Annotated in this window: 59 protein-coding genes and 1 tRNA gene (2 of these 60 only partly in view); 29 read left to right on the top strand and 31 right to left on the bottom strand. The window is 36.2% G+C overall.

All coding sequences use genetic code 11. The features are described from left to right. The 5 genes from rimM to L2B55_RS01425 form a co-directional block, all read left to right on the top strand. Positions 1-182 carry the 3' end of a ribosome maturation factor RimM gene (gene rimM, locus L2B55_RS01445; protein WP_237848517.1) on the top strand. It extends 352 nt beyond the left edge of the window, so the window shows 182 of its 534 coding nt (coding positions 353-534); the start codon falls outside the window, past its left edge; it ends in the stop codon at positions 180-182. Positions 183-210: 28 nt separating this feature from the next. Beyond that, positions 211-837 carry a carboxypeptidase-like regulatory domain-containing protein gene (locus L2B55_RS01440; protein WP_237848516.1) on the top strand — a complete coding sequence of 209 codons (627 nt, stop codon included), beginning with the start codon at positions 211-213 and terminating at the stop codon, positions 835-837. A gap of 99 nt (positions 838-936) precedes the next feature. Then, positions 937-1,614 carry a tRNA (guanosine(37)-N1)-methyltransferase TrmD gene (gene trmD, locus L2B55_RS01435; protein WP_237848515.1) on the top strand — a complete coding sequence of 226 codons (678 nt, stop codon included), beginning with the start codon at positions 937-939 and terminating at the stop codon, positions 1,612-1,614. Positions 1,615-1,898: 284 nt separating this feature from the next. Next, a complete protein-coding gene (gene rplS, locus L2B55_RS01430) occupies positions 1,899-2,246 on the top strand; it encodes a 50S ribosomal protein L19 (protein WP_237848514.1) in 348 nt (115 codons plus the stop codon). Positions 2,247-2,386: 140 nt separating this feature from the next. After that, positions 2,387-3,631, top strand: coding sequence for a mechanosensitive ion channel family protein (locus tag L2B55_RS01425; RefSeq protein ID WP_237848513.1), 1,245 nt, complete (start codon positions 2,387-2,389; stop codon positions 3,629-3,631). Positions 3,632-3,688: 57 nt separating this feature from the next. Here L2B55_RS01425 and L2B55_RS01420 read toward each other — a convergent pair whose 3' ends face one another. The 6 genes from L2B55_RS01420 to L2B55_RS01395 all read right to left on the bottom strand — a co-directional run bounded on the left by L2B55_RS01420 (position 3,689) and on the right by L2B55_RS01395 (position 8,219). Next, on the bottom strand, positions 3,689-3,931 hold the full coding sequence (locus tag L2B55_RS01420) for a hypothetical protein (protein ID WP_237848512.1): 243 nt from the start codon (positions 3,929-3,931) through the stop codon (positions 3,689-3,691). A 44-nt stretch (positions 3,932-3,975) separates the two neighbouring features. Further along, positions 3,976-4,632 carry a phosphatidylserine decarboxylase family protein gene (locus L2B55_RS01415; protein ID WP_237848511.1) on the bottom strand — a complete coding sequence of 219 codons (657 nt, stop codon included), beginning with the start codon at positions 4,630-4,632 and terminating at the stop codon, positions 3,976-3,978. A gap of 89 nt (positions 4,633-4,721) precedes the next feature. After that, positions 4,722-5,993, bottom strand: coding sequence for a Glu/Leu/Phe/Val family dehydrogenase (locus L2B55_RS01410; protein WP_237848510.1), 1,272 nt, complete (start codon positions 5,991-5,993; stop codon positions 4,722-4,724). Positions 5,994-6,174: 181 nt separating this feature from the next. Next, complete coding sequence (locus L2B55_RS01405; RefSeq protein ID WP_237848509.1) at positions 6,175-6,990, bottom strand: phosphatidate cytidylyltransferase; 816 nt, start codon at positions 6,988-6,990, stop codon at positions 6,175-6,177. 94 nt (positions 6,991-7,084) lie between these two features. After that, complete coding sequence (locus L2B55_RS01400) at positions 7,085-7,291, bottom strand: putative signal transducing protein (protein WP_237848508.1); 207 nt, start codon at positions 7,289-7,291, stop codon at positions 7,085-7,087. A 4-nt stretch (positions 7,292-7,295) separates the two neighbouring features. Then, positions 7,296-8,219 carry a CPBP family intramembrane glutamic endopeptidase gene (locus tag L2B55_RS01395; RefSeq protein ID WP_237848507.1) on the bottom strand — a complete coding sequence of 308 codons (924 nt, stop codon included), beginning with the start codon at positions 8,217-8,219 and terminating at the stop codon, positions 7,296-7,298. Positions 8,220-8,439: 220 nt separating this feature from the next. On the opposite strand from L2B55_RS01395, the gene dusB reads away from it, so the two are divergent. Together dusB and apaG are read left to right on the top strand one after the other, a co-directional pair. Next, positions 8,440-9,375: a tRNA dihydrouridine synthase DusB gene (dusB, locus tag L2B55_RS01390; protein ID WP_237850314.1), complete on the top strand. Its 936-nt coding sequence runs from the start codon at positions 8,440-8,442 to the stop codon at positions 9,373-9,375. Positions 9,376-9,483: 108 nt separating this feature from the next. Beyond that, positions 9,484-9,870 (top strand): Co2+/Mg2+ efflux protein ApaG, encoded by a 387-nt coding sequence (gene apaG / locus L2B55_RS01385; protein ID WP_237848506.1) that lies wholly within the window; start codon positions 9,484-9,486, stop codon positions 9,868-9,870. A gap of 115 nt (positions 9,871-9,985) precedes the next feature. Here apaG and L2B55_RS01380 read toward each other — a convergent pair whose 3' ends face one another. Continuing rightward, positions 9,986-10,672: a zinc metallopeptidase gene (locus L2B55_RS01380; RefSeq protein WP_237848505.1), complete on the bottom strand. Its 687-nt coding sequence runs from the start codon at positions 10,670-10,672 to the stop codon at positions 9,986-9,988. A gap of 183 nt (positions 10,673-10,855) precedes the next feature. Here L2B55_RS01380 and L2B55_RS01375 point away from each other — a divergent pair, with 183 nt between their 5' ends. Both L2B55_RS01375 and L2B55_RS01370 read left to right on the top strand, forming a co-directional pair. Further along, positions 10,856-12,196: a DNA recombination protein RmuC gene (locus tag L2B55_RS01375; RefSeq protein WP_237848504.1), complete on the top strand. Its 1,341-nt coding sequence runs from the start codon at positions 10,856-10,858 to the stop codon at positions 12,194-12,196. A gap of 112 nt (positions 12,197-12,308) precedes the next feature. Beyond that, positions 12,309-13,469 (top strand): tetratricopeptide repeat protein, encoded by a 1,161-nt coding sequence (locus tag L2B55_RS01370; protein WP_237848503.1) that lies wholly within the window; start codon positions 12,309-12,311, stop codon positions 13,467-13,469. A gap of 48 nt (positions 13,470-13,517) precedes the next feature. On the opposite strand, the gene L2B55_RS01365 is transcribed toward L2B55_RS01370, so the two are convergent. From L2B55_RS01365 to L2B55_RS01345, 5 genes are all read right to left on the bottom strand, one after another. Continuing rightward, positions 13,518-13,910, bottom strand: coding sequence for a septal ring lytic transglycosylase RlpA family protein (locus L2B55_RS01365; protein WP_237848502.1), 393 nt, complete (start codon positions 13,908-13,910; stop codon positions 13,518-13,520). A 65-nt stretch (positions 13,911-13,975) separates the two neighbouring features. Then, complete coding sequence (locus L2B55_RS01360) at positions 13,976-15,007, bottom strand: MBL fold metallo-hydrolase (protein ID WP_237848501.1); 1,032 nt, start codon at positions 15,005-15,007, stop codon at positions 13,976-13,978. A 112-nt stretch (positions 15,008-15,119) separates the two neighbouring features. Further along, the gene (locus tag L2B55_RS01355) at positions 15,120-15,737 is read right to left on the bottom strand and encodes a hypothetical protein (protein WP_237848500.1); all 618 of its coding nucleotides are present in this window, start codon (positions 15,735-15,737) and stop codon (positions 15,120-15,122) included. Between the two features lie 5 nt (positions 15,738-15,742). Beyond that, a complete protein-coding gene (locus tag L2B55_RS01350) occupies positions 15,743-16,777 on the bottom strand; it encodes an inorganic phosphate transporter (protein WP_237848499.1) in 1,035 nt (344 codons plus the stop codon). Positions 16,778-16,935: 158 nt separating this feature from the next. After that, on the bottom strand, positions 16,936-17,130 hold the full coding sequence (locus L2B55_RS01345; protein WP_237848498.1) for a hypothetical protein: 195 nt from the start codon (positions 17,128-17,130) through the stop codon (positions 16,936-16,938). Positions 17,131-17,360: 230 nt separating this feature from the next. Between L2B55_RS01345 and L2B55_RS01340 the strand changes: the two genes are divergently transcribed. Continuing rightward, the gene (locus L2B55_RS01340; RefSeq protein ID WP_237848497.1) at positions 17,361-18,833 is read left to right on the top strand and encodes an RtcB family protein; all 1,473 of its coding nucleotides are present in this window, start codon (positions 17,361-17,363) and stop codon (positions 18,831-18,833) included. 25 nt (positions 18,834-18,858) lie between these two features. On the opposite strand, the gene L2B55_RS01335 is transcribed toward L2B55_RS01340, so the two are convergent. After that, on the bottom strand, positions 18,859-19,896 hold the full coding sequence (locus L2B55_RS01335; protein WP_237848496.1) for an acetylserotonin O-methyltransferase: 1,038 nt from the start codon (positions 19,894-19,896) through the stop codon (positions 18,859-18,861). 71 nt (positions 19,897-19,967) lie between these two features. Here L2B55_RS01335 and L2B55_RS01330 point away from each other — a divergent pair, with 71 nt between their 5' ends. After that, positions 19,968-20,435, top strand: coding sequence for a DinB family protein (locus tag L2B55_RS01330; protein WP_237848495.1), 468 nt, complete (start codon positions 19,968-19,970; stop codon positions 20,433-20,435). A gap of 43 nt (positions 20,436-20,478) precedes the next feature. Here the strand turns inward: L2B55_RS01330 and L2B55_RS01325 are convergent, their stop codons facing one another. The 8 genes from L2B55_RS01325 to nadA form a co-directional block, all read right to left on the bottom strand. Then, a complete protein-coding gene (locus L2B55_RS01325; protein WP_237848494.1) occupies positions 20,479-21,369 on the bottom strand; it encodes a hypothetical protein in 891 nt (296 codons plus the stop codon). A gap of 51 nt (positions 21,370-21,420) precedes the next feature. Then, positions 21,421-22,428 (bottom strand): DUF481 domain-containing protein, encoded by a 1,008-nt coding sequence (locus L2B55_RS01320; RefSeq protein ID WP_237848493.1) that lies wholly within the window; start codon positions 22,426-22,428, stop codon positions 21,421-21,423. A 233-nt stretch (positions 22,429-22,661) separates the two neighbouring features. Further along, positions 22,662-23,717 carry a thiamine-phosphate kinase gene (gene thiL, locus L2B55_RS01315; protein WP_237848492.1) on the bottom strand — a complete coding sequence of 352 codons (1,056 nt, stop codon included), beginning with the start codon at positions 23,715-23,717 and terminating at the stop codon, positions 22,662-22,664. Between the two features lie 107 nt (positions 23,718-23,824). Next, the gene (locus tag L2B55_RS01310; RefSeq protein ID WP_237848491.1) at positions 23,825-24,514 is read right to left on the bottom strand and encodes a L,D-transpeptidase family protein; all 690 of its coding nucleotides are present in this window, start codon (positions 24,512-24,514) and stop codon (positions 23,825-23,827) included. 61 nt (positions 24,515-24,575) lie between these two features. Then, positions 24,576-25,820 carry a dicarboxylate/amino acid:cation symporter gene (locus L2B55_RS01305; protein WP_237848490.1) on the bottom strand — a complete coding sequence of 415 codons (1,245 nt, stop codon included), beginning with the start codon at positions 25,818-25,820 and terminating at the stop codon, positions 24,576-24,578. A 306-nt stretch (positions 25,821-26,126) separates the two neighbouring features. Then, positions 26,127-26,780 (bottom strand): HD domain-containing protein, encoded by a 654-nt coding sequence (locus L2B55_RS01300; RefSeq protein ID WP_237848489.1) that lies wholly within the window; start codon positions 26,778-26,780, stop codon positions 26,127-26,129. Between the two features lie 112 nt (positions 26,781-26,892). Beyond that, positions 26,893-27,342: a hypothetical protein gene (locus L2B55_RS01295; RefSeq protein WP_237848488.1), complete on the bottom strand. Its 450-nt coding sequence runs from the start codon at positions 27,340-27,342 to the stop codon at positions 26,893-26,895. A 108-nt stretch (positions 27,343-27,450) separates the two neighbouring features. Next, on the bottom strand, positions 27,451-28,452 hold the full coding sequence (gene nadA / locus L2B55_RS01290) for a quinolinate synthase NadA (RefSeq protein ID WP_420854512.1): 1,002 nt from the start codon (positions 28,450-28,452) through the stop codon (positions 27,451-27,453). A 507-nt stretch (positions 28,453-28,959) separates the two neighbouring features. Between nadA and nadB the strand changes: the two genes are divergently transcribed. Together nadB and L2B55_RS01280 are read left to right on the top strand one after the other, a co-directional pair. Beyond that, the gene (gene nadB / locus L2B55_RS01285; RefSeq protein ID WP_237848487.1) at positions 28,960-30,555 is read left to right on the top strand and encodes an L-aspartate oxidase; all 1,596 of its coding nucleotides are present in this window, start codon (positions 28,960-28,962) and stop codon (positions 30,553-30,555) included. 33 nt (positions 30,556-30,588) lie between these two features. Then, on the top strand, positions 30,589-31,101 hold the full coding sequence (locus tag L2B55_RS01280) for a gamma carbonic anhydrase family protein (RefSeq protein ID WP_237848486.1): 513 nt from the start codon (positions 30,589-30,591) through the stop codon (positions 31,099-31,101). A 51-nt stretch (positions 31,102-31,152) separates the two neighbouring features. Here L2B55_RS01280 and L2B55_RS01275 read toward each other — a convergent pair whose 3' ends face one another. From L2B55_RS01275 to L2B55_RS01255, 5 genes are all read right to left on the bottom strand, one after another. After that, positions 31,153-32,763 (bottom strand): Ig-like domain-containing protein, encoded by a 1,611-nt coding sequence (locus L2B55_RS01275; protein ID WP_237848485.1) that lies wholly within the window; start codon positions 32,761-32,763, stop codon positions 31,153-31,155. Positions 32,764-32,895: 132 nt separating this feature from the next. Then, positions 32,896-34,758: a tRNA uridine-5-carboxymethylaminomethyl(34) synthesis enzyme MnmG gene (gene mnmG / locus L2B55_RS01270; protein ID WP_237848484.1), complete on the bottom strand. Its 1,863-nt coding sequence runs from the start codon at positions 34,756-34,758 to the stop codon at positions 32,896-32,898. A 470-nt stretch (positions 34,759-35,228) separates the two neighbouring features. Next, positions 35,229-35,786, bottom strand: coding sequence for a hypothetical protein (locus L2B55_RS01265; protein WP_237848483.1), 558 nt, complete (start codon positions 35,784-35,786; stop codon positions 35,229-35,231). A 67-nt stretch (positions 35,787-35,853) separates the two neighbouring features. Beyond that, complete coding sequence (locus L2B55_RS01260) at positions 35,854-36,522, bottom strand: NAD(P)H-binding protein (protein ID WP_237848482.1); 669 nt, start codon at positions 36,520-36,522, stop codon at positions 35,854-35,856. Between the two features lie 123 nt (positions 36,523-36,645). Beyond that, positions 36,646-37,110 carry a hypothetical protein gene (locus L2B55_RS01255; protein WP_237848481.1) on the bottom strand — a complete coding sequence of 155 codons (465 nt, stop codon included), beginning with the start codon at positions 37,108-37,110 and terminating at the stop codon, positions 36,646-36,648. 344 nt (positions 37,111-37,454) lie between these two features. Between L2B55_RS01255 and L2B55_RS01250 the strand changes: the two genes are divergently transcribed. Continuing rightward, entirely contained in the window at positions 37,455-38,165 is a 711-nt protein-coding gene (locus tag L2B55_RS01250) for a pirin family protein (protein WP_237848480.1), read from the top strand. A 25-nt stretch (positions 38,166-38,190) separates the two neighbouring features. Further along, positions 38,191-38,841, top strand: a complete 651-nt coding sequence (locus L2B55_RS01245) for an NAD(P)H-dependent oxidoreductase (RefSeq protein ID WP_237848479.1) — start codon at positions 38,191-38,193, stop codon at positions 38,839-38,841. Positions 38,842-38,908: 67 nt separating this feature from the next. Here L2B55_RS01245 and ybeY read toward each other — a convergent pair whose 3' ends face one another. The 3 genes from ybeY to L2B55_RS01230 form a co-directional block, all read right to left on the bottom strand. Further along, positions 38,909-39,325: an rRNA maturation RNase YbeY gene (gene ybeY / locus L2B55_RS01240; RefSeq protein WP_237848478.1), complete on the bottom strand. Its 417-nt coding sequence runs from the start codon at positions 39,323-39,325 to the stop codon at positions 38,909-38,911. A 169-nt stretch (positions 39,326-39,494) separates the two neighbouring features. Then, positions 39,495-39,920, bottom strand: a complete 426-nt coding sequence (locus L2B55_RS01235; RefSeq protein WP_237848477.1) for an ATP-binding protein — start codon at positions 39,918-39,920, stop codon at positions 39,495-39,497. Between the two features lie 4 nt (positions 39,921-39,924). After that, entirely contained in the window at positions 39,925-43,239 is a 3,315-nt protein-coding gene (locus L2B55_RS01230) for a coiled-coil domain-containing protein (RefSeq protein ID WP_237848476.1), read from the bottom strand. Between the two features lie 197 nt (positions 43,240-43,436). Here L2B55_RS01230 and L2B55_RS01225 point away from each other — a divergent pair. The 3 genes from L2B55_RS01225 to L2B55_RS01215 all read left to right on the top strand — a co-directional run bounded on the left by L2B55_RS01225 (position 43,437) and on the right by L2B55_RS01215 (position 45,405). Next, positions 43,437-43,510 (top strand) — tRNA-Pro (locus tag L2B55_RS01225). Between the two features lie 130 nt (positions 43,511-43,640). Further along, complete coding sequence (locus L2B55_RS01220; protein WP_237848475.1) at positions 43,641-44,909, top strand: site-specific integrase; 1,269 nt, start codon at positions 43,641-43,643, stop codon at positions 44,907-44,909. Positions 44,910-45,012: 103 nt separating this feature from the next. Further along, complete coding sequence (locus L2B55_RS01215; RefSeq protein ID WP_237848474.1) at positions 45,013-45,405, top strand: hypothetical protein; 393 nt, start codon at positions 45,013-45,015, stop codon at positions 45,403-45,405. Between the two features lie 51 nt (positions 45,406-45,456). On the opposite strand, the gene L2B55_RS01210 is transcribed toward L2B55_RS01215, so the two are convergent. Continuing rightward, a complete protein-coding gene (locus tag L2B55_RS01210; RefSeq protein ID WP_237845709.1) occupies positions 45,457-45,924 on the bottom strand; it encodes a helix-turn-helix domain-containing protein in 468 nt (155 codons plus the stop codon). A 69-nt stretch (positions 45,925-45,993) separates the two neighbouring features. Between L2B55_RS01210 and L2B55_RS01205 the strand changes: the two genes are divergently transcribed. The 3 genes from L2B55_RS01205 to istB all read left to right on the top strand — a co-directional run bounded on the left by L2B55_RS01205 (position 45,994) and on the right by istB (position 50,221). Continuing rightward, the gene (locus tag L2B55_RS01205; protein WP_237845707.1) at positions 45,994-47,610 is read left to right on the top strand and encodes an ISL3 family transposase; all 1,617 of its coding nucleotides are present in this window, start codon (positions 45,994-45,996) and stop codon (positions 47,608-47,610) included. 255 nt (positions 47,611-47,865) lie between these two features. Continuing rightward, a complete protein-coding gene (gene istA, locus L2B55_RS01200; protein ID WP_237848473.1) occupies positions 47,866-49,416 on the top strand; it encodes an IS21 family transposase in 1,551 nt (516 codons plus the stop codon). Positions 49,417-49,483: 67 nt separating this feature from the next. Then, positions 49,484-50,221, top strand: coding sequence for an IS21-like element helper ATPase IstB (istB, locus tag L2B55_RS01195; protein WP_237848472.1), 738 nt, complete (start codon positions 49,484-49,486; stop codon positions 50,219-50,221). A gap of 105 nt (positions 50,222-50,326) precedes the next feature. Here the strand turns inward: istB and L2B55_RS01190 are convergent, their stop codons facing one another. Further along, a complete protein-coding gene (locus tag L2B55_RS01190) occupies positions 50,327-50,794 on the bottom strand; it encodes a helix-turn-helix domain-containing protein (RefSeq protein WP_237845709.1) in 468 nt (155 codons plus the stop codon). A 69-nt stretch (positions 50,795-50,863) separates the two neighbouring features. Between L2B55_RS01190 and L2B55_RS01185 the strand changes: the two genes are divergently transcribed. The 8 genes from L2B55_RS01185 to L2B55_RS01150 all read left to right on the top strand — a co-directional run. Further along, on the top strand, positions 50,864-52,480 hold the full coding sequence (locus L2B55_RS01185) for an ISL3 family transposase (protein WP_237845707.1): 1,617 nt from the start codon (positions 50,864-50,866) through the stop codon (positions 52,478-52,480). A 348-nt stretch (positions 52,481-52,828) separates the two neighbouring features. Beyond that, a complete protein-coding gene (locus L2B55_RS01180) occupies positions 52,829-52,981 on the top strand; it encodes a hypothetical protein (RefSeq protein ID WP_237848471.1) in 153 nt (50 codons plus the stop codon). Positions 52,982-53,209: 228 nt separating this feature from the next. Next, on the top strand, positions 53,210-53,674 hold the full coding sequence (locus tag L2B55_RS01175) for a hypothetical protein (RefSeq protein WP_237848470.1): 465 nt from the start codon (positions 53,210-53,212) through the stop codon (positions 53,672-53,674). Between the two features lie 113 nt (positions 53,675-53,787). Continuing rightward, positions 53,788-55,575, top strand: coding sequence for a hypothetical protein (locus L2B55_RS01170; protein ID WP_237848469.1), 1,788 nt, complete (start codon positions 53,788-53,790; stop codon positions 55,573-55,575). 485 nt (positions 55,576-56,060) lie between these two features. After that, positions 56,061-56,219, top strand: a complete 159-nt coding sequence (locus tag L2B55_RS01165) for a hypothetical protein (RefSeq protein WP_237848468.1) — start codon at positions 56,061-56,063, stop codon at positions 56,217-56,219. Positions 56,220-56,383: 164 nt separating this feature from the next. Next, the gene (locus L2B55_RS01160) at positions 56,384-56,776 is read left to right on the top strand and encodes a hypothetical protein (RefSeq protein WP_237848467.1); all 393 of its coding nucleotides are present in this window, start codon (positions 56,384-56,386) and stop codon (positions 56,774-56,776) included. Between the two features lie 62 nt (positions 56,777-56,838). Further along, on the top strand, positions 56,839-57,264 hold the full coding sequence (locus tag L2B55_RS01155) for a hypothetical protein (RefSeq protein WP_237848466.1): 426 nt from the start codon (positions 56,839-56,841) through the stop codon (positions 57,262-57,264). A 9-nt stretch (positions 57,265-57,273) separates the two neighbouring features. Beyond that, positions 57,274-57,671: the 5' portion of a hypothetical protein gene (locus L2B55_RS01150; protein ID WP_237848465.1), read on the top strand. The gene runs 145 nt beyond the window's last position; 398 of the gene's 543 nt are visible here — the first part of the coding sequence; it begins with the start codon at positions 57,274-57,276; its stop codon lies beyond the right edge, outside the window.

Genomic DNA, 57,671 nt, shown 5'->3' with positions numbered 1-57,671 from the left:
GAAAAATTTCAGAAGTTTTTGAGTACCCAAAACAATTTGTGGCTTCAATTTCAGTTAATGATACTGAGGTTTTATTACCCCTTAACGAAGACATTATAAAAAGCATTGATGTCAAAAGCAAAAAACTCACAGTTTCAATGCCTGAGGGGTTACTTGATATTTATCTTGGGAACCTGTTTTAAATGTAAATCAGAAACGATAAATTTAAGGATGATTAAGAAACTGAGATATCTGCTAGCTCTACTTGTAGCAGTGTGTGCCGCATCTGCTCTCTACGCCCAAACTCAACCTGTTCAACAACCGGTAATTCAGTTTTCGGGCACCATTTACTCTGCTGATAGTTTAAGCGAGAAGATTCCGTTTGTAAACATAAGAGTGAAAAACTCTCGTCGCGGAACCGTTAGTGATATCAATGGGTTTTTCTCTATTCCTATGTATAAAACGGACACGTTAGTATTCTCGGCATTGGGCTATGGAAATTTTGAATTTATCCTTCAGGATGAAGTGCCAAATAATCGCCTGTATTTAAACATACGTATGCACCCTCAGATATACACGCTGAAAGGAGTAACTGTTTACGGGCTAACCAAAGAAAACTTTAAACGCGCTTTCTTAGAACTAGAGATTCCTGAAAACGCATACGCCTATAAAGTAAACCCCAAAACAATCCCAACAGAAGAAGAACTTAAATTACCTCCACCTGTTGGAATACGGGTAAGCCCGAGCGAATTACTTAAGGAGATCCCTTTTATTAAAAATGCCAGCGACAAGAAAAAGCACAAGAAGCGAATTGAAAAAGTCGAAAAAGACGGCGAGGATATCCCCAAAATGGAATAAGAATATTAAAGAAAGGGCTTTCAAACAGAAGGCCCTATTTTTTTACACATAGACTATTTTTCGGATTTACCATTTCCAATTTGCCCTTATCTTTGCTCCATGCGTATAGACATTATTACCGTATTGCCCCAGTTACTTGATAGCCCATTTGCTCACTCCATCTTAAAGCGCGCCCAAAGCAAAGGTTTGGCCGAGATTGTTGTGCATAACCTGCGAGATTATTCATCAAACAAACATAAAACCGTAGATGATTATCCTTATGGAGGTGGATCAGGAATGGTAATGATGGTTGAGCCTTTTGTTCTCTGCATTGAAAAACTGAAGGCTGAACGTGATTACGATGAAGTCATTTTTATGACCCCTGACGGGGAAGTGCTTAACCAAAGCATTTGCAATCAGCTTTCAACCCAAAAAAACTTTATTGTTCTTTGCGGTCATTATAAAGGAATCGATAATCGTATACGTGAGCATTTTGTAACTCGCGAAATCTCAATTGGTGATTATGTACTTTCTGGGGGAGAGCTTCCCGCCGCGATCTTAGTTGATGCAGTAGTTCGGTTGATTCCCGGAGTATTATCAGATGAAACCTCGGCTCTTTCAGATTCATTCCAGGGTGATTTATTAGATGCTCCAGTTTACACCCGCCCGGCCGAATTCAGAGGATGGAAGGTTCCTGACATTCTACTAAGTGGGAATACCCCGGAAATAGAGAAATGGCGCTACGAACAATCACTTGAACGCACACGCACTCGTCGTCCGGATCTTTTAGAAGACTAATGCATCATGGAAATCAATCAATTGATCGCCAAACGACGTAAATGGTTGAAAAAACTTTTTAATTCTGGGTTGTCTTTAATTAGTTTTCAACTTTATCAACATGCGTTTTTTGAGGTTAAAAACCGCTTTAATAAGCTAATTTTCAACCTTATTAACCCAGTTACACAAACCGACCATTGTGGATAAATTTCTTTTTGAAAATTCGCTTTCATAATTCAAATAATTTATCTATACTTGCAATCCGAATTCTAGACGATTAAAATTCGTTTAAAGACCCTAATAAGATGGATTTAGTAAAATTTGTTGAAGAGCAAAGTATAGCGAAGAACAATATTCCTTCGTTCAAAGCAGGTGATACAGTAACTGTACACTATAAAATCAGAGAAGGTAACAAAGAGCGTATCCAATTATACCAAGGTGTTGTTATTCAACGCAACAGCCAAGGCGCTACTGAAACTTTCACTGTACGCAAAGTATCAAACTCAATCGGTGTTGAGCGTATTTTCCCTATCAACTCACCTAACATTGAGAAAATTGAAGTTAACAGCCGTGGTGCAGTTCGTCGTGCTAAGTTATTCTACTTACGTGGCTTAACTGGTAAAAAAGCACGTATCAAAGAAAAAAGATCTTAATTGTTTTCATAACATACGTTTAAACCCTCTTAGCTTGCTCAGAGGGTTTTTTTATTACAGAAATACCATTTCCCAGCCCATTTCGTTCATTTAGTAACTGCTTAGCAGCTACTTTCTTTTATCATCCGTATTTTTATTGTATGATTATACTGCAATTCCTTGATCAGGTTTATTGGGGCAATACCATTCAGAATTACATCTGGTTTGGTGGCATCTTCTTTTTCGGACTAATTTTCAAACGTCTAATCTCAAAATTAATAAGCCGATTTTCTTTTAAATTATTTAAACGGTTTGCTGGCGCAGAAACTGCCGAACGATTTATTGAATTATTGGTTAAACCTATTGAGGTCCTGTTATTAATCGTTACAATCTACTTAGCAATTAACCAGCTTGATCATCCACTTAACAAGCCAATCTTTAACCGAAAAGCTGCTGTCGAAACTACAATAAATCAAGCTGAGCAGGCGGTTGAAAAGAGCACATCAGTACCAAGCGAGAGGAAAAAAGAGCCTATATTCCAATCAAATGGAGGCAATAAGGTAAAAACCTATGCTGATTTCATTGATCGATTGTTCTTATTATTTGCTCTTGGAGCATTTTTCTGGATTCTATTGCGTATTGCAGATTTTATAGCCTATGTGCTGTTAAATAAAGCTGAAGAAAGTGATTCAAAAGCCGGCTTACAAATCATACCATTTACACGCGAATTAGTTAAAATCCTTGTAGGTTCTTTAGGCTTCTTTGTAATAATGAGTGTGGTGTTTAATTTAAACATTGGCCTTATTGTAAGTGGCTTAGGAATAGGTGGACTTGCGCTTGCGTTGGCCGGCAAAGAAACAGTTGAGAACTTGTTTGGTGCTTTTACCATTTTTATCGATAAACCCTTTGTGGTAGGTGATCTTGTAAATGTTGGCGGGGTAGAAGGGACCGTTGAAAAAGTAGGCTTTAGAAGCACTCTAATTCGCACAACTGAAAAGAGTTTGGTCTCAATGCCCAACAAACGTATTGTTGACAACCCGATGGACAACTTAACACTTAAAACTCATCGTCGTATAAAGTACAACCTTGGCTTGGGCTATTCAACCACCCAGGAACAAATGAAACAAATCATTGCTGATATTAAAGCTTACTTTAAAACAGTTCCACAAATTAGCGACGATAGCATTGTGGCTTTCGACAGCTTCGGCGAGTCGGCTTTAAACATTATGGTGATGTACTTTATTGAAATGCTGCCTTATGCAGAACACGTAAAAATAAAAGAAGAAACTACCTATAAAATACTGGAAATAGTGAATAAATACAAGGCTGAAATTGCCTTTCCAACCCGAAAGGTACTCCATGAAAATATTGATGGCTCTAACCCCCCAATTACATTTGTAGACTAACAATAAAGGCCTTGCAGTGACAATACTGCAAGGCCTTTATTGTTATGTTAACAAAACCTATTTAGATTTAGTTGAAGATTTAGGTTGAGTTGAAGCTGCTTTAGCACTTTCAGCCTTACAGCATGCCTTTTTCTCAGTCATTGCTTTAGAGCAAGCCTCTTTTTGGTCTTTAGAGCAGCTAGCTTTAGCTGTTTTATGACAACAAGAAGCAGTTTCTTTCTTAGTTACCTGTTTTGCGTCCTGAGCATTTACAAAAGAAAAGGCTCCAACCAATGCAACAATCATTAATATTTTCTTCATAACTGTTTTTGTTTTTTCAAGTATAAGAATTTAACCCTGGAAAACTAAATCTCAGCTAAAACAGTACGACCTCCCTTAACAACCTGATTTAACTCTACGTTAATCTTGGTTCCGATCGGTAAGAAAACATCTACTCTTGATCCAAACTTAATAAAGCCCATCTCTTCCCCTTGTCCAACTTTATCGCCTTCTTTTACATAGAATACAATACGACGGGCTAAGGCTCCAGCAATCTGACGGAACAACACTTCAACTTTTGGCTTTTGTTCAATTACAATAGTTGTGCGCTCGTTCTCTGTTGATGATTTTGGATGCCAAGCTACCAAATACAATCCCGGATGATATTTAGCATATTTCACTAGTCCCCCTATCGGGTTACGGTTTACGTGCACATTAACAGGTGACATAAATACTGAAACCTGTATCCTGCGATCTTTAAAATATTCTGATTCTTCAACTTCCTCAATTACTACAACTTTTCCATCTGCAGGAGAAAGTACAAAACTTTCGTTCTTATTGATTTTAATTGCAGGATCTCTAAAAAACTGCAAAATTGTAATAATAAGTACCACAGCTAAAGTATATGCAAAATAATGCACAAACGCGGTTTCTGGAAAAAAATAACGGGCAGCCCAAATAATAGCTGCACTAACTACTATTACTAAGGCTAAACTTGCATAGCCTTCACGATGAAATTTCATAAATCAAAGTTAAAAATAAAGGTTGCAAAGTTAATAGTTTTTCAACTTTCAACTTCGCAACCTTAAGTATGTTTTTGGGTACGATTTGCTTAGAATCCGCCTAATAATTTACGTGTACTTGCTACTTTATCAATAGCTACAATGTAAGCTGCAATACGCATATCTACATTAAATTTGATAGAAGCTTGATATACCTGTTCAAATGCTTCTTTCATAGTACGATCAGCACGACGGTTTACACGTTCCTCAGTCCAATAGTAACCTTGATGGTTTTGCACCCACTCAAAATAGGATACTGTTACACCTCCGGCGTTAGCCAAAATGTCCGGAACGATCATAATGCCTTTTTCTTTCAAAATAGCATCAGCGTTTGCCGAAGTAGGACCATTTGCTCCTTCAACAATTAACTTAGCTTTGATATTCGCAGCATTATCTTTAGTAATAACATCTTGTAAAGCTGCAGGAACCAAAACATCAACGTCTAATGTCAATAACTCCTCGTTAGTAATTTTCTCAGCATTTTTATACCCTTCTAGTGAGTTTTTATTAGCCTGAGAATATGCTATTGCTTCTGAAACGTTAATACCTTCTTTATTATAATAAGCGCCGGTAACGTCAGAAATAGCTACGATTTTAATTCCTTGACTTTCTAGCAATTTTGCTGAAATAGAACCTACATTGCCAAAGCCTTGAACTGCTGCTGTTGCATTAGCAGGGTTAATTTTTAATTTGTTTAAGGCAGCTCGGCAGGTAACCATTACACCACGGCCAGTTGCCTCAACGCGTCCTTTTGAACCGCCAAGCACCAAAGGTTTACCTGTTACAACGCCTGCGTTGGTAAAGCCTTTAATTCTTGAAAACTCGTCCATTAACCATGCCATCTCTTGCTGACCGGTTCCCATATCAGGAGCAGGAATGTCTTTCTCAGGACCAAAAACGTCGGCCATTGCTTGTGTGTAAGCACGTGTTAAACGCTCTAGCTCTCCCTTAGACATTTTGCGTGGGTCACATTTAATACCTCCTTTGGCACCACCAAAAGGAACGTTTACCACTGAACACTTCCAAGTCATCCAGGCAGCTAAGGCCTTTACCTCATCCAGATCAACATCCATTGCATAGCGGATACCACCTTTACCTGGACCCATGTAGTTATTGTGAATTACACGAAATCCTTCATACACGTTAATACGTCCGTTATCCATAGTTACCGGCAGATTAACCATTACCTGTTTAACAGGTGATTTTAACATGTTATAGGTGTCTTCGTCCAATCCAAGAATTTTGGCAGCCACGTCAAAACGTGACATCATTGACTCAAACGGATTAGAATGTCCGATGAGCTTGCTCTCTTTAACTTCCATAAATGAAATAAGGTCTATTAATCAATAATTGGTGATGCAAATCTTGCAATCTTTATAGAAATAACAAAAAAAAGCGACTCCGCTTAAGGAACCGCTTCTTAAAAATTAACAGATTGTTAATCTTATCGTGTTATCAGTGAATCAGAATCATATTAAAGCTACATCTGTTAGCTTAATTGAATTAAACCCCCAGAAAAATTAGATAAGCATACACAAATGGCGCTGCAAGCAATAAACCGTCAAATCTATCGAGTAAGCCACCATGGCCAGGAAGTATGTTCCCTGAGTCTTTAACATTTAAACTCCTCTTAAACATTGATTCAACCAAATCACCTAAAGTGCCGAAGCATACGATGATTAAGCTTACAATAGCCCAGTTAACGGAATTAAGTGTTTGAAAGTATTGAGCAATTACTTGGGAAATAATTGCTGCAGAAATCATCCCTCCAAAGAATCCTTCCCAGGATTTCTTTGGTGAAATTCGCTCAAATAAACGATGCTTTCCAAACTGACGGCCAAATAGGTAGGCAAAAGTGTCATTACTCCAAAGTAATAACAAAAAACCCAGCGGCAGCTCGTAATTATAAATCATTCCATGGGTAAACCCTAAACTTATAAAGAATACAAAGGGAATTACGGAATATACAGGACCCAATAAAGTAATGGCTACATTTTCGAAAGGTTTCTCCTGTTTTCTATAAAGTTCACGTAAAAAGAAAAAGAATAACAGAGGGAATAACAACACCAAATATTTATCTGAGACCTGTGTGTAGGCGCGTAACACAATGAGCGCATAAAGAATAACCCCAAAAGCTAAGCCCATCATCTTATTGGGGTTGTATCCGCCCTGTTTTATTAATCCGTAAAACTCGTATAAACTTAAAACTGAAATAAGGAAAAACAGGGCAACCAGTGAATATCCACTATAAACTACACAAAAAACAAGAACGGCAACAAAGAAAAATCCGGTTATGGCACGTTGAACTAAATTACTCATGGGTTTTATTTGACCGCTAAAATAGGGTTAGTTTAACGGAAATAAGTTGAGAATGACAAAATAGTTAATTGAGCGTTTAAACGCTGTCTATGGATTACTCCTCATTTAAAACAATTATTTCAATTGCTTTTGTGAAATCAACATTATGAACGTATAACTCGATGGTCCCAAAACTCATGTACGAAGAATCCTTCTTATTGATCTGCACCAAATCAATATCCTCTTGTTCAAGTAAATGACTTATTAATTCAGCTTTGAACCATTCATGTGTACTGTAAATTTTTATCCAGTTAGCCTCCATCTTGTTAATTTGCTTGCGTCCTTTTATAAACTATGCGATAAAACATTATAATTAACAAAGCGCTAAGTGCAGCGCAAACCAGATAACTTGTAATCGACAAACTTCCGGTTGCTTCAATATTAAAATTAATGACTTTATGTTGAAACAAATATGAAAACACCACAACCGTTGCATTGTTTATGAAATGGGCCAGTATTGCCAGCCAAATATTACCACTCCAATAAAACAAGTAGCCAAAAAGCACACCTAACAACATTCTGGGTAAGAATCCATAAAACTGAAAATGCAGTGCACTAAATACAATTGCCGCCACCCAAATACCAATATGTGCATTCCTGAACCACTCGATAAAAAGCCGCTGAGTTACTCCCCTAAACAAAAGTTCTTCTCCAATTGCAGGCAAGACTGCCATCATAAGTAGATTTAGCGCAAGCTGATTGAAATTATCCATTTTCAAAAAAGCCTTCGTTAAATCGCCGAGCTGTTGTTCCTTGGCTTTCATCCAATCTTCTAACCCACTCAAAAAAGAAGGGAAGCTCATTTTTTGGTTCAATTGATTACTAAACTCAAATAGTGGCGACGAGAAATAGGCGATCAGCAACACTAAAACCAACATTAATAGTGTGGGCTTTTTATCCATTCCCAAATAGGATAGCGTGTTCTCTCCACACAGAACCGGAAAAATAAATGCAGGAATTATAAAAAGAGTGATAGCTTGAACAATCTGTAAAAACTTGTAAGCTCCAATAGCATGTGCGTTGGATAAATCCATCAATGCATTGGCATCAGCTACTATGTTAATCCCGAACAATGGCTTTAACAATAAAGCCGATAATGCTGTAAAAATGGACATGCTAAAGATTGCCATTCCAACCAAAGCCACTAACTTAACCCAAAAAGATTGTCCTTGTAAAACTCCTCTGAACACCGTGTTAATTATTATTTCCTTTAAGATAAAACATTATACAGAAAACATTGCCTCCTTTCTCAAAACAACAAACAAAAATGCTGCAACTTGCTTTATTTCAGGCAAATAACATTGAAGTTATTGACCCTGTCGGCATAAATATGTATTTTTGCGCAAATTTAAAGCTTTGGTAAAGATTGAAAATATTGAATTAGGAGAGTTTCCTTTATTGCTGGCACCTATGGAAGACGTGAGCGATCCGCCGTTTCGTTACGTGTGTAAGCAAAATGGAGCTGATTTAATGTACACGGAGTTTATTTCTTCTGAAGGATTAATTCGTGATGCTGCAAAGAGTATTCAGAAGCTTGATATTTTTGAATATGAACGCCCAATCGGCATTCAAATTTTCGGAAGCAATATTGACAGCATGCGAGAAGCAACTGTTGTCGCTACAAAGGCAGAACCTAACCTTATTGATATAAACTATGGTTGTCCGGTAAAGAATGTAGCTTGTAAAGGAGCGGGAGCCAGTTTGTTGCAAGACATTGACAAGATGGTGAAGATGACCAAAGCCGTTGTAGAGGCAACCCATTTGCCTGTTACCGTAAAAACCCGTTTAGGTTGGGACGACAACACAAAAAATGTGTATGAAGTTGCCGAACGTTTACAAGAGGTTGGCATTAAGGCTTTGACGATTCACGGCCGTACACGCTCTCAAATGTATAAGGGAGTAGCCGACTGGACACTAATTCGTGAAATAAAACGAAATCCTAATATTGAAATTCCAATTTTTGGCAACGGCGATGTTGATTCAGTTGAAAAAGCATTCGCTTGGAGGAAAGAATTTGAAGTGGATGGAATTATGATTGGTCGTGCATCTATTGGCTACCCATGGATTTTCCGTGAGGTCAAACACTTTTTCGAAACTGGAGAAATTCTGACGGGCCCAACTATTGCAGAACGAGTAGAAGTTTGCCGTACTCACTTCATGAAATCAATAGAATGGAAAGGCGAAAAAGTAGGAATTTTTGAGATGAGAAGACATTATGCCAACTATTTTAAAGGTTTACAGAACAGTAAAGAACTTCGTAATAAGTTGGTTTCTCTAAATTCAGTTGATGAAATAAATGCGGTTTTAGATGAAATAAATTCGGTTTACTCAGAAGTGCTGGCATAATGCATACTTTAGCCTGATAAGGTTTATTAATTTTTTACATAGAAGGCAGAATTTTCTGTTTGTATAAACAGTTTTTTTTCTAATTTGCCCCAAACTTACAACACTGGTATGGTTACTAAAATTACAGACGGTGTTAAAATTTCGGTTGAAACCGTATACCAACCGGAATACTCAAATCCGGCAAACAATCATTTTATGTTTGCCTATAAAATCACCATAGAAAATTTAACAGATTATACGGTACAATTGCTACGCAGGCATTGGTACATCTTCGACTCAAGCGGAACGAACCGCGAAGTTGAAGGCGAAGGCGTTGTTGGACAACAACCTGTAATAGAGCCTGGGGAAAGTCATGAGTATGTATCAGGCTGTAACCTTAACACCGAAATGGGAACTATGAAAGGAACCTACGAGATGACCCGTTTATTTGATGGCTCTCATTTTGAAGTAAACATTCCTGAGTTTCAACTGGTCTGCCCGTACAGGCTTAATTAGACTGCACATTAGTCAAATGGTGCAAAATGCTGATTTAGCACTTACCATTTTGTCAAAATATAAAAGAGCGGGTTTGAATTATCAAACGCCGCTCTTTTTATTCAATATATATTATTTAATTTCTTCTGCTTCCGCTTGTTGCAATCATTATGTAATAAATCAGCGTTGCAAGTGAACCTAAAGCTGCAACCACATAAGTCATAGCAGCCCACCATAATGCATCTTTAGCATCTTCATGCTCTCTAGAACGGGTTATTCCCGAATTGTCAAGCCAAGCCAGTGCTCTGTTGCTGGCATCAAACTCTACTGGAAGGGTTACAAAGCTGAATACGGTAGTAGCAGCAAACAAGGCAATACCTATCCATAAAACGGTAGGATTGTGTGTCATTTGCAACAAGATCAATCCTCCCATAATTATCCACATCATCCATTGTGAAGCCACACTTAACACTGGAACCATAGCCGAACGAAAACCTAACCAAGCATAGGCTTTCGCGTGTTGAACAGCATGTCCGCACTCGTGTGCTGCAACAGCCGCTGCTGCCACACTAGCACCATGATAAACATCAGGACTAAGGTTTACTGTTTTATTTGCCGGATTGTAATGATCGCCCAGATGCCCTTCAACTGATATAACTTGAACATCTGTTATTCCGTAATCGCGTAACATTTTCTCAGCAACATCACGCCCGGTTAATCCTGCTGAAAGCGGTTCATTCGAATACTTGTTAAACTTACTTTTAAAGCGCCAGCTAACAAGCATGCTAATTAAAAATGTTCCTCCTATTAAAATCCAATACATGTCTTATTTGGTTTATCTTTTTCACTAAGTTAGTCAAAAAATATTCCATGGCGAAAAGCCCCTGTAATACCCTGAAATTTTTACATTTCATACGCCATTTTTTCCGATAACACTATCTTGAACTTGTTTTTAATCTTATAAATTAACTTTGAACGTTATTTAAACTTCACCCCTCACTTTAATATGGATATCATCTCACTTTTAACAGGCACTTTGATAGGTTCACTTGCAGCATATTCGATCTCAATTATTATTAGCTCCAAAAAGTACCAGAAAATTGCTTTGGAAAAAACGAAACTTGAGGAGCGGGCGCGCTTGCTAGCAGAAGAAAATAGTCGATCATCGGCTCAGCATAGTGAAGATCGTAGTCGGTTAGTTCGCGAACTTGATGAGGAACGTGAAGCTGCTCAACAAACCCGTATTGAATTGGTAGCACTACGCGAGAACGTAAAAAGCCAGCAACTACGGGTTGACGATCAAAAAGCCGAAATTCAAGATATGCATAAAAAGCTGACAATTCAGTTTGAAAACATTGCCGGAAAGTTGCTTGAAGAGAAATCCGTGAAATTTACAGAACAGAATAAACTAAACCTTGACTTGCTTCTTAATCCTTTAAAAGAAAAAATCAGTGACTTTGAGAAAAAAGTGGAGAAAACCTATGATCAGGAATTACGAGATAAGATCAGCCTTAAAGAAGAGGTCAAAAAACTGTTTGAGCTGAATCAAAAAATAAGTGAGGAGGCCAATAATTTAGCCCGAGCTTTAAAAACCGACACCAAGAAACAAGGCAATTGGGGTGAATTTATTTTGGAACGAGTACTGGAGCGTTCGGGGTTAATAAAAGGTGAAAACTATACCATACAATCCCACGAGATGACCCTAGTTGGCGCTGATGGAAACCGCTATATTCCCGATGTCATTGTTCATCTTCCCGAAAACAAACATTTAGTGATTGACTCAAAAGTTTCATTGCTAGCTTATGAGCAATGGACTAATACAGAAAACGAAGAAGACCGTGAAAAGTTTGGACGTTCACATGTTGGTTCAATTCGAAATCATATTATAGACTTGAGCAACAAGAACTATCATCAACTCAATGGCCTAAATGCTCCTGAATTTGTATTGATGTTTGTTCCAATAGAATCTTCGTTTAGCATGGCTGTTCAAACTGATCAGGATTTATTCGGTTATGCCTGGGATAAAAAAGTAGTGATTGTAAGCCCTAGTACGCTACTGGCAACGCTTAGAACGGTTGCTTCGGTATGGAAACAGGAAAAGCAAAACCGGAACGTAATGGAAATCGCACGATTAAGCGGTGAGATGTATGACAAATTTGTTGGCTTTATTGGCGATATGGAGCAAATTGATAAGAACTTACATCAATCTCGTAATGCTTTTGACAAAGCGGTCAATAAGCTTTCAACTGGTCGGGGAAGTTTAATAACTACTGCTGAAAAAGTGAAAAGCCTTGGCGCTAAAGCAAGTAAGCAGTTAGATGCAAAACACTTAGATGCCCAACCTTAGTTGAATCATGATGATCTCAATGGGAAAATCTATCAAACAAAAGAAAATCCTAATGTTAAATACTACAACATTTCTTTTAACTAATTAACCTATTAACCTAGTGAAAACTTATATGAATACACCGCGATTACTTTTTTGCTTTTTACTAATCATTTTCTCAAATTCATCAGCTCTTGCCCAAGATGACTTGACAAAATATGTTAATCGTCTAAAAAAATCTCAAACCGTTAGAGGAGAAGAAACTGCATTCATGACAGCAGGGTCATCATTTATGTATGGCTGGGAAAATTATGAGTTGAAAAAATATGAAGAAGCCTCCTGGAAGTTTGAAGATGCAATGAACAAACAAAGCGACAATGCATTCGCTACTTATATGTACGCCATTAGTTTAATCAAGCAAAATGATACGTATAAGACTCAAAAAGCGCAGGCATTTTTACAGAAAGCCTTCAATCTAAATCCTTCCTTAAAAGATTGTTACAACAAAGAATTCCCGGCAACTGCCCCAAAACCTGCTGACACTTTGTCTCCCAAAAACGATTCTAAAGATGGCTTAGATGCCTACATTGAACGCATGAAATATTCAAAGGCTACCGGTGGCGAAGAAACCCGATTTTTAACTCCAGGAAACAACATTATTGGCGGAATTGAATATTTTGAGGGTGGAAATTATCATAGTGCGCAAACTCAATTTGAGTTAGCCGTAAATGCTGACGGGCAAACCGGTTTTAGTAATTATCTGCTGGCCATTTCGATGATAGCTCAGGGAAAAACTAATGAAGCCAAGCCTTATTTAAACAAGGCTTTCAGTTTAAACCCCCATTTAAAAAACCGATATGGAACTGATGCGGATATTGCCCAAAAAAAACATGTAGCATACCGCGCAAAAAGAGATAAAGAGACCTTTGGAAATATTAAGCCTTTCACAAAGACGAAGGAAACAGGGGGAGGAGTACTGATCTTTGGAAAATATGCCTGTACACAAACTGTTTACAACGGCAACTACAATGCTCAGGCTGGCGCACCAACATTCAGCAATATATACAAGGGCAATTTTGAATTAAAAGCCGATGGGACCTACCGCTGGTTAGACAATGGCGAAACCGGCCGTTATAATTACAACAAGCAAACTGGTGAAATTAAGTGGCTTTCAGGGTATTTTGCAACACTTAAACCGCAATCATCCATTTTTCAACCGGCGAGCACGGGTTCTCAGATAACAGTAAATTTTAGCAACTCATACCGATGGGAGTGCGGATGTAATAAAAAATAAAGCAAAAGCAGCTTGCAGAAATTTCTGCAGGCCGCTTTGTATTTATATTTATTTTTTGATCTTTTTATACTTTATTTCCACGCGGGCAGTACCTGCCGACTTTAACCCCAACTGATTAGCAGCAACTCCCGATAAATCAACAATTCTTCCAGCAACAAATGGTCCTCGATCATTAACTACCACCTTAACTGTTTTTCCATTAATTAGATTTTTTACTTTTATCTTAGTTCCAAAAGGCAAAGTTTTGTGCGCTGCAGTAAACTTTACTGCAGAATATTTTTCTCCACTTGCTGTTTTTCTTCCTTCAAAGTTATCAGCATAATAAGATGCCTTACCCGTTTCTGTCACTTTTGGCGAACATGCCGTCAAAAAAAGACTAAAAAGCATTACAATCCATTTATTAACATTCTTACTATCAATCATTACAAAAGCAATTACCATTTAATTAAACATTGTGGCGTTGAATTCAACCTTGTTTTAACCAACTAAAATCAATCCAAACATCTTTAAAATCGCCACCATTTTTTGTCAGGTAAGCATTCTTCTAAAACTATTGGTTCGCCAATTAAAGGGGTAGCAACCTTCACATTCAATTTTTCAGCTTCCTTTAATACTCTTTCAATGGGTTCGTCCCAGGCATGTAACGCCAGCGTGAATTTACCCCAATGAACAGGCAATAATACTTTAGCTTTTAAATCGATAGTAGCCTGAACAGTTTGTTCTGGCATCATGTGTATGGCGGCCCACTTTAAATTATATTGCCCCGATTCAAGGATAGCCAAATCAAATGGACCATATTTTTCTCCGATTTCTGTAAAATGCGTATCATAACCGCTATCAGCCCCAATGTAAATTTTCCATTTGCCGACTTGTAACACAAATGACGACCATAGCGTTTGCGCTCTTTTTATTCCGCGTCCGGAGAAATGGCGTGCAGGGGCGGCGGTAATGATCAAATTTTTAATAACTTCAGCAGTTTCCCACCAGTCAAGTTCATGTATAGCCTCTTCTTTAAATCCCCAATAGTTTAAATGAGAACCCACTCCCAAAGATGTAACGATCTGCTTAACCTTTGGTTTTAGTTTCAATACCGTCTCAAAATCCAGGTGGTCATAATGATCATGCGTTAATATAAGCATGTCAATTTCAGGAAAATCATCCACCTTATAAACATCGCTGCCATCAAAGCTCTTTACGCCTAAACTAAAAGGAGCCGCACTTCCGCTAAAAACGGGATCAACCAAAATAGCTTTACCTTCTACTTTAATAAAATAGGATGAATGGCCAAACCACACAATTACCGGATTTTCTGATTTTATATTCTTCAAATCTGTTCTTATTGATGGAAGCTTCTTCTCCGGCGTTGTATTTTTTGGCTTGTTCAAAAACTCTATCATTGTTTTCACCATAGAACCCTTTTCTGTCATCACGGCTGTATTCGATAGGTTTTTAAACGCCCCTTCTTTATAATTAGGTGAATTATTGATTTTTAACAGGCGATTCCCCGAAGGTTTTTTGCCAAATGTTTTGAATGACATGTTTAAAATAAAAGGTTAACTAAATTAACTAAAGAATGTTTTTCTCAACTAAAAGCCCTTGAAAATTGTTCATCCAATTCCATTTTAAAAATTAAATGAGCTCAGCTCTTATTTAGTTCAATTTAAATACGATATCCTCAATTGAGTTTGCACATACATGAATTCGCTTACTCACTTCTTTCAGTTGCGTAAGAATTTCCTTGTGCCGTATAATGTCTCTGATATTTTCTTTCAGAAGCAGAACTGATACCTGCACAGAATATTCTTTTATCAATTCGTCATCCATCCTAATGATTGAATTTACCATGCTCAGCAGCTCACCATATTTTTTTTGTTTCAAGTTCAGAAAGCAATCGTTCATCTTAATCATTTGTTTTTTAAGCAACAAAATCATTCTCTCATATTCCTTCAAGTTAGAGATATGATGTGCTGAAATTTCAATATTCAAATGTTTAATACTTAATACAATCCAGTCAAGCTCAACATAAATACGGCTTATCGCTTCTTTGTCAACTGGTGTAATCATAACCGAATTAAGTTCAACCAAATGACTCATACGCATTTTATTCGCTTCCTGAATTTTTGCAATCAACTGCTCATTTGTTTTTGACATATCAACGTAAATATTATGAAGTGTATCCAACACTTCCTTAGTTATTTCACTTTGATGATGAAGATTGCCAAAAAAATCAATCTCTTTCGGGAGGATATATTCTAAGAAACTTTTCATGGTGCTTATGAAAATATCTTTATAAAAATAAAACAAAAAACAGCACCCAGTAAAATGCAGGAGGGAATATTGAACAACCATCCTACTCCAATTAATTTTGCCGTATTCCATCGCACATGTTTCGGCCTTTCACCAGCACCCACTCCCATCAACGTAGTGGTTACTACCTGGGTGGTTGAAACAGGGGCGCCAATGAATGATGATAAAAGAATAACAAAAGCAGAACCGACCTGGTCGGCAATGGAATGAACGAGTTTTACTTTGTAGATACCAAAGCCCACGGTTTTGATGATGTTCCACCCTCCAAATAATGTTCCTGCTGTGATGGAAGATGCACAAAGCAGAATCACCCATGCAGGCACCTGAAATGATGGATAAACCCCACTTGCAAGCAATAGCATCGATAGCACTCCCATTCCTTTTTGTGCATCGTTTGTACCGTGACTAAATGCAAGCCACGACACAGTGAGGTATTGCGATGCGATGAAAAATTTCTTTGATTGGATAGTTAGTCTCCTCATCAATCTTATCATCAGTTTGATTAGAAGGAAGCCTACAAAAAATCCTGCAAGCGGAGAGAAAAATAGACCGACAAGGATTTTCATGAAACCGGTAATTTCGCCATTTAGCAATTCTGCAAATCCCCAACGAATATGATTGCTGTTAAGTGCAAATAATCCTGCCCCTACCAATCCGCTTACAAGCGAAGTAGACGATGAACTCGGCAGTGAAAGTTTCCAGGTGATGAGATTAAATGAGATGGCGGAAAGCAATCCTGCTATCGTTATGCTTTGTGCAATTATTTGCGATTCACCCTTGATGCGAACAAATTCTCCAATGGTGTCAGCCACTGCAACACCGCCTGCAAATGGTCCGATGAAAGTAAATGTAGTTACTAAAACAATTGCCACCTTAGGAGTCATTGACATGGAGGCAATTGCAGTGGCAATCATATCCGATGCATCATGAAACCCATTGGTGAAATCATAAACCATCACAAGCAAAACTCCGACAATTAATATGAGATGAGCTGATTCCATTTCAATAGACCCGTAACCTCTAATTTAAGAAAAAGCATAGTTTGAATAAGGAGTTCAGGAAAATTCTACTCAAAAATAAAAACCCTTGAAAATTAATAGACAAAACTCAAGGCTTGAAAAACACCACATTTTTATTATTTATAATATTCGTCAAGATTTTATTTAAAGCGGACTTCAAAGTCCTTGTGATATTTTTCTTTATATGTACTTGCCCATGCGTTGTATGCTCTAGTCGATGCAAGCTCTTTAATAATTGCATTCCTTACACTTTCACCTTCTTTTGCCTGAGTTAATATCCAATCAACTGAAATACCACATAACATTCCTTTTGAATCAGCTGCAGAATAAGGCACCAAAAAACTAATTCAATACAGACTATTTTAACCCTTTTGGAATTGGAAGATCTCATCCCCTCACTATGCTTTGAATTAGGCGAATAAACCTCTACTATTTCGACATCAATAATGCTGATTTAAACTTCTATTAAGATTGCATCAAAAGGGAACCATACTTTTATGATTGGTGAAATCAACATTACCTAACTTATATTGTTTAATAAATAACGAGCTCTCTTAAATATACAATGTCAAAACTAAGATTAACAGGAAAAGACCTACGTACAATTGGGTTTCCAGAGAATAGAGCAATAAGCATTGCAATTAATGATTTGCCAAAGCATTTCAAAAAGGTGTCACACTATGTTGTACTGGACTTATTAAAACCCGTGATTGAAAACCCATTTGATTATTTAGAAGATCAACGCTTTGCCAAAACGGCTGCGGCTCTAGTAGAATATCATCAACAGCAACTAAAGAAATCGCCAACCGGGCATACCGAGGTTTCGGTTGAGCTGTTGGAGAAACTAAAATTACTCCGCGATAATTCCATTCAGGATTTGCGAGATGAAAAAACACCTTATACTACTTATGGACATGATCAGATAGAACAAGGTGCCATAAATCAAATGGAAATTGCTGCTCGTTTACCTATAACTGTAGCAGGAGCCTTAATGCCTGACGCGCACCAAGGTTATGGTTTGCCAATAGGTGGCGTGCTTGCTACTGAGAATGCTGTTATTCCATATGGAGTTGGGGTTGATATTGGCTGTCGGATGTGTCTATCCATCTATGACATGCCTGATAAACTGGTAGACATCCGTAAACAGGAGCTTGAAATATTGCTTAACCGAAATACTTTATTTGGCGCGGGCAAGGAGTTTTCAAAAGCCGAGGATCACGAAGTACTGAATAACAACGCCTTTAATGAGAACCCTTTATTAAAATCTTTGCAAATGAAGGCAGCAAAGCAATTAGGCTCTTCGGGTTCTGGAAATCACTTTGTAGAGTTTGGTATTGTAGAAATTACTGATCCTCAAAACGAATTGAATATTCCAATAGGTAAGTATTTGTCCGTATTATCTCATTCCGGCTCACGTGGCTTGGGGGCTACGATTGCCAACCATTATACTAAAGTGGCTATGGAGAAATGCGTGTTGCCGAAAGAAGCCAAACATTTGGCTTGGCTCGATTTAAACACTCAGGAAGGGCAGGAGTACTGGATTGCCATGAATCTTGCAGGCGATTATGCGTCGGCGTGTCATCATCGTATTCATGAAAAATTGGCAAAAGCCTTGGCCGAAAAACCGCTGGCGATGTTAGAAAACCATCACAACTTTGCCTGGAAAGAAGTTTGGAACGGGAAAGAGGTAATTACGCATCGTAAGGGAGCTACTCCTGCTGGCAAAAATGTGTTGGGTATTATTCCGGGTTCTATGACTGCGCCAGGTTTTATTGTGCGTGGTAAAGGAAATGAAGCATCTATTCAATCTGCGTCCCATGGAGCAGGTCGTAAGCTATCTCGTACTCAAGCGGCTAATAGCATTACTCGCCAAGAGCTATCAAAAATACTTACCAATGAAGGAATTACTCTTATCGGAGGAGGCTTGGATGAAAGCCCACATGCGTATAAAGACATTAAAGAAGTGATGAAAGCGCAAACCGATTTGGTGGAAACCATAGGATTATTTTATCCAAAAATTGTGAGAATGGATGAGTAGGTTCATCCATTCTCTGTGTAAGTTTTTACTTATATGCAATTGCTGCACTACAAGGACCTGTCAATGGCATTATCTCCACTTTTTTAAAACCTGCCTGGTTGGTCCATCTTTGAAAATCGTCAAAAGTATAGTCAAAGCCATCGCCATTTTCAAGCAGCATATTCAAACTCATCATTAGTCCAAAAGCATTCTGCCGTCTATCATTGTCAATTATATTTTCTATGGCAATGAACACGCCATTAGACGGTAGTTTATCATAAATTTTGTTTATCAACTTCTGTTTTAACTCTTCGTCTAATCCATGTAAAATATTGCCCATAGTTATGACTTCAGCACTTGGTATTCCATCATTCATAAAGTCACCCGTTTGATGCTTTATACGATCTTGTAAATTAAACCGAGCAATTTTAGCCGTAGCCAATGGCCCAACCGGAGCAAGGTCAAAGTTGACACATTGTATGTTCGGGTGCTTTAAACACACTTGAATACTCAACCATGCATCAGCACCGCCTATATCCGCAAGGGTTCTATAGTTGTCAAAATTAAATTTATTGGTTAATGCCATGAAGTTTCCACTCTGGATCCCACTCATGGCATCCATAAATTCCTGCAACTTTTGAGGATCTTCGTATAAAACATGAAAAAGCTCCATGTTACCAGAGCCCGCCTCATTCTGTGGCTTCCCTGTTTTCAATCCGTTTTCTAGGTTGCTCCAAATGTTATAAATGCGGTTATTGCTCATCTGCAAAATTCCGCCTATGTAAGACGGCTTGTTTTTATCAAGAAATAAGTCGGTATCCGGCGCATTGCTATAAAAGGCGTTGTCATAAATACCTTCTCGTTGCAAAAACCCTAAAGAAACCAGTGCATCTAACCAATCATAAATATGTCGATCGGTAGTTTTCAAATCCAGTTTCTCTTTTATCTGACCCGCGGATAATTTACCGGAGGCCAAATTGGTAAATAAATCAAACCAGGTTGCAGATAATAAAACCTTAGAGGCCCAAAAACCCATGCCAACTTGCATGATTCGGGAAGGATCGGGAGATGATTGAAGATTCATAGAGCATAAATTGATGCAGTAATTTACATAAATCCCTTTTAAAATTTGCGTTATGATATTTATATTCAAACATGACAGTTTTTGAAGAACAATACCAATTGATAAAAAGCAGCCGGGAAGTAGTTTTCGGTTTTTGTGAATCTATGACACTTGAGCATTTTAACCAACCTGTTCCCAATTTTGGGCGTGGTAGTATAAAAGCGACTCTACTTCACGTGAGCAACGCCTATGTTTCCTGGTTATCAAGGTTTGCTCTGCAAACGCATGAGTATTTTTTGCAGAACGACGAAGTTGAAAGTCTTAGCGACATAAAAAAAGAATTTCATAGAGCCGACGAAGCTGTTAAGACAATTTTATCTATTTATAAAATTCCTGGCCAGCGAATAATTGGTATGCGCAATGACGTTCAAATGAACTTTTCATTAATGGAAATTTTCACACATGTTATTACACATGAATTTCATCATAAAGGGCAGATTATGTCGATGGGTCGAATTTTGGGTTATGTTCCACCAGACGCTGATATAATCCGATTCTAAAAAAAAGGGCCGAAGGCCCGAAAATTTTTTTTGAAAATCAACTTTACTTAATCACTGGTATCATTCCGCGTACCCCCATATCTTCAACTATCTCCCCAATATCAGGCTGAAAATATCCATCTGCATTTACTTCTCTCCATTCAAAACTATTATTGGTTGATAAACGCACTTCAATAACAATATCTTGCGTTTCATTGCCCGTTATAGTCAGCATGTTGTTAAAGGATCCGGTAACCACACAACTACCCTGAGGAATAGGAGAGGAGCTATTGATCGGATTTACTACGGTTGTTTTTGATGCATCGCCCGAAAAATTTAAACCCATGGTTTCAAAAGCCCAAAAGCCTTGTTTTTTATTTGCATTAACCTCTATAGAGGTATTTTTAATTTTAAGTGTTCCGATGTAAGTATTAAATCCGATAAAAGACGCCAAGGTTCCATTGGTCGTTAAGGTAGTATTTTGATCTAAAGGATTTTTTGCCTTAAACAAAATGTCATAATTCTGGTAAGCTAAACTAACACGTAAATATTCATAGGTTCCGGGTTTTACCTCTTTTATTGGAATGCTAAAAAATTCTTCACCATCGCCTACTGCTTTATTTTTAGAAAAGTCTATTGCATTACTACCCCCCGCAGCTGTTTCTGCAGCATGAAATAAAACTGTTCCAGATCCAAGTGCCGTAAATGCATTTGGAGCCATTTCGATATAATGCGAACTCATCAAATTAAACTTTGGTGATTGAGCGGCGTTACCGGAAGCTATAACGGAAGGCTGGCCGATATTATTCAACCTAACCTGATTAGGGTCAAATTTAAATTTGAAAATTAATCGGGGCGAGCCCGGTTCTTCAATACTGTTATTATTCGACTTTGAACAAGAAGAAAACAAGAGAGCTAAAGCTGAAAAAGCCAGGGCTATTTTTATCGGTTTCATTTGTATTTGATTTCCTTTACTTATACTGAAATAAATACAAAAAGTTAATGTTCAAAACGAGTAACTGAGGGATGTAATTATCCCAAAATCATTCTTGCCTGTGGCACCTGATAAAGGCTTGTTGTCGAAGTTATCGTAAAATGTAATGCCTATAAAAAAGTCAGTAAATATTTCCACTTTGGCAGACAGATTGGCCTCTATCCTAAAACGTCCCAATTGTGATAACCCTGTAAAAAAACCTAACTGGGTATCAATATTTATTTTGGGAGAGGAATAATGAAATTTTTTAAATCTCAACCCCGCAAATGCTTCCAGATTTATAGTAATGTCCTCTACGTCATCCGATTGTTCGCGGTTTCCGGATAAACCTATAGCACCGCTAAAGCGGTTATGATTATCATAAATTAAATCCTTGCCTGCGCCAAATTGGGTAGAAAAACGGCTCTTTAAACCAAGTGCAGTATTTTGCTGCCAGGCAAGCTTAGAATCAAGAAAGTAATTGTTGGTTAACAAACTAATGAACTGCAAAGAGGCATCTTGCTTTTTTGTTACCGGATGGCTGGTATCAGCAGGCTGACTGGTGAGTATGGAACTTGCTTTTAATATGGTTTCAAATTTAGGCATGCGATAATCAGCCATTCCACTCATATTAAATTGTGCTAGCCTACTTGAATACGTATAATTGAAGCCTGCATCAACATTCCCATCAATGCGTTTAAAAAAACGGTCTTTTATTGGGGTTATTTCAACAACGTTATTTAGGTTGGCCAGTTTATCATTATAAATTACCGAATCCAGCCTGCCTACTCTTAACTCGCCCCATCTGAATTTCACTTCATAATTTTTTGACGATTGAAGCCAAACTATTTGCTCCCATTTAACATTGATGGTGCTCATAGCATCGGTTTTAAAGCTGAGCATGGCAAACTTTAATCCTTTAATTTCTCCGGTAAGCAAATCGCCGTTTTCGAGCAAAATTTTATCTGTTTTTTGTCCGAAAGAAATCAAAGAAATAAGGAAGAAAAGGACAGTAATTCCTACTGATTTTAGAGAGCACATGCAATAAAATGAAAAGACAGGTGTGTTACTGTTTTAATATTTATCGCCGGAATTTATCTCCATATCATACCCTGAAGGTAAACGCTTCGGCGATTTACCATTAACTTAAGAAATTTTAAGGAGATTTTAAATGTCTAGATGAAATAGAGGGAGGTATAAGTTTAGTGATTAACATTACGGCTTTGTATCATTTATCATGAACAAAACCGCAATGAAAATATTTTTAAATCAATTTATGAATTAGATTTGAATGCATTCCAACCCTGCGCTTTGATTTCATGTACGTTACCTGATTTACTTACCAGATAAGTTCCTTCACTTTCATCCGTAATATGGCCTATAATAGAAATATCCGGTTGACTTTTAATCTTATCATAATCAGCTTGACTAACCGTAAATAATAACTCATAGTCTTCTCCTCCATTTAATGCACAAACTGTAGGGTCGAGATTAAACTCACGGGCTGTATTATATGTTAGCTGATCAATAGGGATTTTTTCTTCGTATAACTTACATCCAACATTTGACTGTTTACAAATATGCAAAGTTTCTGAAGCTAAGCCATCGGATATGTCAATCATAGCTGTAGGTTTTATGCTAAGCGCTTTCAATAACTCTACAATATCCATACGAGCATCTGGTTTAAGCTGGCGCTCTAAGATATAGTCTTTACCTTCTAAGTCAGGTTGAACGTTAGGTGTTTGTAGAAAAACAGCTTTTTCGCGTTCCAACATTTGCAAGCCCATGTATGCGCCACCTAAATCACCAGAAACACAAATTAAATCTCCTTTATTTGCCCCATTCCTGTATACGATTGATTCTTCATTGGCCTCACCTAAAACCGTAATGCTAATGATCAGACCCTTTTGCGAAGTACTAGTATCGCCACCAATCATGTCTATTTTCCATTTATCACATGCCAGCAACATCCCCGTATAAAGATCTTCAATTGCTTCAAGTGAAAACCTGCTAGACATGGCTATGGAAACCGTAACTTGTGTTGGAGTGCCATTCATAGCACATATATCAGAAAGGTTAACCATTATGGCCTTATAGCCTAAATGTTTTAAGGGTACATACATCAAATCAAAATGCACACCTTCAATCAATAAATCTGTTGAAACCAGCGTTTTTTTCTTCCCATGGCTCACAACTGCAGCATCATCGCCTATCCCCTTTATGGTTGAATCGTTATAGATTTTAACGTTTTTTGTCAGATGATCAATCAAACCAAACTCACCCATTTGAGAAAGTTCAGTACGATCTGTATTTTCAAAAAGATCACTCATTGGAAATAATTAATTAGAAATAAGATTATAAGCAATCCCCTCTTATAACCACATTATGTTAGAAAAATAAGAAGCAAAGGTAGAAAAGAACAACGAATTATATTTGATTACCTTTCAATTAAGGGTAAATCGTAAATTTCAACTAGCTTTTGCTGCTCTGAAAGAGGAAACTGTACCAACAACGGATTTTTTTCTTTGTCGAGAATTTCCAAAAGTTTCAACATATTTTCTTCTGTCATAGCAGTACAACCGGAAGTAGGCTGGTTGGCACCACGCCAAATGTGCATAAATATACATGAGCCGGCACCTGCTACAATTGGATCTGTATTGTAATTAACAATAATACCGAATTTGTATAACACATCTGCCCGACGCATTTCTTCTGCCGAGTTCCATGTTTTTTCTACTTGTGTTGTGTCTACAATTTTGTTGTAGTACACTGATGATGGATCATCAACACAAAACATGGTATTAGTAACTTTTAAAAAGTCCATTCTTGTTTGAATTGTTTCATATCCAAACAATCCACCCAAACTATAGATACCAGCAGGCGATTTCCCATCACCCTCTTTTTTAAGGTCTCCCGTATTTAATTTATCATCATGTAAACCCTTGCCCCAAACCAAGCCTGTTCTTCCCAATGTAATGGGTAGTTTCTCTAACTTTAAATGCCATTTTTGGTCATCCCATTCGTAAACATTTAAAACGCCTTCAATACTTTCCAATGATTTTGAGGTAACAATAAGTAATTGCTTAGTATTAAAATGCTTTACGAGATCAATCCTTTGTGCGTTCATTCTGTTAACAAAAAAGAATAAAACTAGAAATGGGATAAATACCTTTTTCACTTTAAGCGTATTATGTGGCTTGAATTTGTTTGTTCATCCAATTTTTCCCTTCCGATAAACGGGCAATCATCATGGATGCTACAGTATCGCCGGTTGCGTTTAATAATGTTGCCATCGGATCAATTAAAGTTGAAATAACCATTAAAACTGATAAGGCTTCAATTGGAAGGTGGAAAGCGGTAACAATAAATAACTCTCCAACATAACCACCGTTAGGAATTCCTCCTTCAACTATACTTGTCATCAAGGCAATTCCTAAAATTATCAACATTGTATCTAACCCTGCCCATGATTTATTAAAAATTGCAAAAACCATCGCCACTTTAATTACACCACCAATACTTGAACCGTCTTTATGCAACGAAGCTCCAAGCGGAATGGTAATATCGCTAATTGGTTTTGAAACTCCCATTTTCTCAGCCGCTTGCATATTTACCGGAATAGTAGCTACACTACTACAAGTACCCAAAGCTGTTAACGATGGTACAATGTTGTTTTTCCAATAAATCGGAATTGTCTTTAAACCTCCTGCCATAAAAGCATAAACCGAAAACATCACAAAAAAATACACAATACCAAAGCCATAATACAACCCCAAGGAATGAGCATATGAACCAAATAACTCAGGTCCGAATACACCAACCAGGTAACCAAAGTATGCACCCAAACCAAGTGGAGCCGCTTTCATTATTAATCCAATAAGCCATTTGAAAACCTCATTTCCTGAGTTTAAGAACTGTTTGAAGAGTTCACCAGATTTACCTGCTTTTAAAGTTGCTGTTCCAACCAATATTGAAAATATGATCAGTGCCAACATACTTTGACGTGTTAGCAGTTGCGAAAAATCAGTAGTAGTGAACAATGCAGTTAGCTGCTCGCCAAAACCGGCAACTCTTGTGTCTGACTCTTTTGGTAAACTCAACTGAAATTGATCGGTTATGGGAAAGAAAGTGACAGCAATAATCATTAAAAATGCCGATAGGAGCGTGGTGAATAAAAACACAAACAGCATCGAGCGCATCACCTTTCCAAATGAGCCCATTTGCTCAATATTGGCAACCGATGAAGAAATAGCGAAAAAAATTAAGGGAATGATTGAGGTGAATAAAAGGTTTAGAAAAATATCGCCAATCGGTTTAATAATGGCGATTTCTTTACCAAAAAATAACCCGGCCAAACTGCCAATTATAATTCCACCGAGCAATAAAATGATACTGCTATAATTTTTATACAGCATTTTTAATGATGAAGTCATTGGGGATAATAAGTTTCTTGTATATGGTGCAAAAGTGAAGGCAATTTTACTATTTTGATTTCAGCATTTCCACAAACTTATGCACATAATTTTCATTAATGTCGCTAGAAATGTAACGATCTGCCGAAGGCGGCGAGAAAGCTGAAAATCTTAGTGATAAATTATCCCGTAGCTTTTTATTTTTTCCATCTGGTAATTCAGTTCCTGTAGATACAATACCTCCATCTGCATATGATTGTGAATATCCACAATGCAGTGAAAATTTCTCTTCATCAACAATAAACTTATACTAATTGCTTTAGAGATTTACTTTTCTCCATTCCATTCATCAAAAAACTGTTGAAGGAAATTTTCTAAAAATTGATGTCGTTTTGCAGCCAATTTTCTCCCCGTTTGAGTGTTCATTTTTTCCTTTAACAGCAACAACTTCTCATAAAAATGATTAATGGTTGGTGCTTCACTTTTTTTATATTCTTCTTTTGACATCAAAAGTTTTGGCTTTACATCTGGATCATAAATTGTGCGATTTTTAAACCCTCCATAGTTAAATGCCCTTGCAATGCCTATTGCTCCAATAGCATCCAACCGATCGGCATCCTGAACAATATCCAATTCCTTAGAACTGAAAATATGACGCTGATTGTCATTTTTAAATGAAATATGTCGAATAATATTTACTACATGTTCAATGGTATTATTATCAATATCATTAGTTCTCATAAATTCACTAGCTTTTTGAGGACCTATTTCTTCATTACCATTATGAAATTTAGCATCAGCAATATCATGGAGTAGTGCTGCTAATTCAACAACTAACCTATCAGCCTTTTCATATTGCATTATTAATTGAGCATTTTTCCACACCCTGTAAATGTGCCACCAATCATGTCCACCTTCGGCACCAGCCAATTCAGTTTTAACATAGGCTATGGTTTTTTCTATAATATCATTTTTTCCCATGTTAATTATCCGCGAAGCGGGAAAATTTTTTAAATTTTTAGCATTTAACTAAAAAAGGAACTATTGAATAATTATCAACAGTTCCTTTTAAAAAATCTATTTAAATTACTAATTATAAAATAATTCCAAGTTGTTTCGAAATATTTCCCTGATCAAAACTTTCTGTTTTCTCGGTATTCTGTGCAGTAGCACCGAAATTATACTTCACGGTAATTACATACGTGCAGCTAATAGTTTCATCTTTGTCAATGATGTTGTTAAACACTTTTTCAACAATAATAGGATGATTTGCTAAGGGGTAATTTTTAATCTGACGTTCTGCGATGCTTGTATCCCAAACAGTTGCTGTCTGATGGTTTGCCATTTTATGGCTGTTTACTTTTATGGTAATTAAAGCCGAGGTACCATCATTTTTTGTATCGCTATAATCTTTATTTGAGTAAATGTTGAATTTTAATCTCTTTTGAACAGGAAGTGTAGTCGGATCAGGTTCGGCTTGTTCAAATTTGCTGCAAGAAGAAAATAAAATACCCAGCCCTAAAACAAATAATAGTTTTTTCATGTAAATAGTAAGTTTGGTTTTTATCCAAAAATATAAAACCTATATTAAAACAAAAAGTAAGTAACTGAGTACTTACTTTTTGTTAACTATTATTTAAAATATCACTATTTACAAACCGTATTTCGCCGAAATTTCAAGCATTCGTTCAATAGGCTTAACTGCCTTTTCTATCAATTCTTTAGGCAATGTAACTTCTGGTAGTTCATACTTCATACACAGGTATAATTTTTCAAGTGTATTGAGTTTCATATGTGGGCAGTCATTACATGCACAACTGTTATTTGGTGGCGCCGGAATAAATACTTTATCAGGAGCTGCTTTTTGCATTTGGTGAATAATTCCTGATTCTGTTGCTACAATAAACTCTTTTTTCGGACTGTTAATAGCATATTTTAATAAACCTGTTGTTGAGCCAATGTAATCAGCAATTTTCAAAACAGCATCTTCACATTCCGGATGAGCTATAAATTCAGCTTCAGGGTGACGGTTTTTTAGCTTAGTGATTTTTTCCAGGGAGAAAATTTCATGCACCATGCATGATCCTTGCCATAACACCATATCTCTGCCTGTTTTTTTTGCAACATAGGCACCAAGATTTTTATCCGGACCGAAAATGATTTTCTCATCTTTTGGTAAGCTTTCCACAATTTGAACCGCATTTGTTGATGTACATACAATATCACTCATGGCTTTAATCTCTGCGGTTGAGTTTACGTACATAATCACTGTATGATCCGGATGTTTTTGTTTAAAGTGTGCAAACTGATCGGCAGGGCAGGTATCAGCCAATGAACAACCAGCTTTTAAATCAGGTAATAATACCTTTTTATGTGGAGAAAGTATTTTAGCTGTTTCGGCCATAAAATGAACACCGGCAAATACAATAATATCTGCATCAGTTTTTGCAGCCTGTTGTGATAAGCCCAAACTATCTCCTATATAATCAGCAATATCCTGTATATCAGGTTCCTGATAGTAATGTGCTAAAATAATAGCGTTCTTTTCCTTTTTGAGTTTTTCAATTTCCTCAAACAAATCTAAAGTAGGATCCACATGGTAATCCAAATATCCCTTCTCAAGCAGGGCCGCGGGGGCTTCGGCTGTCATCATTTTTATTGTTGTTGATTAACTAACATTGTAAATAAAAATAAAAGATTTAAAATTTTTAAAATGTTGTCTCTTATTATAGTGTTAGTTTGGTGAATAAGTTTTTAAAATTCTACTTGTCTTTTTGATTGTTCTTAAGTTATTAACATTCTTTTAACATTTCCTTAAATTCAACTTATTGATTTATTGGAGCTTAAAAAAATCAATTTTAGTACTTACTTTTTTTCCTGTTAAATTTTTGTTGAATGTGGATTATGGTATATCATGTTAATATCTATAAAGCTCAATCTTGAAGTTTTTGTTTTGCATGTTTAAAAATCGTCATTTTTCACGCTATTTAAAACTTGCTTACAAATTTCAAACGCAAAATTAACATCTTTGCTATACTTATTAACATGTTATAAATAGAAATGAAATAAAGCTTCGGTTTGGTTCATATTTTTCAATTCCAAGCGATAAATTTTATCCACTTTCATAATTTGTTTAATACCTGTTACTTACATTATATTGATGAAGAAAGTAGATTTCTTAGTAATTGGTTCGGGGATAGCAGGTTTATCCTTCGCCTTAAAAGCTGCACGACATGGTACTGTTTGCATCGTTACCAAATCTAATGAAGATGAGTCTAATACCAAATATGCACAAGGTGGCGTTGCGGTAGTTGTGGATAAATCTGATTCTTTTGAAAAGCATATACAGGATACCCTGATTGCTGGTGATGGTTTATGTGATCAGCATATTGTTGAAATTGTTGTAAAAGAAGGTCCAGAAAGAATAAGAGAGATTATTGATTATGGAACTAATTTCGATAAAGACCGGTCGGGTCATTATGATTTGGCAAAAGAGGGTGGTCATTCTGAACATCGTGTATTACATTATAAAGATATTACGGGTTTTGAGATTGAGCGTGCCTTGCTTGAACAAATACATAAACATCCTAACATTGAAATTTTAACCCATTATTTTGCTGTTGATTTAATTACTCAACATCATTTAGGTGTAGTTGTTGATAAAAAATCAACCGATATTACTTGTTATGGTATTTATGCATTAAACACCATTAATAATAAGGTTGAAAAAATATTATCTAAGGTTACTTTAATGGCTTCGGGAGGTGCTGGGCATATTTATTCAAGTACTACTAACCCAATTATAGCTACAGGTGATGGTATTGCTATGGTATATAGGGCAAAAGGTAAAGTCAGAAATATGGAGTTTATCCAGTTTCATCCTACTGCATTGTATAATCCTGGTGAGTATCCTTCCTTTTTAATTTCTGAAGCTGTTCGTGGTGCTGGGGGTGTGTTGAGAAATCGTAAAGGTGAAGAGTTCATGCATTTATATGATGAGCGAAAATCATTAGCTCCGCGTGATATTGTTGCCCGAGCAATTGATGCGGAAATGAAGAAGTCCGGAGATGATTTTGTTTATCTTGATATAAGACATGAACCTAAAGCTGAATTATTGCGCCATTTTCCTAATATTTATGCGAAGTGCTTAAGTATAGGAATTGATATGAGCAAGGATATGATTCCTGTGGTTCCAGCAGCTCACTATATGTGCGGTGGAATTTTGGTTGATGAATATGGTAATTCAAGTATTCAACGGTTATATGCTTGTGGTGAGTGTGCTTCAACTGGTTTGCACGGGGCTAATAGATTGGCTTCTAATTCTTTATTAGAGGCATTAGTTTTTGCTGAAAGAAGCTATCAATCAGCAATTGCCGGTTTTGATTTAATTAATTTCCAATTAGATATTCCTGAGTGGAATGATACAAACACTGTCCAATCGAATGAAGATATTTTAGTTACTCACAATATCCGGGAAATGCAGCGTTTGATGAGTGATTATGTCGGTATTGTCCGTTCTGATTTCCGTTTGGAAAGAGCTAAACGCCGCTTGGAATTATTGTTTATTGAAACGGAATCATTTTATAAGAATACCAAACTTTCTATGAAACTTTGTGAATTGAGAAATTTAATACAAGTTTCTTTTTTGGTAATAAAGGGAGCAATTATCCGTAAGGAAAGTAGGGGGTTGCACTTTACAACTGACTATCCTGAAAAGGAAAAGGATGTTAATAAAATTGTGGATACCATATTTTAATTTTGTAATAGTATATCAATTAGTTTTCAGAGGATGGCTCTTATTAAACCTGTTAAAGAAAAATTTCCAAATTTTGGAGAAAACTGCTTTTTAGCTGATAATGCTACTGTAGTTGGTGATGTTGTAATGGGCGATAATTGTAGTGTTTGGTTTAATGCAGTAGTAAGAGGAGATGTTAATTTTATTAAGATAGGTGATAATACCAACATTCAGGATGGAGCAATTATTCATTGCACTTATCAAAAAGCTCCAACAGTTATAGGAAATAACGTTAATATTGGACATAATGCAATTGTTCACGGTTGTGAATTAAAAGCTAAAGTTCTTATTGGAATGGGTGCTATTGTTATGGATCATGTAGTTGTTAATGAATATTGTATTATTGCTGCAGGAGCAATTGTTTTAGAAAATACAATATGCGAAACAGGTTATTTATATGCTGGAATTCCAGCGAAAAAAATTAAACCTATTACTGAAGCACAAAGAGAATTATTGGATTCATTGCCTGGTAGATACATCATGTATTCCGATTGGTTTAGGGAATAAAAAGAAATGGTCGGACTAATAATCCGACCATTTCTTTTTATTGTTTGTCAACTACTCTAAATTTACATTTACTTCCATATCCCAACCTGCCCGTACAGCTATTTCATCTGGATAATAGCTAATTTTTTCAGGTTGTATTTTATGGTAAACATTTCCAATATCCCACTTTTTGTTTTTGTTTGCATCTTCGATAAATCGCATTTTGTATCGTTCTGGAGTAAGATTTATGAATTTATAAACCTTGTTTTCATTTGCAATTAATTGTCCAACAATTTCTTGATTTGTATTGAGTAATTGAACTATATACTGTTTATCCTTTGGAATGGTAAATTTTGCTGATACTATTCCATAATTAGCACTCGTATCTTGTATAAATGTTCTTTTGTACTGAGCATTGAAAGCATCGTAAATATCCGTGAATTGTCGTTCCTTAATATTAATATCATACTTTTTAGTACTGTCCCATTCATATGTTACGATATATTCTCTTATTTTTTTCTTGCTTGGAGTAATTGTAAAGCCTGTTTTTATTTTAACACTATCTTCCAAAAGTTCTAGTTTGGTAACATCCGCCAATTTCAATGGTCGAGAAGTTGTAAGCTTGAGAGTGTCATTTGGTTTCAATATTCCTGATGATACATTATCAGTTATTTTGAATAAGCCCAGTTTAGGGTCTTTAATAAAATTCCTAACCATTAAGGTATCGAAGGGTTTTCCATTTTTTGTCAACTGAATTTGGGTCGAATCAAATTTGGTTGTTGGTAACCATAACGAAATTGAATCAGAACTTGCTTTGTCAATTAGTAGTTTATTTTTGAATTCATTTGGATAAAAAACGTTGAAATTTACCGAGTCGTCCGGATAATTCAATTTTACTAGTACTCTTCCTTCATAGTATTTACTATATGATACTCTTAAATTTTTCGGGACTTGTTTAGCTAATGTAAAATTGATTTTAGATGAATCTTTTTGTAAGTCAACATTGTTATTTAAGAAACCTAGGAGCTCATCATCATCAAATCGTTTATTACCATTTAAATCTTTATAAGCGTAAATGGCATATTTTCCATTTTTGATATTGTTTAGTTCATATTTACCACCTGTTGTAGTGCTAGTGTAAATTATTGGTTTTTGCTTATAGAGTTTTTCAATATCTGTAGGGTAGAGGGCAACAAGAACTTCTTTTGTTTGGGCAGTATCAATTATATAATCAACCGTACCTGAAATTTTTAACGAATCAATGAATTTGCCAGTTGAAAAAACATAATGATAATTTTTATATTCATTAGATTCATTTATGTCAGCAATTGAATTTCCGAAATTGATAGAGTAAGTTGTATTTTTACTTAATGTGTCAACAAACTTTATAATTACAGTATTTTTTTTTGCTGTAATTTCTGGTGCAAGTTCCATCTCTGGAGTAATGCTTATTTCCTTGTACTGATTTTTGAGTTGAACCATTTCATTAAATTCAATCTCAATTTTTTTCTCTGCAAAGTTTAAAGTTTTATTTTTTGGATTTTCACTAACAAGTTTTGGAGCTGTTTCATCTTTTGGTCCGCCTGTTGGGCTTACCACATTGGCGCATGCACTTACTAATATTGATAATGCTAAGAATAGCTCATTTTTTTTCTTTAAAAACTTCCCTTTTGAAAATTTCACGTTTTTAAGCCCTCAGTTTAATTTTAATGCTTTTATGATAAATAATATTAAAGTTTTTAGAAAGTGGGTTATATCGCCTTAAAATAGGTAGATATTTTTAATTTAAAATTTATCTAAGTAATTAAAAATCAATTACTTAGATAAATGTATCATTAAAACAGATATATCAGCAGGCGAAACACCGGAAATTCTTGATGCTTGACCTAAAGTTCTTGGTTTTATTTTTTTTAGTTTTTCTCTCGACTCTTTCGAAAGTGAAATTAATGTATCATAATCAAAATTTGGATTGATGTTTTGATCTTCCATTTTTTGAAGTTTTGAAACCATTTCTAATTCTTTTTCAAAATAGCTTTCGTACTTAACCTTAATTTCGGCTTGTTCAATTATTTCTTGTTTTGATCCATTAATAAATTCTTTTAACGGCTGGTATGCATTTATTAAATCATCAATATTAATTTGAGGACGTGATAATAAGTTAAATAATTTAACATTTTGAGGGATCGGCGAAGTTCCTTGTTGATCTAAGAATGCATTTATTTCTGACGGTTCAACTGATTTAGCTTTCATATATTGAACAATGTCATCCGATTTTGCAATCTTTTCTTCAACTTTTCTTAAGCGTTCGTCTGATGCTAAGCCAATATTTTGTGATAGTTTAGTTAATCGAATATCCGCATTATCTTGGCGAAGTAGTAAACGATGTTCTGCTCTTGAAGTAAACATACGATAAGGTTCTTCTGTTCCTTTTGTTACAAGGTCATCAATTAATACCCCAATGTAGGCCTCTGATCGAGATAAAACTAATTCATGTTTTTCATTGATTTTTTGGTGAGCATTTATACCTGCCATAAAACCTTGTGCTGCGGCTTCTTCATAACCGGTTGTTCCATTTATTTGGCCTGCGAAAAATAAGTTAGAAATATGCTTGGTTTCGAGTGTTGTATTTAATTGAGTAGGAGGGAAGAAATCATATTCAATTGCATATCCTGGTCGGAAGAACTTTGCATTTTCAAAACCAGGTATTTTTGTTAAAGCACGATACTGAACATCTTCAGGTAATGAAGTAGAAAATCCGTTTACATATACTTCTACAGTATTCCAACCTTCAGGCTCCACAAAAATTTGATGGCGTTCTCTTTCTGCAAAACGATTTATTTTATCTTCAATAGAAGGGCAGTATCGTGGACCTAAACCTTTTATACGGCCAGTAAACATTGGTGAACGATCAAAACCTTCTTTAAGTATATCATGAACTTCCTGACTAGTATAGGTAATATAACAAGAACGTTGTTCTTTTGGTAGTTCAAAATCAAGGTATGAAAAGCGACTTGGATTCTCATCGCCTTGTTGTTCTTCCATAACTGAATAATTGATACTTCTACCATCAATACGAGGAGGGGTACCTGTTTTCATTCTACCAGCTTCAAAACCTAGTTCAACTAAATTTTCGGTTAATCCGGTTGCGCCTTTTTCTCCCATTCGTCCACCACCAAATCGTTTTTCTCCAATATGAATGGTACCATTTAAGAACGTTCCATTAGTAAGTACTACTGCTTTAGCTTTTATTTCTAAACCAAGTGATGTTTTTACACCATAAATAGTATTTCCTTTTACTAATAGGCCACTTACCATATCCTGAAAGAAATCCAGGTTTTTGGTATTCTCTAGCATATAACGCCATTCTTCATGAAATTTGTAGCGATCATTTTGTGCTCGTGGACTCCACATTGCTGGACCCTTAGAACGATTCAGCATTCTAAATTGAATTGTAGTTTTATCACTCACAATTCCTGAATATCCACCCATTGCATCAATTTCTCGAACAATTTGTCCTTTAGCCACGCCACCCATTGCTGGGTTACACGACATTTGTGCAATAGTTTGTAGATTCATTGTAATTAATAGAACTTTAGAACCTAGATTTGCAGCTGCTGCTGCTGCTTCACAACCGGCATGACCAGCTCCTACTACTATAATATCGTATTCCGAAAACATATCTATTTAATAATGTTCCACGTGGAACATGGTTTATCTCTTTAATTTTAAATAATTTGCAAAGTTACGAAATTGATTTTAGTAGTTTATTTATATTGATGTTGTATTAATGTTTCACGTGGAACATTAATTTTAAGATTGAATAATATTGAGAATATTAAGTTAATAGTGGTAAGGTGTTTTAATTGGTATTTTATTATTATATACTTTATTAGATTTATCTGTTTAATTGTAATTCAGTATAATAATATTAAGTTAGGAATTAATTTAAAGACCGTGTTTGTGTTGTAATACTCTAATCTAATTGATTTATAATGTTTCTTTATTTTAGCGAATTGATTATTATTTAAATGAGGATTATTTATAATTTCAAGATAGGATAATGATTTTAGGTGTATATAGATAAATAAAAAACCCGTTAGCTCTAACTAACGGGTTTTTTATATGATTTGTATTATTTTAATTTTGATTTAGAAGTTATAACCTATACCTATAGCACCTGATGGAAATATATTTCCTGATGTACCTATTATAGGTGTAAAGCCTATTCTCCAACTAAAACCACCATCAATTGGTTGTCTTCTATACATAAATGATATAGCTCCAATAATGTTGCTACCCTCATCTTGGTTTTCGTAGTTATAGATGCTTACCTTTTTTGATAATAAAGTTAAGCCAGCACCTATTTCAAACATATTCGCAGATCCTTCTTTACCTAATATATAATTAATTCCAATTGGTAGAGTAAGATAATTTCTTGTTTCAGTTTCGTAATAATAGTTGTTAGTGTTGCTACTAGAAGAGATATCCTGTTCATAGGTTGAAAACCCAAGCCCAATCCGATAACCTAAACCTAATTTCTTATTTTTATCAAATCTTCCATCAAAATTTGCTGAAAATAATACACCTGGGCCACCAAGTTCTGTATAGAATAACTTGTTTGCTATTTTAGATGTTGATTGAGCCTTAATGGTAGTTGTAATACAGGTTGCGGATAGTATTAATAAGCTTAGTAAGATTTTTTTCATAAACTTGTTTTTGTAATGAATTTATGTGAAATATAGTATTTTATATTAAGTGATAAATTGATTTCTTTTAACTAATTGAATTATCGGCAATTTTTTGTATTTCGTTAGATTGGTAAATGTCGGTTCCTTTAGCCTTAATTAAAGCAATAGTTGTCATTGCTTTCGCTACATCCTTAGTTTTTATTGATCTGTATTTTGCTAATTTTCCTATAAGTACATTATTTAACCATTTCATTATCCATATACCTAATTTTTCACCTGGTCTATTTTCCTCTCTTTGTCCTACTAGTAATGATGGTCTAAAAATACTTACTGCTTCATAGCCTAATTCATTTATATCCTGTTCTGTTAATCCTTTTAGTTTATTATAGAATATTCTTGAATTATTATTTGCACCCATAGCACTTACTAATAGGAAATGTTTTGCGCCGTTTTGTAATGCTATTTTTCCAATTTCTCTTGGATATATTCTGTCAATTAACTCATATTTTTCTTTAGTACCGGCTTTTTTTTGTGTTGATCCAATACAACAAAATACACAGTTGCCTTTAAGTTCATTAGCATAATCGGAAATTTTAGTAAAATCTATTACCAGTTGTATTATTTTGGGGTGGTGTATTGGTATTGGTTTACGTACTATAACTGTTATTTGATTGAACTTATCATTGTTTAATAAGAGATTAAGTAAATCACTACCTATTAAACCACTTGCACCAATAATTATTGCTGTTTTCATATTATTTATTAGAACTGTATTGACTAATTTTTTAAAGAATGTAATTTTCTAAATTACTATAATTTATTTTGTGCACTTGTTTCTTCTATGATCATTTAAATTGATTTACTGAGTAAATAAGCTTTATCTTTTATTTGGGTTAAATAGGTCTGTGTTTCCCTGTAATGCTATAAACAGTTTATCACCAGGCTCATGCTGAAGAACAGAGGTAGATTTGCGGGCAACAAGTTGTTGGTGGAGTTGATGACAGAACTGGGAATAGCCATAGCCTGAGGAATAGCCTATAAGGTATTCTTCCCACAATAGTTTTTTAGTAACGCCAGGCTTCTGCAGCTCTGTTGAGAAGTACTCCAGCTTCCCTTTGAAATGCGTATAGTGATGAACTTTATAGGCCGGATTGCCGGTATGGAACTTCGTTTCCACCTCCGGATCTTCCAGCTGAAGTAATGCCTGTGGATCCAGACCTGCTGAATGAAGTTTATGCAGGTAAGATTTAACTATGTTCGTAATGATGCTTAAGATGCGTTTTATGGCCTTATTGGAATGGCCCTGGCTGTGTAATCGTAATAGTTGTTTTATCTGATTCATGGGTCTTGGTTTTTCGGCTATCAGTGATCTTTTAGGTGATAAAATCACTAAGTATAACCAAAACCAATAGCTAGAGGGGTCAACATGCTCCGGTATACCACCGCTGAACTCCTTGTAAGGGGGTCAATATGCTCCGGTAGGGTTCCGTTTAATCTCTAAAGGGGGGCAGCATCCGCCTGAATGGCAGGCTATTCTGTTTAAACAGTGGCTTTTATCCTTTTCGTATTTTCTTATCTACCTATGATTGAATGAATTGAATTTTTAATTCTATTAAATAAAACATATATGTTGTAACAAATAATGTTTTTACGTATATTTGTATCATCATTTAAAAAGGATATAAAATGAAAACTATAATTCATCGTGCAAATGAACGTGGCTATAACAATATTGGTTGGTTAAAAAGCTATCACTCATTCAGTTTTGCCAGTTATTATGATCCTGAAAAAATTCATTTTGGGCTGTTACGAGTATTGAATGACGATACAGTTGCTCCAGGCATGGGATTTGGAACGCATCCTCATGATAATATGGAAATTGTAAGTATTCCATTATCAGGAGAATTACGTCATAAAGACAGTACAGGTAGGGAAGAAGTGATTAAAACGAATGATGTACAGATTATGTCTGGTGGTAGCGGTATTGCACACTCAGAATATAATAATTCACGTGAGCATGAGGTTAAGTTCCTACAAGTATGGGTGTTTCCAAAAGAGCGTGATATAGAACCTCGTTATGAACAGAAAACCTTTTTTCCTGAAGATAGAGATAACAAGTTTTCAGTGGTAGTTTCTCCAAATAGGGAAGAGGGCGGTGTTTGGATTAATCAAGATGCATTTTTTTCACTAGGAAACTTTGATGCTGGTGAAACTATTGAATATTCTATTAAAAATAAGGGTAATGGCGTTTATGTGTTTGTTTTGAATGGTGAGGTAGAAATTGCAACTGAAACTTTAGGTACTAGGGACGCGATAGGTATAAATGATGTGGACACAATAATTGTTAAAACAAATTCTAAAACAGAACTGTTATTAATTGATGTTCCAATGAATTAATTATTAAAATGAACAATTAGAAAGTATGGAAATAATTGAAAAGGTGAATGTTTTAGATCGTTTGGAACACTTCCGTTATGCAACAAAAAAGTTTGATGTTACAAAGAAATTGAGTCAACAAGATTTTTCTAAGGTATTAAAAGCTATTACTTTAAGTGCATCAGCATATGGATTACAACCTTATAAGTTTATAGTTGTTGAGGATCCTGAAGTTAGAGAAAAATTAAAGGGGATGTCGAAGGGTCAAACCCAAATTACTGATGCATCACATTTAATTGTATTTGCTCATCAGCAAATTGTGGATAATGCCCAAATTGAAACATATATTGATAACATTGCTGTAACACGTAATATTTCACGTGAAACATTGCGGGGTTTTGAAACCATGATGAAGGGTACTGTTGCAAATTTAAATCCTGAGACTCTTTCTAATTGGAATGCTCGTCAAACCTACATTGCCTTAGGTAATTTATTAACTTATTGTGCATTGGAAGGAATTGATGCTTGTCCAATGGAAGGTTTTGATAGCAATGCCTATGACGAAATTTTAGGTTTGAAGGAAAAAGGATTACATGCTATAGTAGTGGCAGCAATTGGTTACCGTGCAAATGACGATACATTCCAGTTTGTTAAAAAGGTAAGAAAACCTTTAAATGAGATTGTGGAAGTAATTTAAGTAATTGATTATTAATAGTAATTATGAGTTATGAATGGTTTATTTTATTCATAACTCATAATTTTTTCTATACCTTCTGCAGATAAAAGTTTTCTTTCTCGGTCATTAAGGCTTTATCCTCTGGTTTTTTATCATAATATCCACAAAGGTGTAAGATACCATGTATCATCACCCTATAGAGCTCGGTGGACGCAGCAACTCCAAATTTTTGAGCATTTTCATAGGTTCTTTCCACACTTATAAAAATATCTCCTATTAATTGACCCTCTTTTTCTGAGTTATCAAAGGTTACGATATCAGTGTAGGTATTATGGTTCAAATATTGTTGATTTATCGTCAACAGATATTCATCAGAACAAAAAATAAAATTGATTTCTTTAAGCTTATAACCTTCTTCTGCTGCAGTAGATTTAATCCAGGTTTTTAGTTTTGCTTTATCTTTTAATTTGAAATCGATGTCTTCGTTAAAAAAATTAATTGCCATCTTATCAGTTAACAACAGTTAGTTTTTAATCAGTTATACATTACCTGATTAATTAATTGCGGCAAAGATAGGGAAAATGATAGGATGAATGTTAAAAGCGGTTTTTGATTGGACGTAGTCGATAATAATTAAGGCAACTATTTCAGTTGCCTTAATTTATTCGTTTAATTTAAAACTTAAAGTGCATTTCTACTTCGTTTCCTAAATCATTGTAGATCAACTGATCGGCAAGGTGTTTCATAATAAAGACGCCTCTGCCATTATCCTTTTCAATATTTTCAGGTAAGGTAGGATCAGTTAGGTTACGGAAATCGAAACCTTTGCCTTCATCTGCAACAGTAAAAATGAATTTACTTTTGTTCACTACTTCAACATTGATATATACCTTTTTATTTTCGAGACATTTATTTCCATGAACAATTGCATTCATAGTGGCCTCATTTAAAGAGGTCATAATATTTCCATAGCTTTCATTGGAAACATGATGTTCCTCTAATAACAGTTCTAGAAAGTTTTCAAGCTCAACAATACTGTCCAATTTCGATGCAAGTTGCAACGTGTATAGTTTGCTTGTATCTGTAGAAATATGACCCATAACACTATTTCCCTTTATTTAGTAAGTTAAAGTAGGAATTTATTTTTGACTTATAAAATGAACTTACACCTGGTGGAAGAGTTTTTAATAATTCAAGCTCTTTTTGCCTGGCTTTTTGATATTGATCAAAAATAGCTTTAAAATCAGCTGTTTGCTCTTTACCCTGTTTTGCTTCGCGTTTTTCATCCTCGTCACGCTCTTTTTCAGCTTTTTCAGCTTCCAATAAACGCGTTTTTATTTCTTGTTGGCGTTTAAGCATTTCCTGAGTAAGTTGTTTGTTGTAAAGTTCGGTTTCGGTACGTTCCATGTCTTTACCTAACTTGTCCAAATCACCCAGTTTGCCTTTTCCGTCTTTATTTTGTTCACGGTTAATTTCTTGCAATGCATTACGTATGGCTTGTTGTTGACGGGCCATTTTGGCTATTTGCTCACTTTGCTGACCACGTGGTGTTTGTCCCGGTTTCATGCCATTTTTCATTTGCTGCATCTGCTGGTTCAGCTCCTCTTGCATTTTGTTCAATTGTGATAGACTTGGCTTTTTGTTTTTACTTTTTGATTTGCCTTTGCCCATGCTTGATTGCTGATTTTGCAATTGATCCAACACTTCACTTAACATCACGGCCAGGTTGTTTACTGAAGTCATGATGTATTGTTGATGACCAGCAGCTTCGCCTGTACGACGTTCACTTAAACTTTCCATGGTTTTATCCATATACTTGTTTATGTTGTCGGTTTCCTTGTTTACGAAACTTTCTATTTGAAGGATACGTTTACTGATTGAAAAAATACTATCGCGTATCATTCCAATATCATCTTTTAATGATTTTTGCTTTTGAACCAATGTAGAGAACCCTGGGTCATTTATTCCTAACGTTTTAAACTGCTGCATTAGTTTTTCCTGATCAAAAGAAACTTTCAACAAATTTTCAAGCACTTGGCGTAAACCGTCGATATCCATATCAAGTTTCATGCCTTCCATTTGTTCTTGCATTTGTTGCATTTTCTGCGACAGATTTTTCATCTTGTTTGCAGCATTTTTTTGTGATTCAGAAGCCTTGTTTTTATTATTATTTTCAAGTTGTTCTGAACTATTTTTCAGGTCTTTATCAATTTCCTGTTGTTCTTTGTCAGTGTTTTCCAGGTTATTTTTATTCTCTAATTCATTATTTTTCTTTTCAAGGTCATTTAAATTTTTTTTAACATCATCAAACTCTTTATTGAGCTTATTCTGTTCAGTTTTGAGTTTATCAGCGTCTGAATTTTTATCTTTTGATTGGTTTGATAAATTTTCCTGCTTTTGTGATAACTCATCCAGTTTATCTATGTTTTGTTGAAGCTTTTGCTCAAATTCCAATTGTTTATAAAGTTCAAGCATGCGATCTAGTTCTTTTTCCAAACTCTTGTTGTCCATTCGCATGTTTTCCAGTTGCTCGCGCGTAAGGTTTTTATTGTTTTCCTCCATTAGTTTTTGGAGGTTTTCTAAAATTTCCTTTGTTTTTTCATCAAGAACATTGTTAAACATGTCTTCCAACTGTTTTTGCTTTTCCATAATTTTTTGGTCAAGCTCATTCAATTCACTGTTTTGTTGATTATTCAGTTTATTTTCTTGCTGAATTTCACGAATATTTTCTTCCAGTTGTTTCTGTTTTTCAATCAGCTCAGTAATTTGTTTTTTCTCCTCAAAAGTCAGGTTCTTTTTATCGACCAGTTTATCATTCAGTTTTTTTGCTTCACGCTCAATCTTTGATGCCTGACGAAGGGCATTTTCCATTTTTTCTTTTAATTCATCACGCTTGCTATCCAGCTGACTTTCAATTTCGGTTTTTGAAAGACTTTTTAAAGATTTAATAGCCGATTTGGTGGATTTAGCTCCATTAATACCATCATTATCAAAAATTTCGAAATAATAACTTATTTCATCACCCGGCGTAATACCTGCATCTTCCATATTCCAGTCGAAAAAGAAATGCTCAGTGTTTTGATTTACGTTTACAGGTATTTGCTTTATATAAACTTTCTTTTTGTTTTTATTAAGTATTTGATAGTTGAAAGTGAGTTTGGAGAAGCCATAATCGTCGCTAATTTCACCCGAAAAATAAAACTGCTTATTGGTTAGCGAATCAAAACGTTCAGCTATATTAATTGATGGGTGAGCATCAGAAATCACATTGATAGAATAATTGAGAGAATCTTTCTTATAAACAAATCCATTTTTGGTTTGTACAGTATATTTAGCCGATTTAAAAAGCTTTTTGCTTAACGAAAATGATGATGTTGATTTCTTTTGTGTAGGTTGATTTACACCATCAATCAGCATGTCTAGCTGATCAGTATTGGCTGTTTTAAAATTCCAACTTACCAGTGTCCCTGCCGGCGCTGAAAAATCGCCGATATTTTGTAGTGTTTCATTTACCTTTTTGGTGTAAGAAGGATAAACCAGCGTAACTTCAAAGTTTAACAATATTGGGTTAGGCAATACTTCTATTCGATATTCTTTTGAATAAAAACCATCCGCCAATAAACGGAAGGTTTGTGTTTTTTGAAGATTTTTAAAGGTGTATGAAAATTCTAAAATATTCTTTTTATCGAGTTTATACCGGTTTTCACCCTCAATCAAATAAATATCTTGTGGAATTTCATCTCCTGAAAGTTTCACGTTTAAAGTAAGATCATCATTTTGAAGTGCACTCAGTTTATTATTACTAAGCGTTATTTCAAAAGGTGCTTTTCGTTCAAAAGGTGTATCATAATTAACCAAACGAGTGGTTCCGTCTTTTAAAACCGAAGGAGCTGCTGCTCCCAGTACTATTAAAGACAAAATGGGAGGAATAACAAATTTGAGGTACTTTTTATTTTCGCCCAGATTGATAGCTGAAGCAAACGGAATGGGTTTAAGCTGGCTGATTTTTTGATTGATACTGGCCTCAATTAGTTTATTGTCGCTTAACTGGTTGGCCATTTCTTTAAGCTGAAGTGTATTGAGCAGTTTGTCCTTTACATTTGGAAAATGATTGCCAATAATTTCGGAAGCCTGTCTATGATTAATAATAGCCCCTAATCTGAATAATGATAATAACGGCCTGATAACATAAAGTAATAACACAACCAACGACAATAACACGAACCCGAAAAAAATGAAAGTACGTGCGGAGATACCCAAAAACGAATAATACTCGGTTACGGCAAGAACTAAGTAAAGACAAGCAAGGATACCTGTAACATACAAACTTCCTTTGATAAGCCGGTTTTTATAATATTTCCGGATAAACTCATCCAACTTGCCAATCAGCAATTCGTAATTGGTATTTGCTTTATGCATAAACAGATTTAGGGTTAATAACAAATTTAGATATTAATTTACCTAAAAGAATTATTTTATAGCATTCATTAATAAAATTACAATTGATTTTTCTGAAAGGGCAAAAAGATATTATTTTTGAACAATAAGCATAAAAACGATGTTAAATCCACATTATTAAATGGAGGATTTGGTGGCCCCAAAGCCTATAAACTCCTCGGGATGTAGCGTAGCCCGGTATCGCGCCAGCATGGGGTGCTGGAGGTCGTCGGTTCAAATCCGGCCATCCCGACATGTAAATGAGCCTTCTATATATAAATAGAAGGCTTTTTTTATTCCTTAGGAAAGGGTAAATCCAAGGAATTCTATTTAGACTGTACCCTTTTTTGTACCCTTAAATCTTAATGCACAACAACTAAAAAATGGCTACAGTTGCTATTGTGCTACACACATCAAAAGGATTAGTAAACAATTTTTATCCAATTTGTTTAAGAGTAACTCAAGGTTCTCAAAGGAAATATTTTGCGATTACCTCATTGCTAACAAACAGAGGATTGGACTTTAAAGCTAAACAAGAAGAGTGGAAGCCTGCTGAAAAGGAAGATGAAGGACTGGGTAGGTTTAAAAGGTCTTTTAAAACCTATAAAGAGTATAATGCGATTCTAAAGGAAAAACTTTCGGAAGCAAAGCAGATACTTCTAAATTATGAGTCAAACGGAACCGCTTTTTCATTTATTCAATTTGAACGTGATCTAAAGAAACAAAAACCTTCTCAGCTTTTAAAGGATTATTACACGCATTTAATTGAAGAACTCGAAAACAATCGGAAAACTGGTTCAGCAGCCTTATATAAAGAAAATCAAAGCATTTTACTTAAATATCGACCTGTTGCAATGCTACATGATTTAAATGTTAAGTTCCTCGAAGGTTTCGAGAATTGGTTAAGATTTGAGCGCAAGAATAAAGACACAACCATTAGTGTCAAAATCCGCAACCTTCAACGGGTAATTAATCTTGCTATTGAAGACGGTCTTTATAAAAAAGAAAACTACCCTTTCGGTGAGAAGAAATACTCCATTAACAAACGCCTGAATCATAAAACAAGAAAGCGTTCTATTAATCTCGACATCATCAAGAAGATTAAAGACTTAAAACTTAAAGAAGGAACAGGAGTCCACTTCGCTCAACAGGTCTTCTTATTCAGCTTCTATATGCGTGGAATGAACTTCGTTGATATGGCTTTCCTCGAATGGTCAGATATTCATAATAATGAGATTCATTACACCAGACGAAAGACAGGCCAACTGTTTACAATACCGTTAAATCAGTATGCATTGGAGATTATCAATTACTATGAGTCTAGTCAACAAACAGAAAACTACGTTTTCCCAATTCTTAACGATTCGATTCATATTACAGAAAAACAGAAGTACACTCGAAAGAAAACTGCTATTAAGAAAGTAAATGACAATCTTAAGAAGATAGCTGGATTGATTGATGAAAAGGGATTAAATCTTACTACCTATGTTAGTCGCCACAGCTATGCAACCAATCTCAAACGATCAGGAGTAGCAACAAGCATCATCAGTGAAGCGTTAGGTCATCAAACCGAATATCAAACACAAACCTACTTGGATGAATTTGAAAAAGGAGTGATCTCTTCAATGGAGGCAAGAATCTTTGATTTTTAACAAGGACACACTATAATACTTCTTATTCTTTTAAAGGGTAAAATCTTAAGTTTGTCCCATTCTAAAGGCAATTCACATTGAGTTGCCTTTTTACTTTAGATCTATGAATCATTTCATTTTAGAACCGAACTATTCCCTTTTAAAGGATCATCTATTTAGTCACTTAAATGATGATGAGTGGCAAAGGTTCTTAAATACCTATAATGGGAAGCCAATGCAAATGGCATCTTTTATCGTTTCTACGGATGGAATACTTCAATTCCAACATGACTTTATTGACACCTTAGCAGGGATAGGCGAAGATCAACAAGATAGATCCGACTATAACCTTATAGAGCATTTCCACAATCTACTTACCATTTGTTTATATGCTTATGAAGACTTCTATGCAACAATGGAGTACTATAACGATTCCTATCAATCGGAAGTCTGTTTAAAGGAACTGGCTCAAATGCTTTTGCTATATGAAAACAACCCAGACCGTAGCATTGTCTAAAACGGTAGTCAATGGTTCTTCGTCACTTTTGGTGAAAAGTATATAAATTAATTACACTTTATTTATCAATCCGCGCTTCTTTTCAAATGTAATGCCGACTTTCTCAAGCAGATTGTATACCTGAGCCTTCTGATACTCTAATCCATATTCATTTTTGATCCATTTCACCAGAAGGGGGCCGGTCCATTTTTCCGATGTTAATCCGTGCTGGTTCGGGCTTTCCAAGAGGACTAATGACTTAATTCTCTTTAGTTGATCTTCCGATAGGGCACTGCGCCTACCTCGTCCTTTTCGATCTTTCAATCCTTCAATCCCTTCTTTTTCGTATCGATGCACCCAGTTGGTTATCTGCTTAAAGCTTATATCATGAAGTTCAGCCAGCTTCCTGGAGGAATGGCCCAAGGCCACTAAGTATACAAGAAACAGTCTTACGCCCACGGTATAGTCGTCATTTGTGTTTAATAGCTTCTTGATCTCTCCGGCTTCTGACCGCTGGACTTTCAATACAGTTTTTCCCATAATAATTTTCTGTTCGGATGATAAAAATAAGCATAATATATGTGTAATTTTATATTATACTTTTTATTAATGATACCATCATTTATTCTCCCTGCTAACGTACAGCTAAAAGCTGATGCCATTTCTTCTGAACCTGGAGTATTGCACATTTGTGCATCGGTTTGTCAGCCCTGCTCTACCTGCCCCATTTGCAGCAAAAAAAGCAATAGGATCCACAGCCGATACTCCAGGAAGCTTTTGGACCTGCCTGTTTCGGGGCATTTGGCAAGAGTTAAGCTCAAAGCAAGGAAATACTTTTGTGATAACCCTGCGTGCCACCGAAAAATCTTTACGGAGCGTTTTGATTCTGAAATTAAGCCTTATTACAGAAGAATGCTGCGTTCCAATGACCTGCTAGCAAGAATGGCACTTGAACTGGGCGGGAATACGGGTGCTACCATCAGCAGGTATGTGGGCATACCCGTAAGTCCGTCTACCGTATTACGCGTGGTTAAAAAGCTGGAAATACAATCTAAAACATTGACCTCGGGAATCATTGGGGTGGATGATTGGGCATTCAAAAAGGGAAGAACGTACGGAACTGTTCTTGTTGATTTGGAAAGAAAGGAAGTGATCGACCTGTTGCCGGATCGGGAGTCGGAAACCCTAGCCGAATGGCTTAAAAAACATCCAGAAATAAAAACAGTTTCCCGTGACCGGTATGGACCTTATGCATTAGGGGTGAAAAAAGGCGCCCCACAAGCTCATCAGGTAGCAGACCGCTTTCATTTATTAATGAATCTTGGAGAAGCAGTCAAAAGAGTTATTCAATCCAAAGGAAAAGAGCTGAAGGAGGTATTCAATCTCTACAATAATCCCCAAAAGGAGCATGCACCTGCAGCTCCAAGGCCACAGCCGGTTCAGTGCACCCCAGAGTTGGAAACATCCGGGGATTCTGTTGCAAACATTAGTATTGATAGACAGCATAAATTCGAGCAAGTGAAAAAATTATACAATGCAGGTTATTCGATAAGGCAAATCGCCAAAACGGTAAATGTATCACGGACAACCACCCAGAAATATGTGCATATGGAGCAACTGCCCAAAAGGGAATCCTGCACTATCACTAACCTGGATGCTTTCCTTGACTTTTTGCTACAGGAAAACAATCGAGGTAAAACTTATCGGGAATTACACCAGATCATAACCCAGATGGGCTTTAATGGTAAGTATTCGCAGTTTTGTTTCAAAATGAACAAAATGCAACCCTCGTTCAGAGCCAAGAAAATAAACCCCACACCTATAAAAACATGGTCGCCAACCAAGTTATCCTTTATGTTATACCTGGAGCCGGATCAACTTCCGCGGAAGGATGACCAGGACTTCCTCAAGCTCCTGTATGAGAAATGTCCTGATATAAAACAGATGGAACAGTTAGTAAAAAGCTTTAAAAACCTTTTTCTCCTTAAGGAAGATGGGTCACTGATGAAATGGATAGATGAAACCGCCAAATCTGAATGCGGCTTAAAAAATTTCGCCAAAAATATCTTGAAGGATTATGAAGCCGTAAATAATGCCGTGATCACACCCTTTAGTAATGGGCAGGTGGAAGGGCAAGTCAACCGGATTAAAAATATCAAAAGAAAAATGTATGGCAGAGCCAGCTTTGAGCTGTTAAGAAAAATGGTACTAGCGAAATCTGCATAATTCACCAAAATTGACGAAGAACCTAGTCAATGGGCCAGCCATTACGGTGATACCGGGCCAGTCATAACGGGAATCATTGGGCCAAAAAGATAACCGTTATTACGGAGGTCATTGGGCCAAAAGCAATGTCTGCTCCTAAAAGCAAAACGGAGGTCATTGGGCCAAAATAGCACCAGGGATTCCTTGCTTAAAACGGAAGTCATTGGGCCACTTTTCATGATTTTTAATAGCCTTGTATCTGAACTCAATGGATGCATGGCAGGACAACGAATTGATATCATGGAATTACGCAGTTTAATTTCCCTTAAACTTAAAGGCTTAAGCAACCGCAAGGTAGCAGATTTTTTAAAAGTTAACCGTAAAACGGTTGACAGTTATACCAGCCGTTTCAAAGCACTGAACCTCTCTTACCAGGAGCTCATAGAGCTCGGGGAGGCTGATCTTAGGGATTTGTTTACCGAAAACAGCCAGACTGAAAAAGCGCGTTACGAGATCCTCAGCAGTCAGTTTCCTGCTATACAAAAGGAACTGCACAAACCTGGAGGCACTTTACAGGAGCTCTGGAAAGACTACTTTGAAAAGAACCCCAAAGGCTATAAATACACCCAGTTTGCCCTGCACTACCGAAACTGGAAGAGCCGGAGCCATCACAGCGGTAAATTAATCCATAAAGCTGGGGAAAAGCTCTTTGTCGACTTTTGCGGCAAGAAGCCTTATTATGTAGACAAATCTACCGGTGAACAGATTGATGTGGAAGTATTTATCGCTGTGCTCCCTTGCAGCCAGTATACCTTTGTCAAGGCAGTTCCTTCCCAAAAGCGCGAAGATCTGATCAGTTGCATGGAATCTTGCCTGAGGTGGATGGGTGGGGTTCCACAGGCCATCGTATCTGATAATCTCAAATCCGCAGTTAGCAAGGGTAGTAAATACGCTCCTGTGATCAATAAAACCTTTGCCGACTTTGCCCTGCATTATGGTTGCGTGGTCGATCCTGCCCGTCCGCATCACCCTCAAGATAAGGCACTGGTGGAACGCAGCGTAGAGCTGGTCTACCAGCGCATCTATTATCATTTGCGTAAGCATACCTATTTTAGCCTTAAAGACCTGAATAAAGCGATTGCGGAGCTCTTGGAGGAATATAATGATTACCTGTTCTCTCATGGAGGCGGCAGCCGCAGGAGTTATTTCATTGATCTGGAGCAACAATACTTACAGGGAATTGCGACCGACTCTTACAGTATCCGACAATACAGGCGGGCTAAAGTACAAAAGACAGCACATGTCTACATGAGTGAAGATCGCAACTATTACAGCGTTCCTTACCGCTTTACCGGCCTGCATGTGGAGGTACAATACAATCAGGATAAGGTAGAGATCTTCTATAATTACGACCGTATTGCCAGCCATGAACGAAATTATAAGGCAGGCAATTATACTACCATACCCCAACACATGCCTTCCTCGCACCAGGCTTACGGACAATGGAGTCCTGAATACTTCCAGGGTCGTGCCCGCCAGGTAGGTCCTTTTACCCTGGCCTATATTCAGCGCTTGTTTACCCAATATAATTATCCAGAAATCGCTTATAAGCAGAGTCAGGGAATCCTCGCTTTCGGGAAAACGTACAACAATGAACGCCTGGAAAAGGCATGCAAAAGAGGCTTGGAATACCATAAGGCTTCTTACCGCACCATTGAAATGATACTGAAGAACAACCTGGATATGGAGCAGGAAGATCCAGCGGAACCATCCGGTTCCCCGATCCCAGAACACAGCAACATCCGGGGGGCAAGTCACTATCAATAAACAGGTTCCGGGGCATGCTGACCCCACCAGTCAATACTTACTTATTAAACAGATCCAACAACAAATTATGAATGAACACAACACCGTAGAAAAGATGCGCCGCATGCGCATGAATGCCATGGCGGCCCTTTACCACCGCAGTATCAGCGAACACCTTTATCAGGATTATACCCTGGATGACTTTCTTTCCCTGTTGGTAGATACTGAATGGGAAAGCCGACAGAACCGAAATATTGATAGCCTGATCCAGCGTGCTGGCTTTAAACAGGCCGCTTCTGCTTCAGATATTGATTACCAAACTCAACGAGGTTTAGATAAAACAACCTTTGAAAGGCTACTGGGGCTTAACTTTATTAAAAAAAAGGAAAATATCATAATTACTGGCTATAGTGGCTGCGGTAAAAGTTTTCTGGCTCAGAGCATAGGTGTTAAAGCCTGTCAAATGCTGCATCGAACAATGTATTACAATACGGCGCGGTTCTTTGACCTGGCCAAACTCGCTAAACTGCAAGGTACTTACTCTAAACTGATCAAGCGGATACAAAAAACGGAGCTGCTCATCCTGGACGACTTTGGACTCGTTCCTATTGATCAGGCTGCCAGGAATGTGCTAATGGATGTCATTGAAGAACGACATGAAACCTCTTCAACCATTATTGCCACACAGATACCGGTAGCAAATTGGCATGGCCTGATTGGAGAAAGTACAGCTGCCGACGCGATATTAGACCGGATCGTTTTCTCCTCTCACCGAATTGAACTAGAAGGTGAATCTTTCCGGAGAAAAAAACAATTGAGTCATTAAAATTAAACGCTTATAATTGTATTGAAAAGTGGCCCGTTGATTCCCGTAACAGCTGGCCCAGTATCATGGTTCTTCGTCACTTTTGGTGAAAAGTATATAAATTAATTACACTTTATTTATCAATCCGCGCTTCTTTTCAAATGTAATGCCGACTTTCTCAAGCAGATTGTATACCTGAGCCTTCTGATACTCTAATCCATATTCATTTTTGATCCATTTCACCAGAAGGGGGCCGGTCCATTTTTCCGATGTTAATCCGTGCTGGTTCGGGCTTTCCAAGAGGACTAATGACTTAATTCTCTTTAGTTGATCTTCCGATAGGGCACTGCGCCTACCTCGTCCTTTTCGATCTTTCAATCCTTCAATCCCTTCTTTTTCGTATCGATGCACCCAGTTGGTTATCTGCTTAAAGCTTATATCATGAAGTTCAGCCAGCTTCCTGGAGGAATGGCCCAAGGCCACTAAGTATACAAGAAACAGTCTTACGCCCACGGTATAGTCGTCATTTGTGTTTAATAGCTTCTTGATCTCTCCGGCTTCTGACCGCTGGACTTTCAATACAGTTTTTCCCATAATAATTTTCTGTTCGGATGATAAAAATAAGCATAATATATGTGTAATTTTATATTATACTTTTTATTAATGATACCATCATTTATTCTCCCTGCTAACGTACAGCTAAAAGCTGATGCCATTTCTTCTGAACCTGGAGTATTGCACATTTGTGCATCGGTTTGTCAGCCCTGCTCTACCTGCCCCATTTGCAGCAAAAAAAGCAATAGGATCCACAGCCGATACTCCAGGAAGCTTTTGGACCTGCCTGTTTCGGGGCATTTGGCAAGAGTTAAGCTCAAAGCAAGGAAATACTTTTGTGATAACCCTGCGTGCCACCGAAAAATCTTTACGGAGCGTTTTGATTCTGAAATTAAGCCTTATTACAGAAGAATGCTGCGTTCCAATGACCTGCTAGCAAGAATGGCACTTGAACTGGGCGGGAATACGGGTGCTACCATCAGCAGGTATGTGGGCATACCCGTAAGTCCGTCTACCGTATTACGCGTGGTTAAAAAGCTGGAAATACAATCTAAAACATTGACCTCGGGAATCATTGGGGTGGATGATTGGGCATTCAAAAAGGGAAGAACGTACGGAACTGTTCTTGTTGATTTGGAAAGAAAGGAAGTGATCGACCTGTTGCCGGATCGGGAGTCGGAAACCCTAGCCGAATGGCTTAAAAAACATCCAGAAATAAAAACAGTTTCCCGTGACCGGTATGGACCTTATGCATTAGGGGTGAAAAAAGGCGCCCCACAAGCTCATCAGGTAGCAGACCGCTTTCATTTATTAATGAATCTTGGAGAAGCAGTCAAAAGAGTTATTCAATCCAAAGGAAAAGAGCTGAAGGAGGTATTCAATCTCTACAATAATCCCCAAAAGGAGCATGCACCTGCAGCTCCAAGGCCACAGCCGGTTCAGTGCACCCCAGAGTTGGAAACATCCGGGGATTCTGTTGCAAACATTAGTATTGATAGACAGCATAAATTCGAGCAAGTGAAAAAATTATACAATGCAGGTTATTCGATAAGGCAAATCGCCAAAACGGTAAATGTATCACGGACAACCACCCAGAAATATGTGCATATGGAGCAACTGCCCAAAAGGGAATCCTGCACTATCACTAACCTGGATGCTTTCCTTGACTTTTTGCTACAGGAAAACAATCGAGGTAAAACTTATCGGGAATTACACCAGATCATAACCCAGATGGGCTTTAATGGTAAGTATTCGCAGTTTTGTTTCAAAATGAACAAAATGCAACCCTCGTTCAGAGCCAAGAAAATAAACCCCACACCTATAAAAACATGGTCGCCAACCAAGTTATCCTTTATGTTATACCTGGAGCCGGATCAACTTCCGCGGAAGGATGACCAGGACTTCCTCAAGCTCCTGTATGAGAAATGTCCTGATATAAAACAGATGGAACAGTTAGTAAAAAGCTTTAAAAACCTTTTTCTCCTTAAGGAAGATGGGTCACTGATGAAATGGATAGATGAAACCGCCAAATCTGAATGCGGCTTAAAAAATTTCGCCAAAAATATCTTGAAGGATTATGAAGCCGTAAATAATGCCGTGATCACACCCTTTAGTAATGGGCAGGTGGAAGGGCAAGTCAACCGGATTAAAAATATCAAAAGAAAAATGTATGGCAGAGCCAGCTTTGAGCTGTTAAGAAAAATGGTACTAGCGAAATCTGCATAATTCACCAAAATTGACGAAGAACCAGTATCATCCGTTTTGAGTGGCCCAGTATCACCGTTATAGACAAGCATTGAAATCTCATTTAAACTAGGCAGTCAAAAGGTTAAAATTACAGATGGTTTCCTATCACAATGGATTGGTCAAACTGTAAAAAAAGAATTAAACGATTACAAACAACTTCCCATCGCATTAGGAGAACCTATCTTATATACTTTTCAAAACGGTTATGATGCTTCTAAATTAGAAAAGGCAGCAGTTAAAAGAATTAAGAAACCAATTACAGAACGAAATAAAGCTATTGCTCAATTCTGCTTTAAAGTTTTAGCCTATTTAAACGATCAAACCTTAATGAAGGTCGCTGAAGGGGCAATGTTTTCCGATGCACAATTGTATCTCCTTTTCGATATAGGTGTTCAATTCGGTTTCTTTAATACGGACACTGTTACACCTAAAGATTACATGCGCACTTTCCTTTTAAACTATATCAACAAAATCAAGTAACTACAACTTGCTCATTTATAAGGAAATAAAAAAACTTCAAAAACCTAAATTAATAATCCCTCCAGCCTTCTGTACTCTCCGCACCTTTGTAATGTCAACAAGAGAAAAGAACAATAATTAACAAGGTTCTTAATCAAGTTGGCAGCCTGGCCAGGCAAAGCAAAGGTCGGTATCCTGCTCAACGACCTCAAAAAGAATAGAGCATTTTAACATAACATTATTAATAAAATGCAAACGCATAAATTTACTTTAGCATCATTAAATGCTGATCAAATTGCAAACCTGAAAGACGGTAAGCTAAATATCTGTGAAGTTTTAAAACAAACTTTACCGACCAGAAGACTAAGAAGAAGTGCTACTTCTTTCTTTTCAAAGGATGGTAACGAAGGTTACATCACTAAAGAAGATTTTGTGGAGTACATCCACAAAATCCCTTCAAAAGATCGTGAGAACTTTGGCCTACTCCTAGAATACATGGGAGAAACCATTAAAATGAACAGCCTGCCTATTGTGAGGTTAGATAAAAATGGCACCCCATACATTTGGTGTAAGTTTATCATGGCCCAGTCAGTGCAGGAATTCAAGCTAATCGTTACGGCTGATCTTGATAAATTTATCAAGCATTATCAACAAGGGATCTTCTACCCTGGCTTTACGCTAAATGAGTTATACTTAGAGGCTCTAGAAGCATAAAACTGCCCAAAGGGAGGGCAATCGCCCTCCTTTTAAATCAACATTTACAATAATTAAAAAAATTAAAAGCCTATAAAAGCTTAATGGCATTGCTATGCCCAAAAAGTAACATAATGAAAAGAAGATTTATCAAAATAAATAAAGATCAATACATGGCAGATATATTCAAAAAAGGGTTGCCATCCAACAGAATTATCTACAAAACGCTTACTGCAATTGGTGCAACAACATCAGAACTTGAAAGTGAAAGACATTCTATAATAATTGAACCTAATCTCCCTGTTATTAAATGCAAAGAAACTAATGAGATCCTAGGAGTTAGTGAAGGAATTTACAAGGATGATATAATTGATTATTTAACTAATGATGTTGTGCATAAAAAGATAATTGTTACACCAGAATCCTTTTCAAAAGTTAAAGATGCCTGTGAAGATCTTGGCATTAATATGTACAAAACCTTTTTCTTAATGTTCGATGAGTGCGATCGAGCTGTTAAAGATGTTAATTTCAGAAAGAACATCGTTCTTCCAATGGATGACTTCTTTAAGTTTAAACGGAAAGTCTTCATTTCGGCTACACCATTGATGCCATCAGACCCAAGATTTATAAAACAAAGATTTTCAGAGTTAGTCGTAAGGCCAACCTTCGATTATAGGATTCCAATTCTATTAAATCCTACCAACAATATACTGTTATCTTTAAAACACTATTTAAAGCAAACTAAAAGTAATCGTTATTTTATATTCATCAACTCAACAGAAGTTATTGCTTCAATAATCGAAGCACTTCAAATTAGAGAGGATAGCTATGTTTTTTGCGCAGAGGATAGCCGAATCAAACTAAAAGCAAGCGGCTTTAATGACTCATGGCATCATTTTGAAAAGAAAAAGATGAATAAATACAATTTTCTAACCAGTCGTTTCTTTTCAGCAGTTGACCTAAAAATTGATGAACAGCCTGATGTTTTAATTGTTACCGATTTAACCAAGGCAAAACACTCTATTATTGATCCTTATACAGATACTATCCAAATTGAGGGTCGATTAAGAAATAAAATTAAAAGCTTAACACATATCACCAACATCGACCCCAATCTTGACCATAAGGCTAAGGAACAAGTGCTTTCATTTTTATCAGGTTGTAGAGAAGCTTATATGCAGATTAAAGCCTTAAGAGATGGAGCTACTACAGAAGGTTCCCGTGCTACATTGGATCAAGCCCTGAAGAAGATTTATTATGCTGAGTTCCTTAAATACGATGGATCGGAAAATCATTATAGAGTTGACAACGAAGTACAAGACAAAAGGATAAACGGCTATTACTTATCCAATGAGAACCTTATAAAGGCTTATGAGGATACTGAGCACTTTAAAATAACTGTTAAAGAGGATGAGTTCCCCTTAAATGATGTGCAAGCAAATCAGTTAAAGAAAGTCTTATCCTATAAACAACTGATTATCTACGTTACTGGAATCTTAGAAGATTTAAATAGTGAGGCAAATAAATACAATATTTACTCCCATCAAATTGTCATGGATCTAAACAGAAAGTTCCCCGCGATAGTTGAAGTCTATAATTTATTGGGTTATCAAAAACTGAAAGAGCTTGAATTTAAACCTAGATGGATTTTCGATGAAGTTGAAAAAATAAAACGAGCAAAAGAGAAAGAGCATTTCGGCTTTATCTCATTATTAAAATTAAGGTTTAAAGTTGGTGAGAGCTTTACAACAAACTCAATCCTAAAAGTTCTGAATTACGGAATCAGAAAATTCGGTTTAAAATTGAAGGCTTCACTAAAACTCATGGAAGACTACTTTGAATTATCGGCCAGAACTACAATTGCAACCACCTTAGATGGCAAGCAAGTTAAAGGCTTTGTGATTAAATCTGTGAAAATATAGTCTTTAAAAGTTCGGACACTAAAATCGAAAAAAGGTTATTATATACCCCCTATAAAATTAGTGTCCGAAATTATCATCCCCCTCTATCTATAAGGTAGAAGGGGTTTTTCTTTTGTAGGGTATGTTGACCATGCAAGGGTAGCCGTGAGAAATATCCCCTCACATGCTTCTGAAGTAAGTGAAATCTTTTCGAAAGAACTTTATAAGATATTCCTTTTAAAAGGAAAAAGCGCAATGTTTTAGCTTTTAAAAAGTTGGCTGTCATACACTCTCGAAGGCTGCTATCCTCGCCGTATTTTTCCTTTAAAAGTTCAGTCTTCATTTAGCGATTTAATTATTAAGACATCATTCCTGACTCGATATTCAGTCACTTATTAACTTCCGTTAGATTGTTGTTTTATAAGGTAAAATGGTGGTCACTCCCTGTAAAAAGAACATAAATTAATGCCACTAACGGATTTTTAAGACTATTAATTGAAACATCTATGTCAAATCAGATTCTTCAGCTTACCATAACCGTAGTTGGGTTGGTAATCGCTATTCTATTGATTGTTAATTTCCTTGAACTTTGGTTATGGGGCTTAGTAATTTTCTTCGGATTTATGATTTTAAGAGTGATATACTTATGGTTAATCTCCAATTAGGTAGTATCATTTAAAGGGGAATTCATTACAGTAATTCACTTTCTGAAAAACTTAAATCACTCATAATAAGAAGAATAAAAACTTTCCATTAACGAACACTTTTTAATTACAATTATTTAAATAAATTTCAGAATTAACCCTTACAAAAAAACGATAACCTATTTATGAAAAAAACTCTATTCACAACTATATTGATCATTTTATTTTCAGCTATTTCTGTCTATGCTCAAACTCTAAAAGTTACATCAGTTAATGCATCTGATGATAAATTATATAATAGAATAGCTCCTAGAGAATTAGGTAAGGAGTTAACATTAACTATTTACGACAATAGTGTTTTAGTAAAAACTACGAATGGGACGTTAGTTCTCAAAATGGTTTCTGAAAACAAATATTCAAAGACTGAATCGTCAAGCGAAAAGGAAACCGTAAGCTTTGAATTGATAGTCAATAAAACAATGTCTGTTATTACATCTGCGAATTTTACAAAATATATACGTGAAAATGGAGGATTAAATCGATCTGCATGGTATGAACTTAAAGCAACAAGATTTTAATTTTTTATTTAAAACTTTCTTATGGGGTTAAAACTCACATCTTATCACTTAAATATAATCACATGAAAAGAACACTTAAACTGACATTGCTTATTTCATTTCTTGCCCTACTATCATCAACAAAAATTAAAGCACAGAGTTATGCAACATTAGACTATTGGGGAAAAGACATTAAACTTGACAGAAGCTTCTTTCAAATACTTAACAACCAATGGTCTTATTTTTTAAATAATCAAGCATCTCAATGGAGATATTACGACTATGGCGATTATACTGATATATATAATAAAACTGTTCAAAATTTAACACGATCAGATTTTAAAGTTCAAGTTACAGAATCAAATTCTCTTTGGTTTTATAATATCAGTAATGACTGGCCTAGCTCTACGGAAGAAAATAAAAATAAAAAAAATAGAGCAAGAGCAGGCTGGGTTCAACATTATGTTCTTTTGCCCGCATTACAAGAATTTGCAAAAGGAAAGATCTAACATTTTTTTATGAAAAAGTTTCAAAGATTATTATTAATGGCATTAACGCCATTCATCATATTAAATTGCTCCTCACTTGTAGCGAGTTCTCAAAGCATTCCTTTCGAAAAACTGCATAATTTACTGGATTCATGGAAATCTAAAACTCCCCAAAAGATAGACAAAGAACTATTTATTATTACTCCGAAATGGAAACGCTCATCAACTGACCTACAAATGGATGAAGATTATTATTTCTATTTATGGGAATTAACTAAATCTAAAATTGGAGAACAAGCATTGAATGCAAGTTACAGTGATTGGGAGGATGGCCGATATGAATACAAATTAATTTATGGCTTCACTAGTAAGCTCCTAAAAGATTTATATCTAAAAAAAATATTAGCGTTAAAACCTAAACAAATTGG

This window comes from Solitalea lacus (assembly GCF_022014595.1).
GTDB classification, from domain to species: Bacteria; Bacteroidota; Bacteroidia; order Sphingobacteriales; family Sphingobacteriaceae; genus Solitalea; species Solitalea lacus.
This window is presented reverse-complemented; position numbering and strand designations above follow the sequence as displayed.

Excerpts from the sequence above, each read along its gene's own strand:
- L2B55_RS01305 (WP_237848490.1), bottom strand. The coding sequence starts at position 25,820 with ATGACTTCATCATTAAAAATGCTGTATAAAAATTATAGCAGTATCATT.
- L2B55_RS01380 (WP_237848505.1), bottom strand. The coding sequence starts at position 10,672 with ATGTATTGGATTTTAATAGGAGGAACATTTTTAATTAGCATGCTTGTT.
- L2B55_RS01400 (WP_237848508.1), bottom strand. The coding sequence starts at position 7,291 with ATGGAGGCTAACTGGATAAAAATTTACAGTACACATGAATGGTTCAAA.
- L2B55_RS01190 (WP_237845709.1), bottom strand. The coding sequence starts at position 50,794 with ATGGGAAAAACTGTATTGAAAGTCCAGCGGTCAGAAGCCGGAGAGATC.
- L2B55_RS01375 (WP_237848504.1), top strand. The coding sequence starts at position 10,856 with ATGGATATCATCTCACTTTTAACAGGCACTTTGATAGGTTCACTTGCA.
- thiL (WP_237848492.1), bottom strand. The coding sequence starts at position 23,717 with ATGAGTGATCTTTTTGAAAATACAGATCGTACTGAACTTTCTCAAATG.
- L2B55_RS01210 (WP_237845709.1), bottom strand. The coding sequence starts at position 45,924 with ATGGGAAAAACTGTATTGAAAGTCCAGCGGTCAGAAGCCGGAGAGATC.
- L2B55_RS01325 (WP_237848494.1), bottom strand. The coding sequence starts at position 21,369 with ATGAAACCGATAAAAATAGCCCTGGCTTTTTCAGCTTTAGCTCTCTTG.
- L2B55_RS01235 (WP_237848477.1), bottom strand. The coding sequence starts at position 39,920 with ATGGGTCATATTTCTACAGATACAAGCAAACTATACACGTTGCAACTT.
- L2B55_RS01365 (WP_237848502.1), bottom strand. The coding sequence starts at position 13,910 with ATGGTAATTGCTTTTGTAATGATTGATAGTAAGAATGTTAATAAATGG.
- L2B55_RS01420 (WP_237848512.1), bottom strand. The coding sequence starts at position 3,931 with ATGAAGAAAATATTAATGATTGTTGCATTGGTTGGAGCCTTTTCTTTT.
- L2B55_RS01185 (WP_237845707.1), top strand. The coding sequence starts at position 50,864 with ATGATACCATCATTTATTCTCCCTGCTAACGTACAGCTAAAAGCTGAT.
- L2B55_RS01205 (WP_237845707.1), top strand. The coding sequence starts at position 45,994 with ATGATACCATCATTTATTCTCCCTGCTAACGTACAGCTAAAAGCTGAT.
- nadB (WP_237848487.1), top strand. The coding sequence starts at position 28,960 with ATGAAGAAAGTAGATTTCTTAGTAATTGGTTCGGGGATAGCAGGTTTA.
- L2B55_RS01175 (WP_237848470.1), top strand. The coding sequence starts at position 53,210 with ATGCAAACGCATAAATTTACTTTAGCATCATTAAATGCTGATCAAATT.
- L2B55_RS01310 (WP_237848491.1), bottom strand. The coding sequence starts at position 24,514 with ATGAACGCACAAAGGATTGATCTCGTAAAGCATTTTAATACTAAGCAA.
- nadA (WP_420854512.1), bottom strand. The coding sequence starts at position 28,452 with ATGATGACAGCCGAAGCCCCCGCGGCCCTGCTTGAGAAGGGATATTTG.
- dusB (WP_237850314.1), top strand. The coding sequence starts at position 8,440 with ATGGAAGACGTGAGCGATCCGCCGTTTCGTTACGTGTGTAAGCAAAAT.
- L2B55_RS01405 (WP_237848509.1), bottom strand. The coding sequence starts at position 6,990 with ATGAGTAATTTAGTTCAACGTGCCATAACCGGATTTTTCTTTGTTGCC.
- L2B55_RS01180 (WP_237848471.1), top strand. The coding sequence starts at position 52,829 with ATGAAGGTCGCTGAAGGGGCAATGTTTTCCGATGCACAATTGTATCTC.
- L2B55_RS01300 (WP_237848489.1), bottom strand. The coding sequence starts at position 26,780 with ATGGGAAAAAATGATATTATAGAAAAAACCATAGCCTATGTTAAAACT.
- L2B55_RS01415 (WP_237848511.1), bottom strand. The coding sequence starts at position 4,632 with ATGAAATTTCATCGTGAAGGCTATGCAAGTTTAGCCTTAGTAATAGTA.
- L2B55_RS01255 (WP_237848481.1), bottom strand. The coding sequence starts at position 37,110 with ATGAATCAGATAAAACAACTATTACGATTACACAGCCAGGGCCATTCC.
- rplS (WP_237848514.1), top strand. The coding sequence starts at position 1,899 with ATGGATTTAGTAAAATTTGTTGAAGAGCAAAGTATAGCGAAGAACAAT.
- L2B55_RS01260 (WP_237848482.1), bottom strand. The coding sequence starts at position 36,522 with ATGAAAACAGCAATAATTATTGGTGCAAGTGGTTTAATAGGTAGTGAT.
- L2B55_RS01160 (WP_237848467.1), top strand. The coding sequence starts at position 56,384 with ATGAAAAAAACTCTATTCACAACTATATTGATCATTTTATTTTCAGCT.
- L2B55_RS01165 (WP_237848468.1), top strand. The coding sequence starts at position 56,061 with ATGTCAAATCAGATTCTTCAGCTTACCATAACCGTAGTTGGGTTGGTA.
- L2B55_RS01355 (WP_237848500.1), bottom strand. The coding sequence starts at position 15,737 with ATGAAAAGTTTCTTAGAATATATCCTCCCGAAAGAGATTGATTTTTTT.
- trmD (WP_237848515.1), top strand. The coding sequence starts at position 937 with ATGCGTATAGACATTATTACCGTATTGCCCCAGTTACTTGATAGCCCA.
- L2B55_RS01360 (WP_237848501.1), bottom strand. The coding sequence starts at position 15,007 with ATGTCATTCAAAACATTTGGCAAAAAACCTTCGGGGAATCGCCTGTTA.
- L2B55_RS01370 (WP_237848503.1), top strand. The coding sequence starts at position 12,309 with ATGAATACACCGCGATTACTTTTTTGCTTTTTACTAATCATTTTCTCA.
- L2B55_RS01245 (WP_237848479.1), top strand. The coding sequence starts at position 38,191 with ATGGAAATAATTGAAAAGGTGAATGTTTTAGATCGTTTGGAACACTTC.
- L2B55_RS01230 (WP_237848476.1), bottom strand. The coding sequence starts at position 43,239 with ATGCATAAAGCAAATACCAATTACGAATTGCTGATTGGCAAGTTGGAT.
- L2B55_RS01280 (WP_237848486.1), top strand. The coding sequence starts at position 30,589 with ATGGCTCTTATTAAACCTGTTAAAGAAAAATTTCCAAATTTTGGAGAA.
- L2B55_RS01330 (WP_237848495.1), top strand. The coding sequence starts at position 19,968 with ATGACAGTTTTTGAAGAACAATACCAATTGATAAAAAGCAGCCGGGAA.
- L2B55_RS01295 (WP_237848488.1), bottom strand. The coding sequence starts at position 27,342 with ATGAAAAAACTATTATTTGTTTTAGGGCTGGGTATTTTATTTTCTTCT.
- L2B55_RS01335 (WP_237848496.1), bottom strand. The coding sequence starts at position 19,896 with ATGAATCTTCAATCATCTCCCGATCCTTCCCGAATCATGCAAGTTGGC.
- L2B55_RS01250 (WP_237848480.1), top strand. The coding sequence starts at position 37,455 with ATGAAAACTATAATTCATCGTGCAAATGAACGTGGCTATAACAATATT.
- istB (WP_237848472.1), top strand. The coding sequence starts at position 49,484 with ATGAATGAACACAACACCGTAGAAAAGATGCGCCGCATGCGCATGAAT.
- mnmG (WP_237848484.1), bottom strand. The coding sequence starts at position 34,758 with ATGTTTTCGGAATACGATATTATAGTAGTAGGAGCTGGTCATGCCGGT.
- L2B55_RS01440 (WP_237848516.1), top strand. The coding sequence starts at position 211 with ATGATTAAGAAACTGAGATATCTGCTAGCTCTACTTGTAGCAGTGTGT.
- apaG (WP_237848506.1), top strand. The coding sequence starts at position 9,484 with ATGGTTACTAAAATTACAGACGGTGTTAAAATTTCGGTTGAAACCGTA.
- L2B55_RS01410 (WP_237848510.1), bottom strand. The coding sequence starts at position 5,993 with ATGGAAGTTAAAGAGAGCAAGCTCATCGGACATTCTAATCCGTTTGAG.
- L2B55_RS01320 (WP_237848493.1), bottom strand. The coding sequence starts at position 22,428 with ATGTGCTCTCTAAAATCAGTAGGAATTACTGTCCTTTTCTTCCTTATT.
- L2B55_RS01425 (WP_237848513.1), top strand. The coding sequence starts at position 2,387 with ATGATTATACTGCAATTCCTTGATCAGGTTTATTGGGGCAATACCATT.
- L2B55_RS01155 (WP_237848466.1), top strand. The coding sequence starts at position 56,839 with ATGAAAAGAACACTTAAACTGACATTGCTTATTTCATTTCTTGCCCTA.
- L2B55_RS01170 (WP_237848469.1), top strand. The coding sequence starts at position 53,788 with ATGAAAAGAAGATTTATCAAAATAAATAAAGATCAATACATGGCAGAT.
- L2B55_RS01350 (WP_237848499.1), bottom strand. The coding sequence starts at position 16,777 with ATGGAATCAGCTCATCTCATATTAATTGTCGGAGTTTTGCTTGTGATG.
- ybeY (WP_237848478.1), bottom strand. The coding sequence starts at position 39,325 with ATGGCAATTAATTTTTTTAACGAAGACATCGATTTCAAATTAAAAGAT.
- L2B55_RS01340 (WP_237848497.1), top strand. The coding sequence starts at position 17,361 with ATGTCAAAACTAAGATTAACAGGAAAAGACCTACGTACAATTGGGTTT.
- L2B55_RS01220 (WP_237848475.1), top strand. The coding sequence starts at position 43,641 with ATGGCTACAGTTGCTATTGTGCTACACACATCAAAAGGATTAGTAAAC.
- istA (WP_237848473.1), top strand. The coding sequence starts at position 47,866 with ATGGCAGGACAACGAATTGATATCATGGAATTACGCAGTTTAATTTCC.
- L2B55_RS01215 (WP_237848474.1), top strand. The coding sequence starts at position 45,013 with ATGAATCATTTCATTTTAGAACCGAACTATTCCCTTTTAAAGGATCAT.
- L2B55_RS01265 (WP_237848483.1), bottom strand. The coding sequence starts at position 35,786 with ATGAAAAAAATCTTACTAAGCTTATTAATACTATCCGCAACCTGTATT.